Source organism: Pseudomonas sp. CFSAN084952 (assembly GCF_009648855.1).
GTDB classification, from domain to species: domain Bacteria; phylum Pseudomonadota; class Gammaproteobacteria; order Pseudomonadales; family Pseudomonadaceae; genus Aquipseudomonas; species Aquipseudomonas paracarnis.
Genome location: NZ_CP045767.1, coordinates 57,672 through 115,342, shown reverse-complemented (window position 1 = coordinate 115,342; position 57,671 = coordinate 57,672). Strand labels below are relative to the sequence as shown.

At 56.8% G+C, this 57,671-nt stretch carries 54 protein-coding genes and 2 pseudogenes (2 of these 56 cut by a window edge); 43 read left to right on the top strand and 13 right to left on the bottom strand.

The genetic code is table 11. From position 1 onward, the window contains the following. Both glgX and GH769_RS00555 read right to left on the bottom strand, forming a co-directional pair. Positions 1 to 281 carry the 5' portion of a glycogen debranching protein GlgX gene (gene glgX, locus GH769_RS00560; RefSeq protein ID WP_153649435.1) on the bottom strand. It extends 1,909 nt beyond the left edge of the window, so the window shows 281 of its 2,190 coding nt (coding positions 1-281); it begins with the start codon at positions 279 to 281; the stop codon falls past the left edge of the window. Between the two features lie 240 nt (positions 282 to 521). Beyond that, complete coding sequence (locus GH769_RS00555; RefSeq protein ID WP_178128907.1) at positions 522 to 947, bottom strand: response regulator; 426 nt, start codon at positions 945 to 947, stop codon at positions 522 to 524. 219 nt (positions 948 to 1,166) lie between these two features. On the opposite strand from GH769_RS00555, the gene GH769_RS00550 reads away from it, so the two are divergent. The 33 genes from GH769_RS00550 (at position 1,167) to GH769_RS00390 (ending at position 30,222) form a co-directional block, all read left to right on the top strand. Then, positions 1,167 to 1,529 (top strand): response regulator transcription factor, encoded by a 363-nt coding sequence (locus GH769_RS00550; RefSeq protein WP_153649433.1) that lies wholly within the window; start codon positions 1,167 to 1,169, stop codon positions 1,527 to 1,529. 328 nt (positions 1,530 to 1,857) lie between these two features. Beyond that, positions 1,858 to 2,913, top strand: a complete 1,056-nt coding sequence (locus tag GH769_RS00545) for an HWE histidine kinase domain-containing protein (protein ID WP_256670279.1) — start codon at positions 1,858 to 1,860, stop codon at positions 2,911 to 2,913. Between the two features lie 445 nt (positions 2,914 to 3,358). Beyond that, entirely contained in the window at positions 3,359 to 3,664 is a 306-nt protein-coding gene (locus GH769_RS00540) for a hypothetical protein (protein ID WP_153649432.1), read from the top strand. Positions 3,665 to 3,971: 307 nt separating this feature from the next. Continuing rightward, the gene (locus tag GH769_RS00535; protein WP_020302989.1) at positions 3,972 to 4,226 is read left to right on the top strand and encodes a hypothetical protein; all 255 of its coding nucleotides are present in this window, start codon (positions 3,972 to 3,974) and stop codon (positions 4,224 to 4,226) included. 97 nt (positions 4,227 to 4,323) lie between these two features. Further along, the gene (locus GH769_RS00530; RefSeq protein WP_153649431.1) at positions 4,324 to 4,827 is read left to right on the top strand and encodes an STY4534 family ICE replication protein; all 504 of its coding nucleotides are present in this window, start codon (positions 4,324 to 4,326) and stop codon (positions 4,825 to 4,827) included. Positions 4,828 to 4,926: 99 nt separating this feature from the next. Beyond that, positions 4,927 to 5,250 (top strand): hypothetical protein, encoded by a 324-nt coding sequence (locus tag GH769_RS00525; RefSeq protein WP_153649430.1) that lies wholly within the window; start codon positions 4,927 to 4,929, stop codon positions 5,248 to 5,250. Positions 5,251 to 5,359: 109 nt separating this feature from the next. Continuing rightward, entirely contained in the window at positions 5,360 to 5,695 is a 336-nt protein-coding gene (locus GH769_RS00520) for a hypothetical protein (RefSeq protein ID WP_153649429.1), read from the top strand. Positions 5,696 to 5,801: 106 nt separating this feature from the next. Beyond that, the gene (locus GH769_RS00515; protein ID WP_153649428.1) at positions 5,802 to 6,422 is read left to right on the top strand and encodes a DUF3275 family protein; all 621 of its coding nucleotides are present in this window, start codon (positions 5,802 to 5,804) and stop codon (positions 6,420 to 6,422) included. A 10-nt stretch (positions 6,423 to 6,432) separates the two neighbouring features. Then, positions 6,433 to 6,681, top strand: coding sequence for a hypothetical protein (locus tag GH769_RS00510; protein ID WP_153649427.1), 249 nt, complete (start codon positions 6,433 to 6,435; stop codon positions 6,679 to 6,681). Between the two features lie 57 nt (positions 6,682 to 6,738). Then, complete coding sequence (locus GH769_RS00505) at positions 6,739 to 7,002, top strand: hypothetical protein (RefSeq protein WP_153649426.1); 264 nt, start codon at positions 6,739 to 6,741, stop codon at positions 7,000 to 7,002. 80 nt (positions 7,003 to 7,082) lie between these two features. Further along, positions 7,083 to 7,688, top strand: a complete 606-nt coding sequence (locus GH769_RS00500; RefSeq protein ID WP_153649425.1) for a hypothetical protein — start codon at positions 7,083 to 7,085, stop codon at positions 7,686 to 7,688. Positions 7,689 to 7,710: 22 nt separating this feature from the next. Then, on the top strand, positions 7,711 to 9,168 hold the full coding sequence (locus GH769_RS00495) for a DUF6094 domain-containing protein (RefSeq protein ID WP_153649424.1): 1,458 nt from the start codon (positions 7,711 to 7,713) through the stop codon (positions 9,166 to 9,168). A gap of 106 nt (positions 9,169 to 9,274) precedes the next feature. Beyond that, positions 9,275 to 11,515: a DEAD/DEAH box helicase gene (locus tag GH769_RS00490; protein ID WP_153649423.1), complete on the top strand. Its 2,241-nt coding sequence runs from the start codon at positions 9,275 to 9,277 to the stop codon at positions 11,513 to 11,515. A gap of 193 nt (positions 11,516 to 11,708) precedes the next feature. Then, positions 11,709 to 13,616 carry an acyltransferase family protein gene (locus GH769_RS00485; RefSeq protein ID WP_306108846.1) on the top strand — a complete coding sequence of 636 codons (1,908 nt, stop codon included), beginning with the start codon at positions 11,709 to 11,711 and terminating at the stop codon, positions 13,614 to 13,616. Between the two features lie 150 nt (positions 13,617 to 13,766). After that, positions 13,767 to 14,477: a methyl-accepting chemotaxis protein gene (locus GH769_RS00480; RefSeq protein ID WP_153649422.1), complete on the top strand. Its 711-nt coding sequence runs from the start codon at positions 13,767 to 13,769 to the stop codon at positions 14,475 to 14,477. 10 nt (positions 14,478 to 14,487) lie between these two features. Next, positions 14,488 to 15,267 carry a TIGR03759 family integrating conjugative element protein gene (locus tag GH769_RS00475; protein WP_153649421.1) on the top strand — a complete coding sequence of 260 codons (780 nt, stop codon included), beginning with the start codon at positions 14,488 to 14,490 and terminating at the stop codon, positions 15,265 to 15,267. Beyond that, the gene (locus tag GH769_RS00470) at positions 15,252 to 15,809 is read left to right on the top strand and encodes a lytic transglycosylase domain-containing protein (protein WP_153649420.1); all 558 of its coding nucleotides are present in this window, start codon (positions 15,252 to 15,254) and stop codon (positions 15,807 to 15,809) included. The genes GH769_RS00475 and GH769_RS00470 overlap by 16 nt, the downstream gene beginning before the upstream one ends. Then, complete coding sequence (locus GH769_RS00465; protein WP_153649419.1) at positions 15,806 to 16,309, top strand: integrating conjugative element protein; 504 nt, start codon at positions 15,806 to 15,808, stop codon at positions 16,307 to 16,309. The genes GH769_RS00470 and GH769_RS00465 overlap by 4 nt, the downstream gene beginning before the upstream one ends. 264 nt (positions 16,310 to 16,573) lie before the next feature. Next, a complete protein-coding gene (gene traD / locus GH769_RS00460) occupies positions 16,574 to 18,802 on the top strand; it encodes a type IV conjugative transfer system coupling protein TraD (RefSeq protein WP_153649418.1) in 2,229 nt (742 codons plus the stop codon). 17 nt (positions 18,803 to 18,819) lie between these two features. Beyond that, positions 18,820 to 19,575 carry a TIGR03747 family integrating conjugative element membrane protein gene (locus GH769_RS00455; protein WP_153649417.1) on the top strand — a complete coding sequence of 252 codons (756 nt, stop codon included), beginning with the start codon at positions 18,820 to 18,822 and terminating at the stop codon, positions 19,573 to 19,575. A 9-nt stretch (positions 19,576 to 19,584) separates the two neighbouring features. Further along, positions 19,585 to 21,060: a UvrD-helicase domain-containing protein gene (locus tag GH769_RS00450; protein WP_153649416.1), complete on the top strand. Its 1,476-nt coding sequence runs from the start codon at positions 19,585 to 19,587 to the stop codon at positions 21,058 to 21,060. A gap of 75 nt (positions 21,061 to 21,135) precedes the next feature. Then, a complete protein-coding gene (locus GH769_RS00445) occupies positions 21,136 to 21,447 on the top strand; it encodes a hypothetical protein (RefSeq protein ID WP_153649415.1) in 312 nt (103 codons plus the stop codon). A 157-nt stretch (positions 21,448 to 21,604) separates the two neighbouring features. Further along, complete coding sequence (locus tag GH769_RS28930; RefSeq protein WP_256670332.1) at positions 21,605 to 21,913, top strand: RAQPRD family integrative conjugative element protein; 309 nt, start codon at positions 21,605 to 21,607, stop codon at positions 21,911 to 21,913. After that, on the top strand, positions 21,910 to 22,149 hold the full coding sequence (locus tag GH769_RS00435) for a TIGR03758 family integrating conjugative element protein (RefSeq protein ID WP_019819651.1): 240 nt from the start codon (positions 21,910 to 21,912) through the stop codon (positions 22,147 to 22,149). The genes GH769_RS28930 and GH769_RS00435 overlap by 4 nt, the downstream gene beginning before the upstream one ends. Before the next feature lie 18 nt (positions 22,150 to 22,167). Further along, entirely contained in the window at positions 22,168 to 22,506 is a 339-nt protein-coding gene (locus GH769_RS00430; RefSeq protein ID WP_069552978.1) for a TIGR03745 family integrating conjugative element membrane protein, read from the top strand. A 12-nt stretch (positions 22,507 to 22,518) separates the two neighbouring features. Further along, on the top strand, positions 22,519 to 22,899 hold the full coding sequence (locus GH769_RS00425) for a TIGR03750 family conjugal transfer protein (RefSeq protein ID WP_069552979.1): 381 nt from the start codon (positions 22,519 to 22,521) through the stop codon (positions 22,897 to 22,899). Continuing rightward, a complete protein-coding gene (locus tag GH769_RS00420) occupies positions 22,896 to 23,549 on the top strand; it encodes a PFL_4703 family integrating conjugative element protein (RefSeq protein WP_069552980.1) in 654 nt (217 codons plus the stop codon). Before GH769_RS00425 ends, GH769_RS00420 begins: the two co-directional genes overlap by 4 nt. Then, positions 23,549 to 24,442 carry a TIGR03749 family integrating conjugative element protein gene (locus GH769_RS00415; RefSeq protein ID WP_153649414.1) on the top strand — a complete coding sequence of 298 codons (894 nt, stop codon included), beginning with the start codon at positions 23,549 to 23,551 and terminating at the stop codon, positions 24,440 to 24,442. The genes GH769_RS00420 and GH769_RS00415 overlap by 1 nt, the downstream gene beginning before the upstream one ends. Continuing rightward, entirely contained in the window at positions 24,432 to 25,922 is a 1,491-nt protein-coding gene (locus tag GH769_RS00410; protein ID WP_153649413.1) for a TIGR03752 family integrating conjugative element protein, read from the top strand. Before GH769_RS00415 ends, GH769_RS00410 begins: the two co-directional genes overlap by 11 nt. After that, on the top strand, positions 25,900 to 26,331 hold the full coding sequence (locus GH769_RS00405; RefSeq protein ID WP_153649412.1) for a TIGR03751 family conjugal transfer lipoprotein: 432 nt from the start codon (positions 25,900 to 25,902) through the stop codon (positions 26,329 to 26,331). The genes GH769_RS00410 and GH769_RS00405 overlap by 23 nt, the downstream gene beginning before the upstream one ends. After that, complete coding sequence (locus GH769_RS00400; RefSeq protein ID WP_153649411.1) at positions 26,331 to 29,294, top strand: conjugative transfer ATPase; 2,964 nt, start codon at positions 26,331 to 26,333, stop codon at positions 29,292 to 29,294. Before GH769_RS00405 ends, GH769_RS00400 begins: the two co-directional genes overlap by 1 nt. Next, the gene (locus GH769_RS00395; protein ID WP_153649410.1) at positions 29,291 to 29,590 is read left to right on the top strand and encodes a hypothetical protein; all 300 of its coding nucleotides are present in this window, start codon (positions 29,291 to 29,293) and stop codon (positions 29,588 to 29,590) included. Before GH769_RS00400 ends, GH769_RS00395 begins: the two co-directional genes overlap by 4 nt. A gap of 38 nt (positions 29,591 to 29,628) precedes the next feature. Continuing rightward, a complete protein-coding gene (locus tag GH769_RS00390) occupies positions 29,629 to 30,222 on the top strand; it encodes a thioredoxin domain-containing protein (RefSeq protein ID WP_256670278.1) in 594 nt (197 codons plus the stop codon). Between the two features lie 92 nt (positions 30,223 to 30,314). On the opposite strand, the gene GH769_RS00385 is transcribed toward GH769_RS00390, so the two are convergent. From GH769_RS00385 to GH769_RS00350, 9 genes and pseudogenes are all read right to left on the bottom strand, one after another. Beyond that, on the bottom strand, positions 30,315 to 30,833 hold the full coding sequence (locus GH769_RS00385; RefSeq protein ID WP_153649408.1) for an A24 family peptidase: 519 nt from the start codon (positions 30,831 to 30,833) through the stop codon (positions 30,315 to 30,317). 305 nt (positions 30,834 to 31,138) lie between these two features. Further along, the gene (locus GH769_RS00380; RefSeq protein WP_153649407.1) at positions 31,139 to 32,644 is read right to left on the bottom strand and encodes an efflux transporter outer membrane subunit; all 1,506 of its coding nucleotides are present in this window, start codon (positions 32,642 to 32,644) and stop codon (positions 31,139 to 31,141) included. 20 nt (positions 32,645 to 32,664) lie between these two features. Further along, entirely contained in the window at positions 32,665 to 35,841 is a 3,177-nt protein-coding gene (locus GH769_RS00375) for an efflux RND transporter permease subunit (protein WP_153649406.1), read from the bottom strand. After that, positions 35,838 to 36,856, bottom strand: a pseudogene (locus GH769_RS00370) (efflux RND transporter periplasmic adaptor subunit). Before GH769_RS00370 ends, GH769_RS00375 begins: the two are co-directional and overlap by 4 nt. 18 nt (positions 36,857 to 36,874) lie before the next feature. Further along, positions 36,875 to 37,051, bottom strand: a complete 177-nt coding sequence (locus GH769_RS28925; RefSeq protein ID WP_256670277.1) for a hypothetical protein — start codon at positions 37,049 to 37,051, stop codon at positions 36,875 to 36,877. Positions 37,052 to 37,161: 110 nt separating this feature from the next. Further along, positions 37,162 to 39,848 (bottom strand): annotated as a pseudogene (locus tag GH769_RS00365) (heavy metal translocating P-type ATPase). A 169-nt stretch (positions 39,849 to 40,017) separates the two neighbouring features. Further along, positions 40,018 to 40,281 (bottom strand): hypothetical protein, encoded by a 264-nt coding sequence (locus GH769_RS00360; protein ID WP_153649405.1) that lies wholly within the window; start codon positions 40,279 to 40,281, stop codon positions 40,018 to 40,020. A 531-nt stretch (positions 40,282 to 40,812) separates the two neighbouring features. After that, entirely contained in the window at positions 40,813 to 41,190 is a 378-nt protein-coding gene (locus GH769_RS00355; protein ID WP_153649404.1) for a helix-turn-helix transcriptional regulator, read from the bottom strand. A 43-nt stretch (positions 41,191 to 41,233) separates the two neighbouring features. Continuing rightward, the gene (locus GH769_RS00350; RefSeq protein WP_153649403.1) at positions 41,234 to 42,262 is read right to left on the bottom strand and encodes a cation diffusion facilitator family transporter; all 1,029 of its coding nucleotides are present in this window, start codon (positions 42,260 to 42,262) and stop codon (positions 41,234 to 41,236) included. Between the two features lie 794 nt (positions 42,263 to 43,056). On the opposite strand from GH769_RS00350, the gene GH769_RS00340 reads away from it, so the two are divergent. From GH769_RS00340 to GH769_RS00315, 6 genes are all read left to right on the top strand, one after another. Beyond that, the gene (locus tag GH769_RS00340) at positions 43,057 to 44,346 is read left to right on the top strand and encodes a TolC family protein (RefSeq protein ID WP_153649401.1); all 1,290 of its coding nucleotides are present in this window, start codon (positions 43,057 to 43,059) and stop codon (positions 44,344 to 44,346) included. Between the two features lie 73 nt (positions 44,347 to 44,419). Beyond that, positions 44,420 to 44,971: a hypothetical protein gene (locus GH769_RS00335; protein WP_153649400.1), complete on the top strand. Its 552-nt coding sequence runs from the start codon at positions 44,420 to 44,422 to the stop codon at positions 44,969 to 44,971. A gap of 20 nt (positions 44,972 to 44,991) precedes the next feature. Beyond that, on the top strand, positions 44,992 to 46,083 hold the full coding sequence (locus GH769_RS00330) for an efflux RND transporter periplasmic adaptor subunit (RefSeq protein WP_256670274.1): 1,092 nt from the start codon (positions 44,992 to 44,994) through the stop codon (positions 46,081 to 46,083). A gap of 13 nt (positions 46,084 to 46,096) precedes the next feature. Next, positions 46,097 to 49,243, top strand: a complete 3,147-nt coding sequence (locus GH769_RS00325) for an efflux RND transporter permease subunit (RefSeq protein ID WP_153649398.1) — start codon at positions 46,097 to 46,099, stop codon at positions 49,241 to 49,243. Next, a complete protein-coding gene (locus tag GH769_RS00320) occupies positions 49,243 to 49,695 on the top strand; it encodes a hypothetical protein (RefSeq protein WP_256670273.1) in 453 nt (150 codons plus the stop codon). The genes GH769_RS00325 and GH769_RS00320 overlap by 1 nt, the downstream gene beginning before the upstream one ends. Positions 49,696 to 49,986: 291 nt before the next feature. Further along, complete coding sequence (locus GH769_RS00315) at positions 49,987 to 50,226, top strand: hypothetical protein (RefSeq protein WP_256670272.1); 240 nt, start codon at positions 49,987 to 49,989, stop codon at positions 50,224 to 50,226. Positions 50,227 to 50,349: 123 nt separating this feature from the next. Here GH769_RS00315 and GH769_RS00310 read toward each other — a convergent pair whose 3' ends face one another. Continuing rightward, positions 50,350 to 50,706, bottom strand: coding sequence for a metalloregulator ArsR/SmtB family transcription factor (locus GH769_RS00310; protein WP_153649397.1), 357 nt, complete (start codon positions 50,704 to 50,706; stop codon positions 50,350 to 50,352). 242 nt (positions 50,707 to 50,948) lie between these two features. Here GH769_RS00310 and GH769_RS00305 point away from each other — a divergent pair, with 242 nt between their 5' ends. From GH769_RS00305 to GH769_RS00290, 4 genes are all read left to right on the top strand, one after another. Next, complete coding sequence (locus GH769_RS00305; protein ID WP_372242400.1) at positions 50,949 to 53,435, top strand: heavy metal translocating P-type ATPase; 2,487 nt, start codon at positions 50,949 to 50,951, stop codon at positions 53,433 to 53,435. 15 nt (positions 53,436 to 53,450) lie between these two features. After that, on the top strand, positions 53,451 to 53,984 hold the full coding sequence (cueR, locus tag GH769_RS00300) for a Cu(I)-responsive transcriptional regulator (RefSeq protein ID WP_153649395.1): 534 nt from the start codon (positions 53,451 to 53,453) through the stop codon (positions 53,982 to 53,984). A 594-nt stretch (positions 53,985 to 54,578) separates the two neighbouring features. After that, positions 54,579 to 56,045: a serralysin family metalloprotease gene (locus tag GH769_RS00295; RefSeq protein ID WP_153649394.1), complete on the top strand. Its 1,467-nt coding sequence runs from the start codon at positions 54,579 to 54,581 to the stop codon at positions 56,043 to 56,045. Between the two features lie 49 nt (positions 56,046 to 56,094). After that, positions 56,095 to 56,466 carry an AprI/Inh family metalloprotease inhibitor gene (locus tag GH769_RS00290; protein WP_153649393.1) on the top strand — a complete coding sequence of 124 codons (372 nt, stop codon included), beginning with the start codon at positions 56,095 to 56,097 and terminating at the stop codon, positions 56,464 to 56,466. Between the two features lie 1,190 nt (positions 56,467 to 57,656). Here GH769_RS00290 and GH769_RS00285 read toward each other — a convergent pair. After that, positions 57,657 to 57,671, bottom strand: partial view of an S-type pyocin domain-containing protein gene (locus GH769_RS00285; RefSeq protein WP_153649392.1) — the end only. Its footprint extends 2,145 nt past the window's final position; 15 of the gene's 2,160 nt are visible here — the last part of the coding sequence; the start codon falls outside the window, past its right edge — the gene reads right to left on this strand; it ends in the stop codon at positions 57,657 to 57,659.

The window sequence follows — 57,671 nt, the reverse complement described above, 5'->3', positions numbered from 1 at the left end:
TAGAGGGTCCCTGGTCGAGCGTTAGGGAGGTAGCCGTGCCAAATTTCGTTAGAAAACTCAGGCAGCTCGATGCGCTCGATCTCATTCTTACCTTCAGCATCGAATAGACACAGCTCAACCTTCGTTGCGTGAGCTGAAAAGATGGCGAAGTTAACGCCTGACCCATCCCAAGTGGCACCTAGTGGGTAGGGGATCCCCTCCTGCACGCGCGATTGCTGTTGGTTCTGGAAATCGTTGCCTGAGGCGTTGAATGCCTCTCTTTCTGGCGTAGAAGAAGTCATGGGCCTACTCACTTGAGGGTTGTCGACGCATGAATGCGTCGAACCGCATGCGAATGCTGCGTGTTGAGTAGAATCGGCAGAAATGCCACAGTTCAAAAAACTGCATTTGGTAGAGGGCGGCGTTTGAACAAACGTCAACGACTACTAAAGCGTTGCCCGGAGTGGGGGGAATTCGGATTGCCCCGGGCGCTATTGCTGCAGCGGCGCAGTGGTTGCGATGGATGGCGTAGCAGAGCTTGTTTAGCTGATATTTTGCATCCCTACAGAATCAGTCTGAGATAAAGGCTGACGCTTTTGGAGCCTTTTAGAATTCAGCAACATTTCTTTGGACTTACCCAGGAACGTGGTGATTAGCCATGGCTTTGGCAAAAAATGTGAATGCGGGGGCAGCTCATCGCTTCTAATAGTTTGGTGACCTGAAGTCACCAATACAGGGATTTTCGGCCATTTTTCAGCGATCAACCAGGCCAGTTCAAAGCCGCTGATTTTTCCCGGCATTTTGATGTCTGTGATGACCAAGCCAATTTCACTCTCGCGCTCAAGAATGATCAGCGCTTCATGAGCATTTGCAGCGCCAAACGTACGGATCGCCTCAAGCTCGAGAATTTCCTGAGCGAGCTCAAGAAGTACGGACTCGTCCTCGACCACCAAAACTGATTCTGCCATTACCATGCCCCCCGAGGTTGATAATCCTGAGAGGATGCAGCTTTTCGTGTAGTTCCATCTATTTATCGCCTGTAGCCACTCCCAGAATCCTGCATCGAAGCTGGAACCTAAGGCTTCGTGCAGGTTTTAGTACGTAGACGTCTCTATTCAGAAAATGCGTTGGAATTTATACGAAGCTGCGGGTCTCTACCTAATACCAATTTAAAAGCAGCTATCAAGATGAGCGCGATTATTGTTGTCGAAGACGAGGCCCTGATCCTTGAAATGTACGTGGAGATTCTCGAGATGTCAGGCTATCAAGTCCGTCCGTTTTTGAACGGCGATCAAGCGTGGGAATACATCGAAAACAGCGGTTTGGACCCCCGCCTCCTGATCACAGATCTACAGATGCCCGGGCATATTGACGGATTAGGGTTGATTCAGCGGGTGCGTAAGCGTTCACCTTGCACGCCAATCATCGCAGTGTCGGGTTATCACTCCGGATCTGATTTACTGAATCACCTTGAGGTTTATTGGCTACCTAAGCCATTTGGCATTAATGAGCTCACATCTATATGTGAGACGTTGGCCCCGCAAACTTGAAGTGACTGCCGATTGTGCTGGGGACAATCGAAGATGGTTGCTCGCAATCTGTATCGTTTTCGGCTCAGACCGCTGACCGCTTCTGGCCGAGCGCGGTGCTCCAAAAACCCCGTTTTTGCCCAACCGCTGACTGTCGCGACGACTGGCTCTCAGGCATCGGTTACCACCATAATAGATGGCTTACATATCTTGCCTATGTAAAATGGGGAACCATACTGTTTTCAGGGTAAGTCCATTGCATCAACTGCTCGAGCACCTTCTCAATCGCGCACTTGATGTCATGTCATCGGGCGCTCCTCCTGTCCCTCTTCTGCATGAGCTCGCGCGCATGCTACAAACCCGTATCCAGGGTTGTATTGTTGGTATAAACGTTCTCGATAAGCCCGGACGTACATTCCGCCACTCGATTTTTCCAGGTCTGCCTGAAGAATTTGCTCGCCGGTTGGAGGGCAATGTGATTGATGGAAAAAGAGGGTCTTGCGGCCTCGGCGTACTGACAGGCAAAGTCATTTACGTTACCGACGTAGCAAGTGATGAGCGATTTTCTGATGATTGGAAAGCGTTATTTGCTCGGTATGAATTATCTTCACTGATCTCTATGCCTGCTATCACGTCAGACGGTGAGGTTCATGGCAGTATTGCCGTCATTCATCCAAAAGCCACTTTGCTGCAGTCAGACCAGATCAATTCTGTTAAGGCGGTGGCTGCTCTTTGCGCGAAGATATGCGCATACAGTAGAACACTTGAGACGAACCAAATTTTGCTGGGCGAGCTTGAGCACCGAATTCGCAATCTTTATTTAACTGTAGGAGGTGTAGCCAATCTAACGATCAAGAGATATCCAGATCCCGGTGAATTTCGCAGGGTATTCAGTGAACGTCTGAACATGATGCACCGGGCTCATTCGCTCGCTTTGGTTCAGAACAAAATTGAGCTATCGCAATTGATAGAACAGATGCTGGCGCCCTATTCAAAAGACTACGACGTCTCTATTCGTGGGCCTGAAATCATCCTTGCGCCAGATGCTGCGTGCGCTTTGGCCCTAGCAGTTCATGAACTAGGTACCAATGCATCTAAATATGGAGCCCTATCCTTGCCCGGCGGCACTTTAGAGGTTGAGTGGAACATTCTTGCAACTTCGGAGCTAGACTGCCTGCCTACCTTCATACTGAGATGGGATGAAAGTCGAGGGCCTTTGGTGAAACAACCTACTCGCAAAGGGTACGGGACGATAATGATTGGCGGGGCACTTCGAAACGCATTCGATGGTAAAGTAGTGTTTACATTTGAGCCGTGTGGATTCAGCTGCGAGATTTCTGCACCATTCTCATCGAAACTAGGTAAAGGCGCAATCAGTGCGCAAAATTGCCCCCTGAATTCGTAAATGTCTTAAGTCTGAAACCAGTTCGATTAGAGGCTGCTTTTGGCCGATTTCTGCCAGTCAGGGCCACCCAGTCTGCTTGTCAAATCCGATGCAAACGACTGGTCAAGTCGAATGCAAATGAGTGGTCAAGTCGAATGCAAATGAGTGGTCAAGTCCATGCAATTACGCCCCCCTCGAAATATCCCTCCCCGCTTGACACATCACTATTCCCCCTTCGATGATATGTACGTGTTTTGCTGACGTCGTCAGCATCATGCCCAGGCAACCACGATCTTTAAGGTTGCGACACGTTGAACGTGTTGATTCGCCCAAGACCGCTGAGCTTCTGGTAGCGCGGTCGGTCGACAATGTCGATAGAAGCATCTGATGTTACTCACCTCGCGGGGAATCACTTCCCCGACAGGGCCAGTGTTTTCTCCGCATCTCAACCTGCAGGAGAATCACCATGTCCAAACTCACTTATAACTTCGGTTTTGCACTCGGCGTTGTTGCCCGAGAGTTTTTGCGCGCCATGAAGAAGTCGAACATACGTCCAGCAGATCAGCCGCAGGCGAAGTCTCACGGGCAGCTTCCACCACCCTGCGTTTCTGACAGCATGGTTCGTGAAATGGATCACTTGCCAGCCATGGTCCGTGCCAAAGGTGTTGATCTGAACCTTTGGTACAAGGCTAATACTCGTGAGGTCGAAAAGCCGGCGCGCAAACGGCGCTCCCCAGGCAAGGCTCAACAGCTGACACCTGTTGCTTGCTAAACCTTTCCTCATTCACCCCAGCAGGGAACCCTCCCGCTTGGGAGGCTTCTCTGAAATTCTTCACATGGAGCTTGACAACCAGCAATAGGATTTTTCATGCTGTACCCATGTATCGCTGACGTCGTCAGCAACATGCCCATGTAGTCAGGATCTGCAAGACTACGATGCGGTTCACCGCATTGATCCACTCCCAAGATCGCCATAGCTTCCGGTAGCGCGATCAGTCGACTTAGTCGATGGAAGCACCTTTCCCACCCATGACGGGCCTTACCCGTCAGGGCAGGCCTCTCAATTTTTTGGAGGTCTGATGAAAACCGAACTGGCTCTCTACCAAGCGCTGATTTCGATCAACGTTCCGGAACAGAAAGCAAATGCTGTTATTGAAGCTTTGGAGACCGACATGCAATCGCTACTCGCAACCAAGGCTGATATTGCCGCTCTTCGAACTGAACTAAAATCTGATATCGCTCAGGTCGAACTCAAACTCACTTTGCGCATGGGCGTCATGATGTCATTTACTGCCGGTGTGATTATCACCGCAGTGAAGTTCATGCTGCACTAAGCAAACCCTTTTGCTCTACCCACCCTCGCGGGGAATACTTTCCCCCAAGGGCGAAGTGTTTCTCCGCTTTCTGCTATTTCGAAATTGGAGAATCACCATGAGCACTAATCAAACCAACGAAACCAAGTTTTTCGACCTGCACACCACCGGTATTGGTTATCTCAACCGTATCCGTGAAGTGAAACCACGCGGCAAAGGCAAGCTATTCATGGCTGTCACTGTTGCTGCATTACGCGGTTCGTCTGACGATACCGAGTACTCCTACATCGACTGCAATGTCGTCGGCGCCGAAGCTGAAAAGCTGATTCGTCGTTGCCAGGAAGCCGTCGATGTCAAGAAGAAGGTTCTTGTCAGCTTTCGCATTGGTGACATCTGGACCGACTCATTTGTCTATGAGAGCGGCGATAAAAAGGGTCAACCTGGGGCAAGCCTCAAAGGACGTCTTCTTTTTATCGGCTGGATCAAGGTAGATGGCGATACTGTCTACCAAGCCAAACCGAAAGACTCTGCTGACCCCCTGCCAAACCAGGAGGGTAACGCTGAAGAAAATTCGGAAGATGGCCAACAACAGCCTGACGCGCAAATGCGTCAGTCCGCATGATTGAGAACAAGGCATCCCTCGGGGTGCCTTTCAATTCTGATATTTCGAAGGGAACACCTCCCTTCGGGATAGGTGATTTCCGAACCTAGGAGATCCACCATGATGCACTTCGTCCCACGCCTGGAGCTGCTGATCGAGATCGGTCTACTTGCCGCTCAAGCTCGCGTTTACACTGATTTGGAAAAACAACTTCCAATCGAAACAGCCCTCGATACACAGGATGGCCCAAGATACCTTGAGTCTCAATTCCTTCGGGATGAAGCGTCGTACATGATCAATATGCTGGCAGAGATCGACGTCCTAACAGGTATCACTCCGAAAGCTAATTCAATGCTTACGGAATTCGGGCTCCTCGAGGAGTACTGGAAAGCTCGCAGTCGTGTTGATCTGCATCCAGATCCAGACGATTTCGACGTTTGCTGACGACCGATAACACCTACTGCTATTAGCACTGGCTCTAATACCCCCTAAACACACCCGACGGGAAATCACCTCCCGGACGGGCCAGGTGTTTTCTCACCTGGAGTAAACGATGCAAAACACCAAAAACCTCGTGTCGTCTGACTTGCTCAAACTCCCGGTCGTTCTGACGCCCCGGGCCTGGCAAGAAGCGGTGCATATCGAAAACCCACAGGATGTATCAGTAATCAGTAACCGATTGGGCGATGTCGTCCTGGAGGCCTACCGAGAACTGCATATGCAGCCTGACTGTTCACAAATCCATTTCGGGCTCTATCGGTTGCTGCCTGCCGGCGACAACTCGGATCGAGTCTGGTTGGACCTGAAACTTGACCGCATAGAATCGCCGCCAGGTTCATTCTATCTGTACATCTCACTCAAGGAAGAAACCCATACCTCCTGCCCATAAACCATTCTGAACTCACTGCACCACCCCAAGCCCGACACTGTCGGGCTTTTTTCATTGCGCGAGTAATGCACTCGTAGCCTTACACCCATGCAGTGTGGAGCTGCCCATGATCAACATCCCAGGCCAGTTGGCCATCCGCACTATTAGCGGCCGTAATGGCGACTTCAACGTCGGCCGGCTATCCACTTCAATCGGCGAGTTCGTTATCAAAGACGCACTTCTCGACCAATACGATGAAGGAAAATACAGAGGCGACTTCCTCATCACTGAAATACGCCCCTCGTACTACTCAACTGCAGGCCGGTTAGTGGTTGAAATCAGGGCAAAGCTCGAAAGCATGAGCCTCGACGACGTTGACAACTTAACGGCGGAAGACGCTGCCAAGCTTTCACCGAGCGAGCCAGATCCTATAGATGAAGAGTCGTCTTCAACTCCAACAAAGCCTGCGCGACAGCGCAAAACGCCGACCACCGTAACGGCGGAAAGCAACGTCGACAAACCGTCATCACCAGAGGAAGCCCCCTTTGGGATGCCACCACCCAGTTCGGAAAATGCCGCAGAGCTAGACGCGGTACTGTTTGGCACGATCTGGCCACTGGGGGATACCGTCAAACTTGACACTACTGTTGACCGTCAGCGCCTACGTCAGCAATGCACTCGCCTCGGCGAGCTTGGCTATGTGCTGGACTTCAAGCAACAAACCTGGAACTGCCAATCTCACCCCTAGAGGAAACCTCATGAACAACCACCATCACAACACTGATGTTTCTGACGCGCTGTTGGTGACCAGTTCTGCTCTGAGAGAAGTAGGATTTGACGAAGTAGCCGATCTTTTTCGAGAGGCGCTCTTCGATCGCCAACTCGTAGCTCAGGCGTTGGCAGCCCTGCAGATGCTCGTTAAAAACGCCTCAAATGCCAACGACGGTCAGTTCGCCAATGAAACAGCTTTTCGGCTATTTCAAAAAATGAGCCGACTGGTCGCCTGATTCACTACTCCACAAGGAGCTCCCCATGGGGGAGCTCACCCACCAAGGAAACACACCGTGAATCCTATTTTCTCAGACATCGGTGAGCACATCCTGCTGACCGTCGAAGACCAACTGACCAACAACGAAGTGTCCGATGATGACGAAATGCGCGAGCACTTCATCGAAATCGGACTGACAGAAACGCAAGCGAACGCAGCCTTACAACTTCGCCCTCTGTACCGGGTCAACCTCTACCTGATAGGTCAGTCGCCGTTGTTCCGGGGCGACACGACCACAAGCTTCGATCCACACACCTGCTCATTCAAGCGCGATCGTTAAACCACCTACCATTAACCCAGAGGGGCAGCGTCCTACCCTTCTGGGACCGGGGCTGCCCTCCACAATCCGGAGGCTGATAAATGTCCCCCCATTCACTTACACAACTCTATCAGGTCGAGGAATGTCTTGACCTTTACGTTGATGCTTTCGTCTGTGATGAACAACGCAACCTAGTGTTTTTCTCGGCCTGGGGCCGTGACACGGCACTGCAGGAGTTCTTGGCCAGACTGACCCTCGGCTCTGCTGAAAACGGCCTGGACCAGTTTCATATCGTCGTCGACGGCCGGAGTCTTCCTGTCTTCCCCAACGTCGATCTGCTGGAAAAGCGAACCACCCGGCAATTTCGCGGGACGTTATTCGGCAGCCTGGTACACCTCTGGCTGTTCGACCGGCGCTGCGCGCAGCCCGACCGGGCCAACCACTTCTCCTACTCCCTTCTACAGGACGGGCAACCGCCTCATCAAAAGCTTTGGCCCCTGGTCATGGACACCTGCCCATTACCGCTGCTACCGCATTGGCATAACGAAGTTATGGAAGTGCTCATACAACACGACATGTTGCAGTCCCTACCGGGATCGTTAGGTGCTATCTCGGCCTGGCGTTTGTCGCTGCAGCTCGACGTACTCGAACCCGCCCTGGGTGATCTGATCCGCCAGGGGCTTCTCTCAACCCACGCTCAGTTTTGAGCCTTGATTCAGGAGTCTCATCATGGCCTTGATGTTCCCACGCTTGGCGCGCAACTTCGCTCGCAATGGCTACTACCCTACCGACGAAACGACTCTGGAACGGACCCTGCAGGCATTGGCCCCCTCTCCCACCGGCAAGATGCGGATCTGCGATCCATGTGCCGGCGAAGGGGTTGCCCTGGCCGAAGCAGCGCATTTTCTTGGGCGAGACCGCACAGACACATTCGCAGTTGAATACGACCAAGAGCGTGCTGAGCACTGCAGGACGCTGCTGGATCGCGTGCTGCACAGCGACCTCATGGACACTATGATCAGCCGCCAGGCCTTTGGCTTGCTCTGGCTTAACCCACCCTACGGCGATCTAGTCGCGGACCACTCTGGCGCTTCGCAGTACCAGGGCACTGGACGCCGGCGACTGGAGAAGATGTTCTATCAACGGACGCTTCCACTGCTGCAGTACGGCGGCGTGTTGGTGTTCATCGTTCCACACTATGTGCTGGACGACGAACTCTGCAGCTGGTTATGCAATCACTTCACTGAACTGCGGATTTACAATGCCGCTGATCCAACCTTCAAGCAGGTGGTGATATTCGGTATACGAATCCGCCGCCAAGACCTGGCTCGACCGCAAGAAGTCAAATACGTACGCGCACGACTTCAGGCGATTGGCGCCGGGACGTTGAATGCAGAAGTGTTACCTGAGAGTTGGTCTTGGGAGCCCTATAGGGTCCTGTCGTCGACCAGCGAACTGGAACACTTCTATCGCATCAGCCTCGAACCGGAGCAGCTCAGCTCTGAAGTCAAACAGCTTCGCGGTATGTGGCCAGACTTCACCCTGCACTTTGGTCAAACGGGTGTTCATCCACGACCACCAGTACGAGAGCTGTCACGGTGGCACTTGGCATTAGCCCTGGCTGCCGGCGCAATATCGGGCGTCGTTACCTCGAAGTCCGGTCGAGTGCTGGTGCTCAAAGGCGATACTTACAAAGACAAGGTTCGCAAGACCGAGTTTACCGAAGACCAGGACGGCAACGTTTCTGAGGTAAGGATCCTGACCGATCGTTTCGTGCCCATCATTAGGGCATGGGACATGACGCCAGGCTCTGCCAACCAAGGGCGCGTTATCACCATCAGCTCTTCGGCAGATCCGCAACCTGAACCTGACGAACCGATTGCATCGGCGGTCTCGGACACCACCTCACGCGTGACGTTTGAAGCTGGACAGTTGGTACTGACCCAATCCGTACACCACCTGGTGGAGCACGGCCTTCTCGACCCAAGCACGTACTTGCGACGGCATTTCTCCGGGGACTGGGGAGATCTGCCCCAGGAAGACTGGAGCAGTAACCAGCGAGCCCTGACTACTGGAGACCGTCTGTTCTCAAGCTACGACATCGACGCCGGGGACGAAACCCGGCTCTGGATCATCACTGAAGCCGACCGAAGTGTAACCACCTTGTTGCTGCCATCGGACTACTGATTCTCTACCAGCCTATAAGGCATTCCCTTATCCAACCCCCAGGGTATTCACCATACCCCTAGGGGTGTCGTGCATGCCCTGTTTTATCCTTCCAGGAGAAACAACCATGAACGACCTATCACATACCCCACTTTCACCACTTTCCATCGGTTTGACTGAATTCATCGATGAGTTCGGTGATGAGCTGCTGGACTCACTCAACCGATCAAATCCACCGGTCTACGCCGGTCACATCAACCTAGCCCGGCAACGGGTGATGGATGAACTCAAACGTCAGCCTTTTTCAGCTCAGGCCGAAGTGGTACACGCCGTTGCAGCGTTATTGTTGGATCGTAACGAGCAAGCTGCAGTGATCAACGCGGAGATGGGCACTGGCAAGACCATGATGGCCATCGCCATAGCCGCCGTCATGCACAAAGCCGGCTATCGCCGCACCTTGATCGTTTCGCCTCCACACCTGGTCTATAAGTGGCGGCGAGAGATTCTCGAAACCATCCCAGACGCACGCGTCTGGGTACTCAACGGACCCGACAGCCTGGTTAAGTTGCTCAAGCTGCGCGACCAACTGAACGAGCCTTACGACGGACGGCAAGAGTTCTTCATCCTCGGGCGCGTGCGCATGCGGATGGGGTTTCACTGGCGTTCGGTGTGTTGGCCGCGCCGTGCGGGTGGTAATCATCACCTTGCCGGTTGTCCCGACTGCGGACGGCTGCTGGAGGATCAGGAAGGCAACCGAGTTACCGTCGAAGAGTTTCACCAAGAGGAACGTCGTCGCAGTTGCCCTCATTGCCAAGGCCCACTCTGGACGCTGATGCGCCCAGGCAAAGCTGAAAGTGGAACACGCCGAGCAACCATCTTGAAGTCAATGTGCCGTATTCCGACCATTGGCCCAGTGCGCGCTGACAGACTGCTGAACGACTTCGGGGAAGACTTTCTCGCCTCGATGCTGATCGATAACGTCAGCGAGTTCATCAACCTGATGGACGCTCAAGGGAATTTCATCTTCAACGACCGGCAGGCCAAGCGCATGGAACGTGCCATGGCCAACATCGAGTTTGGCTTTGGTGAAGGCGGTTACCAACCCACGGAGTTCATCAAGCGCCAGTTGCCTGATGGGTATTTCGACCTGCTAGTGGTGGACGAAGGACATGAGTACAAAAACAGTGGTTCGGCTCAGGGCCAGGCCATGGGCGTACTGGCAGCCAAAGCACGCAAGTGTGTTTTGCTGACCGGTACGCTCATGGGCGGCTATGCCGACGACTTGTTTTATCTGTTATTTCGGATCCTTACCCGCCGCATGATCGAGGACGGTTATCGACCAAACGCACGCGGCAGCATGGCCCCTGCGGCCATGTCGTTCATGCGGGATCACGGCGTATTGAAGGATATCTACACCGAGCGAGATAACGAGTCACACAAAACCGCCAAGGCTAAAAAACTCTCGGTGCGAACGGTGAAGGCCCCAGGCTTCGGTCCAAAAGGCATCCACCGGTTCGTACTGCCGTTTACCGTGTTCCTGAAACTCAAAGATATCGGTGGGAACGTGTTGCCGGCGTACCAAGAGGAGTTCATCGACATAGCCATGTCTGCTGAACAGGCTTCGGCCTATCAGCAGTTGGCAGGAAAACTGACCCAGGAGCTTCGCCAGGCACTGGCACGCCGAGATACGACCCTTCTGGGGGTTGTCCTCAACGTACTACTGGCCTGGCCGGATTGCTGTTTCCGGCCGGAGATTGTCAAACATCCACGCAGCAAGGACACGTTGGCTTTTGTGCCGTCGATCTTTGCAGATGAACAACGTATGCCCAAGGAACAGGCACTGATTGACCTCTGCCTCAGGGAAAAAGCCAAAGGCCGCAAAGTCTTGGTCTACACCGTGTACAGCGGCACTCGTGACACCACTTCACGCCTCAAACGGTTGCTGGAACAGTCCGGTTTGAAGGTAGCGGTGTTAAGGGCGTCAGTCGATACCGCCAGGCGCGAGGATTGGATTCTAGACCAGGTAGATCGTGGGATCGATGTGCTGATCACTAACCCGGAGCTGGTTAAGACCGGTCTGGATCTGCTCGACTTTCCGACCATCGCGTTCCTGCAGACGGGTTACAACGTGTACACCCTTCAACAGGCAGCTCGGCGGTCTTGGCGGATTGGGCAGAAGCAAGCCGTGCGGGTGATTTTCTTTGGCTATGCCAACAGCTCTCAGATGACCTGTCTGCAGCTGATGGCCAAAAAGATCGCCGTGGCGCAAAGCACGTCGGGAGATGTTCCTGATTCGGGCCTTGATTCGTTAAACCAGGATGGGGACTCGGTTGAAATGGCACTCGCAAGACAATTGATTGCTGCATGACTGCATGGCCACCTTCGGGTGGCCATTTTTGTTCAGAAGCTAATCTCAGCTTGTCATGTGCAAAATGCATATGCGGATGATCCTCCTCTGATCCAGAGACATCTCCGATAAAAGCTACTGACCTCGAACACCAATTTCTTGTTCAAATGCGACTCCATGGCCACTACAATGCCACCCCAAAATGTAGGTGACCATGGACGCGAAGATGCAATTCCGGAAAAGTATAAATGCACTACGAGCACTGGCGGTTCTATCCGTAGTGCTTTTCCACTTCAAGATCAGTGGATTTGCTGGGGGATTCGTAGGAGTCGACGTTTTCTTTGTGATTTCCGGTTTTTTGATGACCGGAATTATCTTCAAGGGTCTGCAGGCACAGAATTTTTCCATTATAAGTTTTTATGTATCGAGAGCTCGCCGCATTATTCCGGCACTCCTGATACTATGCGCAGCACTACTGATATTTGGGTTCATCTACCTTCCTTTGGATGACTACCGCGAAGCTATTCGGTCAATTAAAAGCAGTCTTTTCTTCAGCTCAAACTTTATGTACGCCAAAACTGGGAACTACTTTGATGCACCACTGCACGAAAACTGGCTACTGCACACCTGGTCGTTATCTGTCGAATGGCAATTCTACCTCGTTTACCCACTGATTTTAATGGGCCTTCACAAGTTATTTGACACTCAAAAAACCAAAATATCTTTGATTTTTCTCGCTATAGCTTCATTGGCAACTTCGATCTATCTTTCGAATACTGATCCGGTCTTCGCGTTCTATATGCTGCCTACCCGTGCTTGGGAGCTAATCGTCGGCGGTTTGGTATTTTTGTACCCGCTTCACTTCAGTAGACGACTCGGATATGCGTGTGAGGGCCTTGGCCTAGCAGCTATTCTCATGAGTATTTTCTGCTTCACTGAGCAAGACCCATGGCCGGGTTATCTAGCCTTGGTTCCTGTTCTCGGAGCAGCCCTTGTAATTTCAGCTAATTCGCAATCGTTTTTTGGCAATAATCGAGCATTACAATTTACAGGCACAGTTTCATACTCTGTGTACCTATGGCATTGGCCACTAGTTGTATTCCTATATACCTGTGGCTTATTAAATAGCTTACCCCATGTGGTAGGCGCGATAATTCTCTCTTTTGTAATGGGGACCCTATCCTTTTACTTCGTTGAGTCGAAAACAAACAAAAAAACATCTTCACGCAAAGCCGCAATACAATACATATGTCTAGTTGTGGTCATGGTTGGTATATCTGCCATTGCCTCCTCAGTAGTTAAAGATCATCCTGAAGTAAGGTTTGCTTACGTCGATTTAGGTCGACCTGAATACACAAGCAAGCTTTATGATCGAGAATGCCACCCCAACCCTTATGGTGCTTCTGATTGCAAGCTTGGCTCTGGAGAAGTATCTGTCATATTGTTCGGTGACAGTCACGCAGAATCAACTGCAGCAGCAGTGCAAATGGAGAATAAACAAGCGGCTTTGTCTTGGGCTCGTGGTGGCTGCCCGATACTGCAAAACTTTGAGATGCATGACAAAGAGCTAACCGATAAATGCCATGGTTTTATGCGTGAAAAGTTGGATACACTGGCTAAATCCTACCAGGGCATTCCCGTTATCCTATTTAGCCGGGCAGCGATGTATTTGGACACAAGCCGTGGAAATAGCTATCGCACCTATATAACAGGACAAGAGCATCTTCAAGGTCAGAAATTTATCAATGCATACACTTCAGAATATGCCAAAACTGTTTGCTCTATCGCTAAAAATCACCCTATATATATCGTTAGACCTATCCCTGAAATGCCTTTTAGCGTTTATAAAGGATTAAATTTGCATAAGCGTATTTTTCAACATGAATCAGATATCTCGATTTCTCTTCTGAGCTATCAGAAGCGGAATTACGACGCCAACAATGCAATAGACGCTGCTGCTAAACAGTGTAACGCTACAGTTATTGATCCGACTCCTTACCTTTGCCCAAATGGGCAATGCATGGGATCTAAAAATGGAGTGGCTTTGTACTATGATGACAACCACTTGGTTGACTCGGGAAATCTACAGTTAAAGGGTTTGTTCAGAAATATCGCAAAGTAGGTGTCCGTCACTGCGGTGCAACCTAGCTGTCCGTAGGCAAACCGTTCACAACGGCATGCCCTAAAAACAAAGCAGTCTGGAAAACCTATTTCCTGCTGCACCCCAATAGCCGGTTTGAGAGGGTGTCTTCGCTTATGCGCGAGGACGCCCATGAACCTACCACGCCCTACCCGAACCACTGTCATACTCAGCCTCTGCCTCGTCGCCCTGACAGGCATGCTGGTCTATGAACATCATCAGCTGTCCCTACTCAGGATCAGCATGTCTACGACTGCTGATAAAGAATCCCTGGATGCAATGCTGACACGCCTGAGCAAAGTCGACGAACGGTTGGACACTGTGGATGGCAAGCAGTGGGTCAGCAACGATGACTTCCGCTCCGGACAACAAGCACTGTCAAATCGGATCGATGCCGCACAAGCCTATGCGAAACAAGCAACCGAATCAGTGCAAGATCTCTCTCGTAATGTCGCGTCTTCTGGTGAATTGGTGGTGCTCAAGGCAAATGTCGAAACGCTCGATAGCCGTGTTCACGAATTAAACCAAGCCCAGATCAAGCAACCTTCAGCCCCACCGTCTAAGCCCAAAGCTGTTGTACGCAAGCCTCGTCCCGCTCAGAAGCCCAGTACCAGCGCTATCACACCGCAAGCGCCGCCCTTCACCATCGTCGGTATTGAATACCGGGGTGGTGAACGTTTTTTGTCCGTAGCACCGCCTGGCAGCACGCAGTTAAACCAGATCTACCTCATCCGACCGGGTGATGCCGTGGCGGGTACGGCCTGGCGCCTAAACGCTCTGGACGGCAAATCCGCACGATTCGAGGTGGCCGGAACGCCGCAAACCATAACCGTCGCGCAATAGGACCTCCTTTATGTTTGGCCTTCTCACACTCTCAAAGAAAATGAACGCTACAAACGCCTCGTTGATTATTGGTCTGGCAGCCATTGTGATGGCTTATGGTTGCTCAGCTGCTCCAGGGCCAACAACGTCCATTACCAGCACGCAGAACAGCGAAACCCAGAACTCTTCCCAAGGGGCCAGCCAGGCAGAACTGGCCCGCGAGTGGGGATTAACACCCCAAGAGTGGAGTCGCTATCGCACCGTCATGGAAGGTCCCCGGGGCATCTATTCACCAGGACTGGATCCTCTGACTGCACTGGGTATCGAAGCTAAATCAGCGGAAGAACGCCGGCGTTACGCGGAACTGCAGGTGCAAGCTGAACGGCAACGTATCGACAAGGAACTGGCTTATCAAAAGGCCTATGACCAAGCCTTCGCTCGCCTATACCCCAACGAAAAAGTCATTCAAATTTCATCAGAGCCGCTGTCTCCTAGAACCCCCGGCGCGACAACTGCTCTCAAAGGCTCAGGTCGATTAGCCGTTTTTGTTCAAGACAGTTGCACCAGCTGTATTGCCCGGGTGAAAGACCTCCAGGCTCAGAAACAACCCTTCGATCTGTACTTCGTGGGCAGCCAAGGAGACGACGAGACCATCCGCCGCTGGGCAATCCTGGCTGGCATCGAACCAACCAGCGTACGCAGCCGCCAGATAACACTGAATCACGATGCCGGCCGCTGGCTCGGCCTTGGGCTCGGCGGCGAGCTTCCTGCTGTAGTGCGCGAGGTGAATGGGCAATGGCAGCGACAGTAGTACGCGCCGTGTTGGCAGGCTGTTTTATGTTGGGCGCGGCGCTGGCCAACAGCGCTGAGGTCCCTCCTCCGGCCTATCAATTGATTGCCTTGCCTGCCGGCGTTCCGTCCGAGGTGCTCTATTCCGTCGCGCTGCAAGAGAGCGGCACGCGACTACGCGGCCAAATAGTGCCCTGGCCTTGGACATTGAATGTCGCCGGCGCCGGCTACCGGTTTGCGACCCGAAGCGATGCGTGCAGGGCGTTGATGATTGCGCTTCAAACCGCAGGCCCCAGTCGGGTCGATGTTGGTCTAGGTCAAACCAACATAGGTGCCAATGGTCACCGTTACAGCTCTCCCTGCGAAGGTTTGGATCCCTACAAGAACCTCTCGGTTACCGCCCAGATCCTGGCTGAGCAAAAGGCGAAGGGCGGTGACTGGATCACGGCCGCCGGCCGGTACCACCGACCGGCTGGTGGTGAACCTGCCGCACGCTACCGACGTGCCTTTGCCAAACACCTTAGCCGCGTAACCGGCATCAACCTGATGGCGAACAACCCATGAAAAGACTTTTGAGCTTAATGCTGTTGCTGTGTTCGATATCGCCCATTGTGGCGAATGCCAGCTCACTGATTGTGGTTGAAGACCATGGCGGCATTTCCGCCCTTCCCTACTACCAAGACCTGGTACCAGAACCTACCGGCCAGTCAGCACCGTTAGAAAACATTGGCGTGCGCGGTCAAGGCTCGTTTCCAGTGCGCTCAGACCAACTGACACCTGGAGAACTACAAGGCCGGGTGATCAATGCACCAGGCTTGCAGCCCCTATTCCTGATTGGCGACGACGCAATGTCAAAAGCCTGGCTTTCGCAACGCCGCGACCAACTGCAGCAACTACACGCAGTCGGGATCGTAGTGAATGTAGCCAACGCCGAACGCTTTGCCGAGGTGCAGCGTTGGGCGGATGGCCTTCAGATGGTCCCAGCCCCCTCGAATGATCTGGCGCAACGTCTTGGAATCAAGCACTACCCGCTGCTCATTACTGCCACAGCCATTCAGCAATAGGAGGCAAGGATGCCACCACCGCAGTCACTCACCGTGGTGATCAGACAACCGGAAGACCCGCGAACGTGCCAGCTCATCTTGGAGCAAGTGAGGTATGTGGTCTGGCTGTATGGCGGTCGAGTGACCTCCACAGAACAAGGTGATGCCATCGCAATGCGCTTGAAATTAGCTGATCAATTGGCTTCACACGAGATATCACAAGTAAGCCAGGAGCTGGACGAACAGTTCCCATTGAAAACCACTTAGCGATAGAAGGCTCCAACCATGGCCGGTTCTTTCACCATTGAGGCATTGCTCCGTCCTGCCGTCGAGCTTTACACGGTCTGTGTCTGCGCCGCTGCAGCACTGCTCTGTATTTTCGCGCCCTGGGCCTTTGCACTGACTCCCTTATTTGGAGCGGTTTCCGCCTTTGGCTTTTTGACTCTTGGATATGTGCGCCTGAGACAGGCGTTGGTTGTATTGCGGTATCGACGCAATATTCGGCGTCTCCCCCACTACACCATGACCAGTAAAGACATTCCTGTTAGCAATGAGCGGCTGTTCATTGGTAAAGGCTTTCGCTGGACTCAGAAACACACCCAACGGTTGATGGATACCTATCTGCCCAAATACGCCGAGTATGTTGAGCCAACCTCGATCTATTCCCTGGCACGGCGCATCGAGGAGCGGCTGGAGTTCGCTCCCTTCCCGCTCAAATTAATTGCCAAAGCCACATCTTGGGATGTTGCGATCAACCCAGCACGTCCACTTCCACCTGTTGGAGGTTTACCGCGCTTGCACGGTATTGAACCGAACGAAGGTGACGCCAGCTTGCCGTTGGGGGAGCGCGTAGGACACTCCTTGGTGATGGGCACTACGCGGGTGGGTAAAACCCGCCTGGCGGAACTGTTTATCACCCAAGACATCAGACGAACCCGTAGACGGTCTCGACGCCGTGTTCAGATGGGTCGACGCGTCCAGCCTGTACATCGAAGCCAGCGCAGCATGGCACACCATGAAGAGATGAACCTTGATCGCGAGGTGGTGATTGTCTTCGATCCCAAAGGCGATGCCGACCTTCTCAAACGCATGTACATCGAATGCAAGCGAGCCGGCCGACTGGACGAATTCTATGTGTTCCACCTGGGTTGGCCTGACTACTCCGCACGTTACAACGCCGTAGGCCGCTTTGGCCGTATTTCAGAGGTGGCTACCCGAATTGCTGGCCAGCTATCTGGAGAGGGCAACTCAGCAGCGTTCCGTGAGTTCGCCTGGCGGTTCGTCAACATCATCGCACGTGCCTTAGTGGCCCTCGGCCGTCGGCCAGACTACGAGCAGATCCTCAAGCACGTGACCAACATCGATGCGCTTTTCATCGAGTATGCACAGAAACACTTTGCCGAACATGACCCTAAAGCCTGGCAGACCATCGTCGAAATTGAGGGCAAGATCGATCGCAAGAATCTCAGTTTCGCCATGAAGGACCGTCCACTGCGTGTGGTGGCTTTGGACCAGTACCTTACTCATAAGCGTATCTCCGACCCTGTGATGGAGGGGCTGCGATCAGCAGTGCGCTATGACAAAACCTACTTCGACAAGATCGTTGCCAGCCTGCTGCCGCTGCTGGAGAAGCTGACCACAGGACGCATTGCTGAGCTGCTATCGCCTGACTACACGGACCTTGAGGATCCGCGGCCCATCTTCGACTGGATGCAGGTCATCCGAAAACGAGCGGTGGTCTACGTGGGACTGGATGCATTGTCGGATACCGAAGTGGCTGCGGCCGTTGGGAACTCCATGTTCAGCGACCTGGTGTCAGTCGCAGGTCACATCTACAAGTTCGGTATCGACGACGGCTTGCCCGGTGCCTCCGGCGCCAAGGTAGCGATTAACGTGCATGCTGATGAGTTTAACGAACTGATGGGTGAAGAATTTATACCAATGATCAACAAAGGCGGTGGCGCCGGCATGCAAGTCACCGCCTATACCCAGACCATGAGCGACATTGAAGCGAAGATCGGTAACCGGGCAAAAGCTGGCCAGGTCATCGGTAACTTCAACAACCTGTTTATGCTGCGTGTGCGCGAGACCGCCACTGCCGAGCTGCTGACCAATCAATTACCTAAGGTTCAAGTGTTTACCAGCACACCGGCCAGCAGCGCCAATGACGCAATCAACGGTAAGACGGCCTTCACCTCCAACACCCACGACCAGATCCAAAGCGTCAGCGTGCCAATGATCGAGCCGGCGCATGTTGTTGCTCTGCCCAAGGGGCAATGCTTTGCCCTGATCGAAGGCGGCAACCTGTGGAAAATCCGTATGCCGCTGCCGGCAAGTGATCCCGACGAGGTGATGCCCAAGGATCTGCAGGCCCTGGTTGAAGGGATGCGTAAAGGATCAGGAACGAACAGCGAATGGTGGCAAGCGCCGGGGTATCAGTCACTAAGCGAATCGCTACCCGAAGACCTGGTCGACGATTTCCGCCTGATGGCCAACGACGACAAAGTCGCTTAGCGTAAAGGAGCAAAGCGATGGCCGATATCGCGGAAAAAGCCCAGCAACAGCAGGAAGGGCAAAAATCCTTTCTGGGCATGGTGATCTCAGCTCCTTTCCATTTTCTGGGGGTGATGTTCGGCTCACTGCTGGGCGCCATTCTCGTCGAGTGGCTGTGCATGTACGTGTTCTGGCCGGATGCTGGATGGAGGCACGCCCAGCAGATGTTTGAGCATGAGTTGGGCTGGCTGTCCCAAGATTTGTTACACAGCATTGTCATCAAAGAGCCCGGGCGCACCGCGACCTGGCTGGTCAAAACAACCTATGAATGGCTGATGGTAAAAAGCGGCCTGCAGGACAGCGTTCACACATTGACCCAATACGCTCGCTCCTCGTCGCCGCAGCACGCCGGCATGTTCGACCTGCGCTACGAACTCGGTCGGGTCATGATCAAGTTCCAGGATTACGGCTTGGCCACGCTTTACACCGTGCTCACCTTTTGCGTACGAATGGTCATCCTGACACTGACAATCCCACTGTTTGCACTGGCGGCGTTTACGGGCCTGGTGGATGGCCTGGTGCGACGTGATCTGCGCAAGTTCGGATCTGGCCGGGAGTCGAGCTACCTGTATCACAAAGCACGCGGAACAATCATTCCGCTGGCCATCGTTCCCTGGACGATTTACCTGGCTATCCCAATCAGCGTCAGCCCCCTGCTTATTTTGCTGCCGTGCGCGTTGTTATTGGGCGTATCGGTTTACATCACTGTCTCCAGTTTCAAAAAATACCTTTAGGAGCTGCCCATGCAGTGGACACAAGAACAGCAGCCCATCGTCCATTCAACGGCAGAGAAGCTATTGGTCCAAGCCTTCGCCGGCACAGGCAAAACCACCACACTGGTTGGTTATGCCACCCACCACGCCTCGGTAAAAATGCTTTATCTCTGCTACAACAAACCCGTCGAACTCGCGGCCAAAGGGCGCTTTCCTCGCAATGTGGTCTGCAAGACGGCGCATGGCCTGGCCTATGCGGTCTATGGCAGCCAGTACGCCGCCAAACAGACCAATAACTTACGCCTTACCGATATCGCCAGGGCCATCAATACCCAGGACTGGGAGCTGGTACGAGATGTGCTGAGCACGCTGAACAACTTCATGGCCAGCGCCGATAACGAGCTCGGCCGTGGACACTTTCCAAGGTTTCAGGGACAACGAATGCTCACCAGCGCGCAGGAACGATTTCTGGACAATGCGCTGGCTGTTGCGAGAGCGATCTGGAACCGGATGATCGACCTCCAAGACACGGGAATGTCGATCACCCACGATGGATATTTAAAGCTGTATCAGTTGAGTAAACCTGACCTGAGCCAGCGATTTAAGGCGATTCTGCTCGATGAAGGTCAAGACGTGAACCCGGTAATTGCTGACTTGGTAAGGATACAGCGCATCTGCAAAGTAACAGTCGGCGACCCTCACCAGCAGATTTACCGTTTCCGTGGTGCCGAAGATGCTCTCAACAGCGATTGGATGGCCGATGCAGAGCGTCACTACCTGACCCAGAGCTTTCGCTTCGGTCCAGCGGTCGCGCACGTGGCCAACATCATCCTTTTTTACAAGGGTGAAACTCGAAAGCTGCAGGGGTTAGGCCCCAAAACCCAGGTTAAACGTGCGCTTCCTGAAGACCTACCACATCGCACGTACATCCATCGCACAGTTACCGGCGTCATAGAGAACGCACTTAGCTTGGTGGCGAGCCAGCCTAAGATCTATTGGGTAGGTGGCATCGACAGTTATTCATTGCGCGACCTGGAAGACTTGTATCTGTTCAGCCGCAACCAAAACCAATTCTTGCAAAACCGTAAGTTGCTGCGCGATTACCGGGACTTCTCGCAATACGTTGAAATTGCCGAGGTGAGCCAAGACTCGGAGATGCTGCGATCGATCAAGATCATCGCTGCCTATCCCGATCTGCCTCAGCGCATCCAGACACTACGCTCTCGCTCAGTAGACAACGAGTTGGATGCCACGATCACACTGACGACAGGACATAAAGCCAAGGGGTTAGAGTGGGACTTTGTCAGCCTGTATGACGACTTTAGCGCTGACCCTCTGTCCCCCGATATCGATCAGGGTCGTAAAGACGATGAACTGAATTTGCTGTATGTGGCCGTGACGCGGGCAATGAAGATACTGGCATTAAATTCGATGGTGTTATCCATCATGCAGCGTTACGTGGATGCTCGGACCTCTCCAGCACAACATCAGAAATCACAAGCCTAGTGGCAGACCATTTCCGGTTGATTGCACATCCTCAATACTGAAAACCTGGCAGCTCCACACATGAAGGATGTCGCCATGAATCGCCAGGCATTTGAATACCATACCGAATTCGCCCCGCTGCACTATCTCGTCCGAACCAAAAAGCTCTTGATGTTCAAGTCCGAAGAGCCATCTACCGATCCTGACATTCTAGGTTTCCTGCAGGATCCGGAACGTCAGCAGCGCCTTGCTCAGCTAGGCCAAGAGGGCTGGGAACTGATCAGCGTTCAACCCGTAGTCAGGGGCGAAGTCCAGATTGGCAATCAAAATGCCCAAGGCTGGGCCTACGGTATTGCTTTGCCAACCGGCTATCTTCTTTTCTTCAAACGCTCGATCCACAGAGACTGAGGGTGCAGTTACCGCACGAAGAAATCCTAACAGCGCGGGATATGGTTTTCTTGCGGCGACTCTAGATCGATCACGGCAAGCTGACGGCAACAGGAATGACTTGAGCCCAGCCGTGATCCAGACCCTGCGCCTCCCCGAACTTACTTGCCGACTTGTACTGACAGGACTGATCTCGCTTTTCGGGATCAGCCTGTCTACCTCCCAAGCGGTAGCGGCTTCTGCCTCCGAACAGGCCAACCTGGACGTCATGATCCGCCAGTTGAATGCCTTGGAAGACACCGCACGTCGTAGCGCTCAAGTAGCAGACGAGCCGGGCAAACGATACTTCTTCGATTACCAGCGCTTGGCGGGTGACATCGCCCGAATCCGCCATGGCTTGGAGGGCTACCTGACGCCAAGCCGAGCCCAACCTCGGGATCCAGCCGAGCTTTCGGGCCAATACACCACCGAAGGTCGCAAGCCATGAGCATGAACGGCGCTCAGGCGTCCGCCTTTCAAGCGGCGAGTGGTTTCCCGGCTTCGTCGAGCTACCTATTTTTCGTCGGCGTGGCCGTGGCTATCACGTTCGTGTGGGGGGCCTGGGCCGTCTGGAGCTGCTACCGAGGATGGGCCACCGGCAACCTTGACCGGACGATTGCTTCGACCTCTTTGGTTCGCATCCTGCTGCTTTGCATGATCCTCACCACCTTTGTACTCAGTTGATCGTATTGGAGACTCACCATGAATTTGCTTTCACAAACACGCTACATGCTGATCGGCATGCTTGCTCTTCCACAACTGTCCATGGCTGCCCTCCCCCAGTCACAGCCTCCGACTCGAGGTGAGGGGTCTAACCTGATGCAAACCATGCAGAACTACGCCTTTGACGGCATGTCGCTGATAGGTCTGATCGTCTGCGCCGTCATTTTCATCGGGGTAGCGTGGCACGCCTTCGGCGTTTACCACGAGATCCAACACGGCAAGAAGAAATGGGCTGATCTTGGAGCAACGGCCGCTGTCGGTGTGGCTATCTTGGGTGTCGCCATCTTTCTGATCACCAGGGCAACTACCATTCTTTAAAGAGCCTTGGCCATGACAGAACTCTCTGACGATGGGACGCTAATTTTCCTACCGGTGCGGCTGAACAATCAGCCGGTCATCATGGGCGGCCTCACTGCCGATGAAATGTGGGCAACCCTAGCGATCAGTGCCGGCTCAGGATTGGTAATTGGGATTCTGGCAGCAATTTTGACCCATATCTGGGCGCTGATTATCGCCACCGCCATGCTCTTCGCGATCCTTGGGCTGACTCTTGCGAGCCGCTTTTTAAGGCGTTGGAAACGCGGCCGACCGGACACCTGGCTCTACCGCCAGATGCAACTGAGCGTTGCTCGATATCTTCCTACCTGGAACAAGGCCCACCTGATCACACGCACAGGTGCGTGGACCTGCCGTAGAACGGGGGCTCAATGACTTATCGAAAAAAAGTGGACGCCCAACTGTCCCATATCAACAGCCTGCGCCTGGTCATTGGCCTGCTGATCGCCCTGGGGCTGTACATGGCCTATGGCTGGCAGAGCGCACCGCGTGATTTGACTATCCATGTACCGCCAGATCTGCGGTCGGGCAGCACACGTCAGTGGTGGGACGTCCCACCAGAGTCTGTGTATGCCTTTGGCCTCTATATTTTCCAGCAAATGAATCGTTGGCCCGTCGACGGGGAAACCGACTACGAAGACAACATCGCCCGTTTGGGTGGCTACCTGACGCCCAGTTGCAAAGCCTATCTGCAAAAAGACTTCGAACTGCGCCGCAACAGTGGGGAGTTGCGCAAACGCGAGCGCGGTGTATTCGAGATTCCAGGCCGAGGAATTGACGATAAATCAGAACAGCATATTGAGCAGCACAGCATCAACGACTGGACGGTCAACTTGGACATCACCGCTGACGAGCACTACGGCGGAGAACGCGTGAAACGCGCACTAGCGCGCTACCCGCTGCACATCATCCGATCAGACATTGATCCCGAGAAGAATCCTTTTGGACTCGCCTGGGACTGCTACAGCAGTAACCCTCAGCGCATCGAAGTCTCCGCAGAACCTGCCCGGTCGGGAGGCAAATGATGATGCGTCGGCTGCTGATTGTCGGATTGCTCATGCTCAATTTCTTCGGCATGGCCAACGCCGTAGAGATTTTACGCTGGGACCGAATTCCACTGGCACTGCCTATGATCGTCGGCCAGGAACGCATTGTTTTTGTCGACCAAAATGTTCGAGTGGGTCTGCCCCGGAATTTGGTTGATAAGCTGCGTGTACAGAGCACCGGTGGCGCTCTGTACCTCCTGGCCAAAGAACCCATACCTCCGACTCGCCTGCAGCTGCAAAATATGAGCAGTGGCGAAATCATGTTGGTGGACATCATCGCTACAGAAGGTAAACCAAATCAGGCCGCGCCCGAGCCTGCAAAAATTGTTGCCGGTGAAGGTCCCTCGCCTCGTTACGGGCAGGCCAGCTCAAAGCCGACTAGCAGCCGCGCTCCGGCCCCCACGTCGGAGCCCAACGTTCAAGACGAGGATCAGCCGTCACCTAGCCGTGAAACCCCAATGCCGGTGGTACTGACACGTTATGCCGCGCAGATGCTGTACGCCCCCTTACGCACCGTGGAGCCTGTGGACGGTATCGCCCAGGTCAATCTTAAGCGGGGTCTGAACCTCACCACGTTGCTGCCGACGTTGCCGGTCGACGCCTCTGCTTTAGGAGCATGGCGGTTAGACGACTACTGGGTGACGGCAGTGAAACTGCGCAACACCAGCACTCAGCACCTTGCACTGGATCCTCGGGATCTGATGGGAGACTTCATCACGGCAACCTTTCAGCACCCTTACCTCGGCACCAAGGGTGATGCAAGTGACACCACAACGGTCTATCTGGTGACACGCGGCCATGGCTTGTCCGAATCGTTACTGCCGGCGGCCGTCAGCCAGATTGATCCGAAAGGAGGTCGCCGTGAAGAGTAATCCCCTGGTCAAATTCCTGGTCATTCCTTTCGCGATCCTGGCGTTATTCATGGTGGTCAAACTGTTCAGTAAGGACAGTTCTGAGAAACAGGCTCAGGCTCCAGAAGCACTCGTGCTCAGTACAGGTGAAGCCAAAAAGCTTGGCGTTGACGGAGATCCCCCCGGCGACACGCTGCGCACCATCGTCGTGGAAAGCAGACAGCTCAAAGACCAGGTCTCCAATGCGTTGAAGAACAATGATGAGCTAAAGCAACAAAACCAGGAGTTGCAAAGACGCCTGCAGTCGATCAACGACAACGTTGACAGCAAGCTGCAAAACGCCCAGCAAACAATGAAACAGGAATCACAACAACAGAGCCAGACCATCCTGGATACGCTGCAGCAGCAATACAACACACTGAGCAGCAAAGCTGCGAACGCAGGCTCATCGAACGCTGATTTGCCGATCGGCTTTGGCATTCAGCCAGGGGACGGACAAGACTTCAAAGGCGCGCCTGGACCGGATGTCGTCTGGATCGAGCCGCAGGACGCAACCGCTATCGATATCAATGGAAAGCCCATCGCGGCCGGTTCCAATCAAACCGCCTCGGGATTCAACTTCCCCACCTCATTCGGCGAGTCAGTAGACCGTGGGCAAAATGCTCTTCGTACGGGCGCTCAAAACGTTGCGAGTGAGATCTCGCCACAGGAGGCCCGCAAACAGGTACGCAAGGTCTATACGCTGCCACAGAACTCCACATTGATGGGTTCGGTGGCCATGTCCGCGCTGATCGGCCGGGTACCCATCGACGGCACTGTCAACGACCCGTACCCCTTCAAAGTGCTGATAGGGCCGGACAATCTCACCGCCAACGGCATCGACTTGCCCGACGTTGCCGGCGCCGTGGCCAGCGGCACAGCATCCGGCGACTGGACTCTATCTTGCGTACGCGGGCAGATCAAAAGCCTGACCTTTGTCTTCAATGACGGCACGGTACGGACGCTGCCACAGCCACAAGAAGAAACGAATGGCAGTCAGAACAGCAATAACCAGAACAATGGCAACCAGAACACCATACAGGGAGGCCTGGGCTGGATCAGCGATGCCTACGGTATTCCGTGCATCAGTGGCGATCGTAAAAGCAACGCCTCGCAATACATCGGTTCCCAGGTACTGATTACTGCGGCCGGCGCCGGCGCCGCCTCCCTAATCAAATCGGATGGAAACAGCAGTTCATTTATAAATCCGCAGTCCGGGACCATCGGTTCAGTTGGCGGCTCAGGCAGTGACGCCATGGGCAAGATCATCGGCCAAGGCGTCAATGATGTGTCCAGTTGGGTGAACAAGCTCTACGGGCAAGCCTTCGCGGCAGTGTACGTGCAGCCCGGGGCGAAAGTTGCCGTTCACCTGGACCAGCAGCTGACCATCGATTACGAACTCCAAGGCCGCAAGGTCAACTATCGCTCAGGAGCCCGTCATGCTTCGACTGCGCTTGACTAATCATTCTTTAAAAATCGGAACCTACCTGGTGATCGCAATGCTCGGGACTGGCTGCTCCACCAGCAAGGACGAGCTGCTCCCCCATGGCGACAGCACGATGATGGACGTTTGGAATCAAGGTGCCAGTGGTTCAGGAAATAGCACGAGTAGCCGCCAGTTGCTCGATGCGCGCCAAAACCTCCGGCGACCTCTGGAGACGGTTGAAACAGACAACGCCAAATTCACCCGCACAGCCCAAAACGAGATCTACAGCCAGTTTAAGCGTCTACCCAATCCGGACCTTGTCATGTATGTCTTTCCCCATCTGGCGGGCTCTGATCCAGCCCCAATCCCGGGCTACACCACAGTGTTCCCGTTGTACCAGCGCGTGCAATACGCCATGCCTGGCGAACGCACGGAGGCCTATTAATGAGGTTTTTTGAGCGGTTTAGAACACGACGTGGCTCAGACCGAGTCGAGCCGGAGCTCGCAGTGAATGCTAGCGAGCATGTCGACGTGAAGGCATCAGCCACTGAATCTTTGGAGGCAGCGACCGAACGCTACTTCGCACGCCTGGCTGCCATGGGCATTCCCTCGCCGAGTGATTGGCGCAACCCAAAGAAAAAACCAGCGACTACCGCTGACGTAGACCGCATGTACGACGTGAACCCCTCTTTCGTGGATCTTCTGCCGTGGGTGGACTATCTGCCGGCGGAAAAAGCCATGCTGCTGGAAGACGGCGTGTCTCGTGCCGCGTTCTTCGAGCTGACACCGATCGGCACCGAAGGTCGAGATCCCGACTGGTTGCGCAAAGCTCGGGATGCCCTGGAAAACGCTCTGCAAGACTCTTTCGATGAGCTGGAAACCTCCCCATGGGTCGTGCAGTTGTACGCTCAGGACGAAACCAGTTGGGACAATTACCTGCAGCAATTGCACGACTACATTCAACCCCGGGCACAGGGCAGTGACTTCACCGAGCTTTACTTGAAGCTGATCAAGCAGCACCTGGAAGCCATTTCCAAGCCAGGTGGGCTGTTTGAAGACACCAAGGTCAGCCAACTGCCTTGGAGGGGCCAGCAACGCCGTGTCCGCATTGTCGTCTACCGACGTACTCAGGGGGCTCAAGCTGACGTGCGCGGCCAAGCACCTGCCCCGTACCTAAAAATCATCTGTGATCGCTTGGTAGGCGGGTTGGCGAACGCCGGTATTAAAACCCATCGCATGGATGGCCATGCTATCCGACACTGGCTGATTCACTGGTTCAATCCACGGCCTGACCATCTCGGCCCTGCTGACGCTGATATCCGCCGTTTCTATGAGGTGGTTTGCAAGCAGGTGCCGGCAACAGAGGAAGGCGAGTTGCCGCTGGCCAGCGGGACCGACTTTTCGCAAAACCTGTGTTACCGCGAACCGCTGTCGGACACTGAGAAAGGTTTGTGGTACTTCGACGGTCTGCCCCACCGCGTGGTGATGCTCGATCGTCTGCGGGAAGCGCCCAAGACGGGCCACCTGACCGGCGAAACACGCAAGGGGGGTGATGCGCTCAACGCGCTGTTCGACAAAATGCCGGAGGACACCATTCTCTGTATCACCCTCGTGATCACTCCGCAGGACATACTTGAAGGCCACCTGGAGCAGCTTTCACGCAAGGCGGTTGGTGACACCCAAGCGTCGATCCTGACCCGCGAAGACGTTGCTGTCGCCCGCCAGTTGCTTGGCCGCAAGCACAAGCTGTACCGGGGCAGCGTAGCGTTTTACCTACGCGGCAAAGACGACTTGGAGTTGCAGGAACGCAGTTTGCAACTGAGCAGTGCCTTGCTGGGAGCGGGTATGGAGCCCGTGGAGCCCCGCGATGAGGTCGCCCCCTTAAACTCATACCTCAGATGGTTGCCCGGCAACTTTGATCCCAATGAGCGCAAAGCACTGGAGTGGTACGCGCAACTCATGTTCGCTCAACACATTGCAAACCTGGCTCCCATCTGGGGACGGTCGACCGGAACCGGGCACCCAGGCATCACGCTGTTTAATCGTGGGGGAGCGCCGATCACCTTCGATCCGCTGAACAAGCTGGACCGCCAGATGAACGCGCACCTGTTCATCTTCGGTCCTACGGGTTCAGGAAAGTCGGCCAGCGCAACGAACATCCTTAGTCAGATCGTCGCCATCTATCGGCCGCGCCTTTTCATCGTTGAGGCCGGCAACAGTTTTGGACTGCTGGGAGACTTTGCCAAGAAGCTCGGATTGACGGTTAACCGGGTCCGGCTCGCACCTGGATCAGGGGTTAGCTTAGCCCCCTTCGCCGATGCTGAAAAATTGATTGAGCCGACCGCAAACGTCAAAACGCTCAAGGCTGATGACCTCGAGGCCTCGGACGAACACCTGGCAAGCCAAACCGAAGACGAACAACGCGACATTCTGGGTGAAATGGAAATTACAGCCAGGCTGATGATCACTGGCGGGGAGGACAAAGAAGATGCGCGTCTTACACGAGCAGATCGCAGCGCCATTCGCCAGTGCATTCTCAATGCGGCACAGAAATGTGTAGCGGAACAACGCATCGTTCTCCCTGAAGACATCCGTGAGGCACTGCGAGAGATGGGGCATGAACCGGGTATACCGGCTGCTCGAAGCTCACGCTTCCTGGAGATGGCGGAAGCATTGTCCATGTTCTGCATGGGCACTGAAGGCGACATGTTCAACCGCCCAGGTACGCCATGGCCCGAAGCGGACATCACCATTGTGGACCTGGCTACCTATGCCCGAGAAGGCTACAGCGCACAGATGGCCATCGCCTACATTTCGCTGCTCAACACGGTCAACAACATCGCAGAGCGGGATCAATTCAAAGGCCGCCCCCTGATCTTCTTCACTGACGAAGGCCACATCCAGTTGAAGGTTCCACTGCTGTCACCCTACTCCGTCAAGATCACCAAAATGTGGCGAAAGCTGGGAGCCTGGTTCTGGATGGCCACTCAAAACGTTGACGACGTGCCACCAGAGGCATCGGCCCTACTCAACATGATTGAGTGGTGGATCTGCTTGAATATGCCGCCTGATGAGGTGGAGAAGATTGCACGCTTTCGTGAACTGACCCCAGCTCAGAAGTCGATGATGCTGTCCGCACGCAAGGAAAGCGGGAAGTTTACCGAGGGCGTAGTGCTATCCAAAAGCATGGAAATGTTGTTCCGGGTGGTACCACCTAGTTTGTACCTGGCCCTGGCAATGACGGAACCGGAAGAGAAGAAACAACGCTACGACATCATGCAAGCCACAGGCTGCAACGAGCTCGACGCGGCCATTGAAGTTGCCGCAACGCTAGACCGCTATCGCGGTATCGAACCTCACATCATCACTTTTCCCGAGCAAGTCATGGCCTTGGAGCGCCACGTATGAGAACACTGAACTCTTTGACCCAGAACCTGATTGGGAGTCTGACCCAGTTGCTTGAAAAGCCCGGTGAGGATGCTTTGCAGACTTTGGAGGTTTGTGCCCCCGTCCTTATAGAGGAACTGCAACAGGTTTTGATACGTGCAGTAGACCGTCGTGACATCGAGTACCAGCTTCAAACGGTGTTGGCCAACTGGCTTCGCCAACATCCACAACCCGAGAGCGCTGAACACGCCCTTCTTGAAGCCCTGCGCAAACAAGCGCTTCTGTCATCGAAATCCGCGGCAGAGACTCAGACGTGAGGCGTGTTAGTAGGCGATGGGCAATTTCAGGCTTAATTGTGGCAAGCATATCGGTCGCAAGCCTGGCCTTCCTTAAAAGGGAGTCACAAATACCACAACGCACTGGCCCTTGGCTGTTCGGCCCGGCCAATGCTCGCTGGACGGTGACTGAATTTGCTGACCTGGAATGTCCGTACTGCAAGATCTATACACCGGCTCTGAAAGGCTGGGTACAGCAGCAGAAAAGCGTGAACCTGCAGTGGCATCACCTGCCACTGGACTTCCACGGTTCGACCGCCATTTACGAAGCCAGAATCATTGAATGCGCGGGAGAGTTGGGAGGCGCGCTGGCATTCTGGCAAGCCGTCGACCAGGTCTTTGAGCGAACCCATAGCAACGGCCTAGGCTTTATTGGTCAGTTGGACATCAACGACGTTAGTCACCAGGCACTCATGGCCTGTGCTGCAAATAACAAACAGATTTCTCTACGCATTAGCCGGCAGGCAGAAGAAGCCCTTAAGTCTGGGGTCACAGCGACACCCACCGTGCTGATTAGAGACAACAAAACAGGTATGTCTTTAAAACTTGAAGGTCCTGTCGATGGTGTGATGCTGACGTCGGCTATAGACTGGTTGATTGACAAAAATAACTAGCTCTGCACCATATTTGCACTATATGCACACGCGGCCGGCAACCGCCACTCATGTACGAAGAATGAAATGTTGATTGTGTCGAGCCAGTCGATTTAAACGCTGGCCCACGCCGGCGTATAGAGTAAAGCGAGCCAACCTGCAGCAGCCAGGTACGGACCAAAAGGAATGAGCGTTGTACGCTCTATTTTGCCCAACGCAAGGAGCGTGTTTCCTACCACAGCAAATGCCAGTGACGATAGCACCAACGTCACTGGCAAGATGTGCCAGTCACCCCAGGCGCCGAGCATGGCCAAAAGCTTCAGATCGCCCTGGTCGATAACGTAATCACCGGTGATCAACCTGGAAACAACATGAATGGCCCACAGCATCAGGTAACCACCCACAGCTCTCCAAAGGGCATGGGGAAGGGTTGTAAACAGCTCGAAGCTGTTGACGATCAAGCCCAGCCACAGCAGTGGCAATACCAGCACGTCGGGCAGCAGCTCATCGAGGTAAAACAAGCTCAGGGTGAGCAAGCCACCGGCCAACACAAGGGCTGCCAGGCCGCTTGGGCCAACCCCATAGTGCAGCCCTGCCCAGCTTGAAAGCAGCCCCATAACCAGCAGCGTCATATTGAATCGAACGGTTATTTGGTTAAACAGTAATGACAGGGACAAGCGCGGTTAGTGTTCAGTGGCCGATTCTTGCCCCAGCAGCTGGGCGGCGTCCAATCGCCATAGTTTTTCCAGGAAAGCGGGAATACCGACCATCAAAGCGCTGACGGGTAATCCAGCCTAAAGACCAACCGTGAAACGCGCGATCGTTAATAAGTCGTGCACCTAATTTTTCTAGGCTACGAACCGGCTGTTTCGATTTCGAGTGAACTACCATTGTCTCGATGGCAACCATGCCAACGCAGCCCCATGCACATCGCTCTTCATCCCGGCGACTGGGAGGGTTGCGGTGTGATGGTGCCCGTTTGGACCGTGTGCTCGGCCCAGCCGCCGCCTAACGCCTTGTAAAGGTGGATGAGGTTGTTCAGCCGTGTCAGGCGCGTGCGCACCAGGGTCTGCTGCGAGCCATACTGCGTACGCTGCGCGTCGAGTAATGTAAGGTTATCGTCCACTCCGTCCTGGAAGCGCTGCTCGGCCAGTTGGTAGGCCTTCTGGCTGGCCGTCACCAGTAGCTGCTCCGAATGGATCTGCTCATCGAGCGTGCGTTTGCCCGCTAAGCCATCGGACACCTCAGCAAAGGCCGCCTGGATAGTCTTTTCGTAGTTGGCGATTTCGATCCTCTTTTGTACCTGAGCCACGTCCAGGTTGGCGCGCAACGCGCCGCCGCGGAAGATAGGCAGTGTGATTTGCGGCATGAAGCTCCAGGCCCGCGAGCCCGAATCGAACAGTCCATCGAGCGAGGCGCTGGCAGTACCCGCCGATCCTGTGAGACTAATCGTCGGGAAGAACGCGGCCCGCGCCGCGCCGATGTTGGCATTGGCGCCGATCAGCATCTGCTCGGCGGCGCGGATGTCGGGACGACGCGCGAGCAGTTCCGACGGCAGTCCGCTGGGCAGGCCGGTCGGCACGATGTCGTCCGCAAGCGCCACGGCCTCGTCAAGCCGCCGGGACAGCTCCGGCGTCAGCGGCTGCCCCAGCAGCAGCACCAGGGCGTTGCGATCTTTGGCCGCCTGCCGCGTGTATGCGGCATGGTTAGCCTCTGCAGTACGCAGCGCAATCTCCGCGCGGCGCAGGTCGAGCTGCGTGGAGTTGCCCGCTTCCACCAGCTGGGTGGTCAGGTCATAGGAGCGCTTCTGCGTGGCGAGGGTATTAACCGTCAAGCTCAGCAGTTCCTGGTCGGCTCGCAGCGTGAGGTAGGTGCTGGCCACCTCGGACACCAGGCTCATCTGCGTAGCGATGCGGGTTTCATCGAGGGCCAGATAGGACGCCAGTGCCCGGTCGCTGAGGCTGCGGATGCGCCCCCATAGGTCCACTTCCCAGGCCGCCGTCACCCCGGCCATGTCGTAGCGCCGGAGCACGGCGCTTTGTCCCGTGGTGCTGACGTCGGCCGGCAGGCGCTCTGAAGCGCCGCTAGCGGAAACATCCAGGTTCGGTAGCATCTCGGCACGCTGGATGCGGTACAGCGCCTGCGCCGCCTCGACGTTAAGTGCGGCCTTGCGCATATCCCGGTTGTTCTCCAACGAGATGTCAATCAACTGCTGTAGCAGCGGGTCGTGGAAAAAGTCTCGCCAACCGATCTCGGCCGTGATCGTGGCATCGGGCGCCGCGGCCGCCAGCTCGGCACCGGCCTCGTCCAGGGGAAAGGTTGTGTCGATTGGCGCTGCGGAACGGTTATACACGGGTGCCATGGAGCATCCGGCCAGTACCGCCGCGAGGGCGAGCGGCGCAAGAATCCTGGCGGGTCCTGAGAATGCGCAAAGTGTTTTCATGTCGTGAGTCCTCCTGAAAGTCATTCGTGCTGGTCTGTCATACCGTCGCGTACGTGGTGCGTCTCGCTCCGCAGCGCTAGCTTGCGCACCAAAACGTAGAACACCGGTGTCAGTACCAAGCCGAATGCCGTCACGCCCAGCATGCCCGCGAATACCGCAATACCCATGGCATGGCGCATCTCGGCACCAGCGCCGCTGGCCAGCACAAGCGGCACCACGCCAGCGATGAAGGCGAACGACGTCATTAAGATCGGGCGCAGTCGCAAGCGCGCGGCTTCGAGCACGGCTGCCAGCGGATCGGCCCCTTCGCTTTCCTTTGCACGGGCGAACTCCACAATCAGGATTGCGTTCTTAGCGGCCAGACCGACCAGCACCACGAATCCTATCTGCGTGAAGATGTTGTTGTCGCCGCCCGAGAGCAACACGCCAGCGACTGCCGAGAGCAACGCCATGGGCGCGATCAGAAGCACCGCGAACGGCAGCGACCAACTGTTGTACTGGGCTGCCAGAAAAAGGAAAGCGAGGAGCACCGCCAGCGCAAAGATGTAGATCGCCGTATTGCCAACCCTCTTTTCCTGGAAAGTTAGGTCCGTCCACTCGTAGGTCATGCCGTCCGGCAGCGATTCGGTCACGATCTTCTCGATCACGGCGGTGGCCTGGCCGGACGAGTAGCCCGGCGCTGGCCCGCCGCTGATATCGGCGGAGGGGAAACCATTGTAATGCATCACCCGGTCGGGGCCGGAGCTGCGCGTGATCGTCGCCAGCGCGCTCAATGGGATCATGTCACCAGCCGTGTTGCGCACCTTGAGCATACCGATGTCCTCGGCCTGCATGCGGAACGGCGCATCAGCTTGGGCCATCACCCGGTAAGTACGACCGAATCGGTTGAAGTCGTTGACGTAGAGCGAGCCGAGATTGACCTGCAATGTGTCGAATACCTCGGTTAGCGAAACGCCCTGGGACTTCGCCTTCACCCGGTCGATGTCCACCTGCAACTGCGGCGCATTGGTCTGAAAGCTGGCGAGCATGTTCGCCAGCTCGGGCGCTTGCATGGCCTTGCCCATGATCTGGCCCTGTGCCTGCACAAGAGCCTCGGCCCCCAGGCCCGCCCGATCCTCAATCTGCAGCTTGAAACCGCCCATCGAACCCAGGCCCGGCACCGGCGGCGGCGGGAAGATGCCGACGAAGCCGTCCGGTATTTGGCTGAACTTGCTCATGAGTTTGCCCTGGATGGCGAAGGCCGACAATGAAGGATCCTTGCGCTCGGCGGAGGGTTTGAGCAAGGCGAACATCAGCGCGGTGTTGGGCTGATTAACCGGACCGTTAACGGACAAACCAGGGAAAGACACCACACTCTCAACGCCAGGCTCGGCCAGTGCGATCTTGGTCATCTCATTGACGACAGCCTCGGTGCGGTCCAGCGACGCGCCGGTTGGAAGTTGGGCGATGCCCACCAGGTAGTATTTATCTTGCGCGGGCACGAAGCCTGCCGGCACCTTGTGGAAGCCCAACCAAGTCAGGCATAGGAAGCAAACGTAAAGTAGTAGCACGATGGAGCTGCCGCGCACCGCGCGGCGCACGCCCCCGACGTACGCGTTCGAGGTGCGGTCGAAGAAGCGGTTGAAGCGGCGGAAGAAGCCGCCAAACACGCCGTCGATGATGCGCGTAATGCGATCTGGCCTGGCCGCGCCGTAGTGTGGTTTGAGCAGGATGGCGGCCAGCGCGGGCGACAGCGTGAGCGAGTTGATCGCCGACAGGATAGTCGAGAACGCGATAGTCAGCGCGAACTGGCGATAGAACTCGCCTTGTAGCCCTGACAGGAACGCCGAGGGGATAAAGACCGCCGCCAGCACCGAGGTGATGGCCAGGATAGGGCCGGTCACTTCATCCATCGCCTTGCGCGCCGCATCCTTAGGTGATTCGCCCAGGGCCATATGACGCTCGACATTCTCCACCACGACAATGGCGTCGTCTACGACGATACCTATGGAGAGCACGAGACCAAACAGCGACAGCGTGTTCAGCGAGAAGCCGAACATGTGCATCACTGCGAATGTCCCGACCAGCGAAACTGGCACCGCGATAAGTGGGATGATCGACGCGCGCCAGGACTGAAGGAACAGCACCACCACGATTACCACCAGAAGGATGGCTTCCAGCAACGTGACCGCGACGGATTGGAGCGAGGCGCGCACGAAGACCGTGGGGTCGTAGGCGATCTTGTACTCGATGCCTTCAGGGAATTTGGCTTGCAGACGCTCCATCGTCGCTCGTACCGCGCTGGACGTTTCCAGGGCATTGGAGCCGGGCGTCATTAGAATTTGCAGGCCGACCGCGTTTTCGCCGTTGAGCTGGCCGCGCATGGTATAATTGTCCGACCCCAGTTCCAGGCGCGCAACGTCGCGCAGGCGCGTTATCTGGCCGTTGGCACCGGTCTTGATCACGATGTCACCGAACTGCTCTTCGGTGGTTAGGCGGCCCAGCGCGTTAACGGTGACCTGGAAGGCGGATGACGCATTGGGCTGCTGGCCGATAGAGCCTGCTGCAACTTGCACGTTCTGTTCGCGGATCGCGGCAACTACATCACTGGCGGTCATACCGCGCGATGCAACCTTCTCCGGGTCGAGCCAGACCCGCATTGCGTACTCGCCCTCGCCACCAATGATCACATTGGCGATGCCCGGCAGCCTTGCCAATTCGTCGCGCACGTTGAGTATTACGTAGTTGGATACGTACAGCGGGTCATAGCGATCCCCCGGCGAAAGCATATGCACTACCATGAGGATGTCGGGCGCAGTTTTTTCAGTGACAACGCCGATGCGCTGAACGTCAGGGGGCAACCGGGGCAGCGCGCGCGACACGCGGTTCTGTACCTGAATCTGTGCGACGTCGGGGTCGACGTGCTGCTCAAAAGAGATAGTGAGCACCATCCGCCCGTCGGTGGACATCTGGGATTGCATGTACATCATGCCTTCCACGCCGTTGATGGCCTGCTCAAGCGGCGATGCCACGGTATCAGCGATCACCTGCGGATTGGCTCCGGGATAGCTTGCGGTGACCTGCACCGTCGGCGGCGTGACTTGCGGGTATTCGCTCAGTGGCAGCTGAAAGTAGCTGATCGCGCCGGCAATCAGTATAAGCACCGACAGAACGATGGCGAAGATCGGCCGGTTGATGAAGAAACGAGGGAAGTTCATTTGCGGGCCTCCGTCGAGTCGGCCGCGTCAACGGAAGGTGTCGCGAGTGCCTGCATGGGCACCATGTGCGGCGTAATCGCCATGCCGGGGCGCACAAGGCCCTTGATGATGACTTTCTCACCGGCCTGCAGGCCGCCATTGACGACGCGCAATCCGTCCACCACTGGCCCCAGCTCTATGGGCCGGTACTGGGCCTGATTCGTCTCGCCTACGACCAGCACGTAGTTACGCCCCTGATCAGTGCCTACAGCCTGATCGTCAATAAGAATGGCCTCGCGCGCCGCGCCGGTGGAGAGCCTCGCCCGGGCGAACATGCCGGGCGCCATGCGCCCATCTGGGTTGGGCACGACCGCGCGCGCGCGGATCGTACCGGTGCTTCGGTCGATGGTGTTACCTATGAAGTCGAGCGCGCCCCTGTGTTGGAACCCCTTATCCGTGGTCAGCCCGACCTGTACTGGCAGCGATGTCTTGCTGCCTGCAATTGCAGCGGGCCGCGAGCTGCTTACTACGGTTAGATACGTTGCTTCGTCAATGTCGAAGTACACGTGCAGTGGGTCGATGGACACGATGGTGGTCAACAGCGTGGCTGCGCCCGCCGCCCCGCCGCTGACCAGGTTGCCCTCGGTCACGAGGACGCGATCAACGCGCCCGCTGATGGGTCCGTGACGCGAGCATAGGTCAGGTCCAGACGCGCCGCAGCAACAGCGGCGTTGGCGGCCTGCACCTGGGCATGGCGAGCACTACGCACGGAGACAGCATCGTCGTAGGTTTTGCGCGAGACGGCACCGGTTGCGACCAGACGCTTGGCGCGGGCGAGGTCGGCCTGGGCCTGGCTGGCCAATACCTCGGCCTGACGCAGTTGCGCCGTGGCACTGTCAAGCGCCACCTGGAACGGCCTTGGGTCGATCTGGAACAGCAGTTGGCCCTTGCGCACCAAGCTGCCTTCGGGGACGCTCACAGCATCGACGGCGCCGCCGACCCGCGAGCGCAGCTCAACGGTCTTGGGCGCGGCCAGGAAGCCGGTGTACTCGGCCTACGGCGTGACCGTGCGTGTGATGACCTCGGCCACGGGCACCTGCGGCGCCATCGGCGCGCCCGCCGGAGACGCCGCAGCCTTCTCCTCGTGCTTGGCGTCGCGGGCAGCAATCGCTATCCCCCCGACGACTGCGATGATGCCCGCCACCACAATGATTCTGATTTTATTACTCATGGAAGTAACCCTTACTTGGATGCAGGACTCCGGCCCTTCCGAAGCGCTCTGCAGAAATCTGTGTGGAGGCTAGGCGTTACAACGATAGCAACGTCCAGCCCTGTTTTGCCTTAGCGGGCAGACTGCATGGACAAGGTGGAGGGAGGCCCGGCGTCGTCGCCGTAACTAACTTCCGGCGTACCCTTGAAGCGCAGCAGGCGCAGTGCATTGAGCGTGACTAGGGCCGTCGCGCCGGTGTCGGCCATCACGGCCACCCACAGGCCAGTGATGCCCATCACACTGGTGACCAGGAACAGGCCCTTCAGGCCAATGGCGAACGCCACGTTCTGGTGGATGTTGGCCATCGTCGCACGCGATAGCGCTACTAGGTGCGCCACGTCGGTGATGCGACTCTTGAGCAGCGCGACATCGGCCGTCTCTAGCGCCACATCCGTGCCCCCCCCATGGCGATACCTACATCTGCGATCGCCAGGGCCGGCGCGTCGTTGATACCGTCGCCTACCATCGCCACCTTGGCATCGTGCTTCATTGTGTTGACCAAACGCAGCTTGTCCTGCGGCAGCAGCTCAGCTTCCCACTCAATGCCCAACTTGCTGGCAATTGCCTGCGCGGTCCAACGGTTGTCTCCGGTCAGCATCACCGCGCGCACACCCATGGCGTTGAGCTGAGACACGCCTTCACGCGCATCCCGACGGGGTTCGTCGCGCAGGGCCAGCAAACCCAGCACATTCTTGCTGGCTTCGTCGAACAGGACCACCACGGTGTTGCCGCCTTCCTCCAGCATGTCGATCTCCTGGCGATGCTCAGCCTTCAGCATGGCCGCCAGACCCGCATGGACAGGGGAGCCGACGACAAGTGAGTTGCCATCTACGGTGGCACGCACCGCCTTACCCGCAATCGCAGATGCGTCGGTGGCTTGGGGAATAGGCACATCCAGGCTCTTGGCATGAGCCACGATGGCCTTGGCCAGAGGGTGGTTGGAGCCAGATTCGACGGCCGCTGCCAGTGCCAGCACTTTCTGATACTCAAACTGCCCGAACGGCACGACCTCGGTGATGCGGGGCTTACCTTCAGTCAAGGTGCCGGTCTTATCGAAGGCGATAGCTCGCACACGACTAATGGTTTCCAGCGCGCTTCCGCCCTTGATTAAGAGGCCGCGACGTGTGGCGACTGCAAGCCCCGAGGCGATGGCCGCCGGCGTGGACAGCAACAGAGCGCAGGGACAGGCAATAAGCAGTAGCGCAAGGCTGCGGTACAACCAGGTTTCCCAGTTTCCACCCATTGCAAGTGTCGGAACCGCCACGACCAGCGCCGCGATGGACATGACGGCGGGGGTGTAGTAGCGGCTGAATTTCTCGATGAGACGCGCCGTAGGCGCCTTGGATGATTGGGCCTGCTCGACCAATTGGATGATGCGCGAGATGGTGTTGTCCGTCGCTGTCTTCTCGACCTGGACCTCAAACGCGCCATCGACGTTGATCGCCCCCGCGAAGACGTCAGCGCCCACGCCCTTCTGGCGCGGCACGGACTCGCCGGTGATGGGCGATTCGTCCAGGCTGCTTTCGCCGCGGAGGATCTTGCCGTCCGCCGGCACTCGGTCGCCGGGACGCACCAGCACGCGGTCGCTCACGCGTAAGGAAGCGGCTGGCACTTCGCGCTGCCCGCCCGTCGAGTCGAGCAACACCGCCGTCTTAGGCATCAGCGAGGCCAGAGCCTTGATGCCGGCGCGTGAGCGGCCGGCGGCCACGCTTTCGAGCAGTTCACCGACCGCGAACAGGAACACCACAGCGGCAGCTTCCTCGGCCTCGCCGATCACGAGCGCGCCCAGCGAGGCGACGACCATCAGCGTTTCAATGGAGAACGGCGAGCCGGACATGGCGAGCGCGAGGGCCCTGCGGGCGAATGGCAGCACACCCACAATCACCGCTGCGGCATAGATCCATTGAGCGTAGCCAGGAATGAACCACGCGATCGCGTAGGCTGAGCCCATGAGACCGCCCAAGCCCAGTAAATACTTGCCTTTCTTCGTCTGCCACCAGCGTCGGCGCGCCTTGGATGCCGTTGTTGGGGCGGCGAGTGCGGAACCGTCATTGAGGCGCACGTCGGAGACGCCAAAGCCCAGCTCCTTGACGGTCTTCTCGATGTGGCCGAGCTGCGTAGGGCCACCGGACGCGAGCGTCAGCTCCAGCGTTTCGGCGGTGAAGTTGATGCGGGCTTCGGACACTCCGGCCATGCGCGCGAGCGCCGTTTCGATCTTGCCTACGCAACTGGCACAGTCCATGCCTTCGACGCGCATGGAAACGTTAGGCGGCGTGCTGGGCGTCCGACGAGCGGGAGAGGCCGGCGCACGGTCATGTCCGCTGCAGGGACCGTGCTCGTGACTATGGCCGTGGTCATACTTGTGTCCGTGATCGTGCCCACGGTGATCACTACAAGCCTTTGCGTGCACGTGGGGATGATCGTGTACATGGTCATGGTGGCTGCCGCAGTCAGCACGGTCAACCAGATGGGTCACCTGGCGCGGTTCGGGTACCGCTGACACGCAGGAAGCGGGCATTGCCTGCACGTCGAAGCCCAAGGAGCGGATTTTCTTGGCTATGTCTGCCTCGGTTGCACGGCTTTGCGAATCGCGCCTCAGCGTGAGCGTCTCGCTCGCAAAATTGACCTTTACGTCCGACAGACCTTTTATCCGGCCGAGTGCCGTCTCGATCTTGCTTACACAGCTCGCGCAATCCATCCCTTCAATACGAAAACCGAGGTATTCCCCAGCTTCGTGGCCCATCGCTTCCATTTCCATATCATTCTCCAATTTCTCCGAGTTACTTACACGATGGAGTGCGCTGCAGATCGATCTAACTACCCCCCCACCTAAAAACACATGTACACATATTCATTTATACGACAAAAAAAACGTTTTTGTCTTTCTCCCTGCGATCGTCGGTGATTTAGTCTGCGGCGCGCCCCTCTCAGTTTTGACGCAGCTGCTGGTGGTCCTGGAACGCTACGCGATATGTCTGGCCGGACGTATCCGGGGTTTGCTCACCCGCAAAGAAACGATCCAAGCCAGCGCATTTCCGCTCCTTTAGATTGGCCCCAACCTGAGCGCGCGTCTGCGCCGTTGGTTTCTGGTAATTCTCGCCGTCGCGCATGCACTGATAGTTGTCGCAGGCTGCGCGGTTTTGCGCGCCGAATGTGTTGGCGCCACCTTCATTGGCTTCGAGCTTATCCAAGTCAGCACGCTGCCAAAGCACCAAGTCGGCGCGTACTTGGTCTCGCGCCAGGCTGCCGGGCTGGTGGTAACTGGCACTCTGGCGAATCTGCTGGAACTTCTTGAAGGCTTTACGGTATTCAACACTGAAAGTAGCGGGGCCGGTTTCGCCGCGAGAGAGCTTATCCAGACCGGCCTGTTGCCATGCAGCCAGATCAGCTTTGACCCCGGCGCGCGAAAGGCCCGCGTCAAGTGATTGCGCGACTGCCGATACCGCAAGAAGGCGGAAAGTAGAACAACGAGGCTAAATTTCTTGGACATCATCAATACTCCTCGATACTACAAACAACGGCACAATGCTCACGTTTCGTTCAGTCAACCAGCGGTTCAAAAATATAATATATGAATATATATTCATTCATTTACAACAGATTGCCTGTGTGTCTTTTTTTCGCTCGGGGAGGTGCCTCAGTTTCAGGCCAAGTTGCAAGCCCCACGAATAAAAACGGCATGCCACCTGAAAGACCATGCCGGCCAGCATTCGCACCCTCATTCAGTCGTCGTTTCTGCCCTCGGAAATGTGGACAGCCATGTCCTGTAGCACCTGACTGACGTGTTGATCGGCGATGCCGTAGAAGATTTGCTTGGCCCGGCGCTCGCCGCGCACAAGGCGCGCGCCGCGCAACAGGCGCAGGTGATGGCTGACCGAGGATTGCGACAAGTCGAGCGACTCGGCAATGTCGCCCACCGCGACCGACCCATGCATGCATTGCAGCAGGATTTTCAACCGCGATTGGTCGCCCAGCAGACGGAAGGTCTCAGCCAGAACAGCGACGTCACTTTGCGACAGTGCGAGTGCATCATTGGTCGCAACGCAGCTGGTGGTCGAACATCGCCCGGTGTCGGCGCGGGTGGTTTTACGAGACGTCATGGGCTCAAACCCTCAAGGGAACTACAAACCGACCTGCACGACCTTAATGGTTGTGACCAGGAGTGGAGTGATCGTGGCCGTGGATGAGCCCCTCGCCATACTTATGTTTGCCATGTTCATGCCCACTGCGGTCCTCACGGTCCATCGTGGGTTGCAGGCTGCAGACGCTCTCGTCGGCCTGCGAGTTCCAGTCGATTCCAACCGTGGCGTGTTCGATATTGAATTGCTCTTGAAGCACCACCTCGACGCGCTTCACCACGGCCCGAGCTTCCTCGTCCACATTGGGTCGAACATGCAGCGTGGCCATCGCCCGACCGGAAGTGAGTTGCCACACGTGAACGTGGCTAACAGCAGCTAGGCCTGGCACGGCGCTCATCAGGCCCTGCACCACTTTCTCGGGCGAAGCGTCCTCCGGTGCGCCCTCCAGCAGGATGTGGATCGACTTGGCGAGCAGCTTCCAGGCGCTGCGCAGAATCAACGCTGCCACCAAGACCGACAGGATGGGATCGATTGGAGTCCAGCCGGTGAAGTAGATGACGACCCCAGCGACGATGGCACCAACAGAGCCCAGAAGGTCACCCATCACGTGCAGGATGGCGCCTTTTACGTTGACGTGATCGGTTTCGCCGCGCGTCATGATCCACAGCACCAGCACGTTGACCAGCAGGCCAAGCACGGCGACGATCATCATCGGGCCAGCCAAGATGACGGGCGGAGCCTGCAGACGCTCCCACGCCTCGTAGGCGATCCAGCCCACGATTGCGAACAGGGTTGCGGCGTTCAGGAAGCCGGCGATGACCTCGAAGCGCAGGTAGCCGAAAGTGCGCTTGTTGTCGGCAGCTCGTCGACCGAATCGGAAGGCAGCGTAAGCCAACGCCAGCGCCACGGCGTCGGTCAGCATGTGGCCCGCGTCGGCCAGCAGCGCCAGCGAGCCCGATAGCACGCCGCCGACGGCCTCCACCAGCATGAAGCCGAAGATTAGAAAGAATGATAGTAGGACCTTGCGCTCGTTGGCGCTGGTAACTGTGGGGGCATGGTCGTGATCATGCTCATGTGCGTGAGATTGGGACATGGAGACCTCTGGCAGCTAGGTGTTTGACTATCGCCAAAAAATATAACATATGAACATGTGTTCATGTTAATCATTTAGCGAGCCGTCAACTAGCAGCCGGGCCGCGCTGTTGCGCAGCCACGGGGAAGTGCGCCTATGCTCTCAGCCACTAGGCCAAGCGCCCCCCCCCCCTCATCAGGTTCGTGCCAACGAGCGCAATCACCTGCGCGGTGAACAGGTGGCGGTAGGTACGATTCATCAGGACGGAGAGCATCGGGTGGCCTGAAAGCAGCTTGGTAAGCGCCTTCATTTCGGCAAGAACGGAGCCATCGTCATTAGACAGGCAGTAGTCGATGCAGTCATGGACCAGGAGGCGCTTAGCCGCCCGTACCGCACCCTCCGCCGCCGCGGTCTGGCGAGTGATGCCTAGGCAGCCCCCCCCCCCCCCCGATCATCCCGATGACGTGCCACAGGTAGCCCTCGGCGCGCTTGAACCACTTCACGGGGTCGGAATGGATAGTGTGCTCGTGCGTCTCTATCATGCGATCATTTTATCCCCCCTAGGAGGATCAACGAGCCTGCCTCACCGCTTGCGCAATGAGCGAGGACTACTTCACCGCGCAATTCCATACACCAAACGCACCCGCTGTAGCAGGTGGACAGACGTTAGAAGGTTTTTCTTTTCTCAATCATATGAATAAATGTACAATTGTTCATGTGTAAGCCGCAATGCAGCGACTTTTCTACGACCTCGAACACTTGCTCTGGAGAAAATCGGCCGAGCAATTGCAGATGCAGGACTGACGGAGGACTGAATGCTTCGCAAAGATATGCGCACGGGGTGGATATGGGCTGTATCCATGATTTGGGCCGGTGCCGTGCTGGCCCAGCCGGTAGCCGCCCCGCAAGCACCATCCAGTCTGGACAGCCACATGATTGTCCTACTGTGGGAGTCGGCCTGGCAGCGACAGCCAGAAGCCGCTGGAGAACGCGAATGGCAGCAGGCAGCCCAAGCGCGCCAAGAGACGGCCAGCCGCTGGGTGGCCGGTCCGATGGCACTGGAGGCCTCCACCAAAACCGATCAATTCAACTACCGCGACGGACAGAGAGAATATGAAGTCGGGGTGGCCATTCCCCTCTGGATGCCCGGTGAACGCGCTTCGTCGACGCGCTGGGCGGACGCGGAAACCCTCGCGCTATCCAGTCGGTTGCATGCCGCCAAGCTGCGCACAGCCGGACAGGTCCGCCAGGCATGGTGGGCCTGGCAGCGTGCCCATGCCGAATTGGCGGCCGCGCAGAACCGCACTAGCAGCGCGGGGGAGTTGGCGCAAGACGTGGCCCGCCGGGTTCGCGCTGGCGACCTAGCGCAAGCCGACCAGAATCAAGCCGATGGCGCCTTGTCGTCTGCCAGAAGCGCCCTTGCCATGGCGCAGGCAGAAGAAGTCACGCAGCGCGAAGCGCTGCTGGCACTGACCGGTATCGAGAGTATCCCACCCCAAGCAGCTTCCGCAAAGCCGGAGCAGCCAAGCTTCAAAGCTCAACCGGTATCGGCACAGCCGTTCAGCGCCTCGCTGGATAACCACCCGGCGCTGCTGGAGCTGGAGCATAAGGCGCTGGCGGCCCGCCGCGCCGCGGAACTGGTGTCCCATCAGAAGTATGCCAATCCCGAGCTGACCCTGGCGACCACTCGGGAGCGGGAAAGCTACGGCGAGCGCTATAGGCAGACAATTACGGTGGGAGTGCGCATTCCCTTCGGTACGGGCAGCCGCCACACTGAACAACTGTCCAGCGCCAACGCACAGGCACTGGAGGCCGAATCGTCGCTCGCGGCCCAACGCACTCGGCTACTCTCGGAAATCCGAACCGCCCAATCGCACAAACTTGCGACCAGCGCCCAAGTGCAAGCTGCCTCGGAGCGCCAGCGACTGGCCCAACAAACGCTCACTTTCTACCAGAAGTCGTTCGCGTTGGGCGAGACGGACATGCCAACCCGACTTCGCATCGAGCAGGAGGCCATCGAGGCAGAGCGCGCAGCGCTGCTCGCGAAGGTAGAACACGCCGCAGCCATCTCGTCCCTGTTGCAGGCCCAAGGCGCGCTGCCGTAACCGAACGGGAACCTCACTGACATCTCCAGCACGCGCTGATCGGCGCGCGCTCAACCATTTTGGAGCCTTAGAAATGTCGCAATCCTATTTCTGGCGCGCTGCTGCCTTGTCTAGCCTCCTGCTCGGCAGCAATGCAACCTGGGCCGGCGACGGCCATGACCATGGCGAAGCCGCTCCTGCCCCTAAAGCAGCCGCGCTTCCACGCTTCGCCGCGGTTTCCGATGACTTCGAGCTAGTGGGCGTGCTGAACGGCCAGCACTTGACGCTGTACCTTGACCATGCTGCCGACAATCGGCCGGTGATAGATGGCGAGTTGACCCTCGAGCTAAGTGGTCAACAGGTGAAGGTTAGCCCACACGGAGTTGGAGAGTTCGAGGTCGAGCTGGCTGAGCCGCTGCCCGATGGCGAGACCTCAGTCATGGCCACCGTAACCGCGCAGGGCCAATCGGACCTGTTGACGAGCGTCCTCGATGTCCATGGCGAGCACGCCGAACAAGAGCATGCTGCTGCATCAGCCCTTGTGATCGTACTGCGCGGAGGTGCGACAATCCTCGGCATCGGCTTCTTGGCGTGGGTTCTGCGCAGACGCACACGTGCTACCGGCACAATGCGAGGTGCAGCATGAAGCACAACGTCCGTTTCCTGATGACGACGTCCATGGTGGCTGCATTGACTCTGGCTTCTCCCGCGTTCGCCCACGACGGTCACGACCACGGCGACGAAGCGCCGGCCGTTTCTTTCAACAGCCCGCAGCGTCAGCCTGATGGCAGCGTGTTTCTCCCGAAACCGTCGCAGCGTCAGATCGGTGTGCGCACCCAGCCGGTCAAACAGGAGCCTTTAGCCCGCAGCCATGAACTGGCCGGCAAAGTAATCATGGACCCGACCACGGGAGGCAAGGTGCAGGCCATGGTGATGGGCCGACTGGTGCCCGGACCGGATGGCCTGCCTCAGATCGGCCAGTCCGTGCGCCAGGGCCAGGTGCTGGCTTACATCGAACCGGCCAGCGGCGTGCTGGAGCGCTCAGGCCAGATGGCCCAGGTTGCTGAGCTGCGCGCGGCCCTGGCGCTCGCGCAAAAGCGCTTGACCCGGCTGCGCGTGCTTGCGGATACCGTGCCCCGTAAGGAGATCGAAGCAGCTGAAAGCGAAGTGAACAGCCTGACCGAACGTGCTCGTGCCTTGAGCGGCGGCCTCTCCGGAAGGGACGTGCTGAAGGCCCCGGTCAGCGGCGTTATCGCTTCCAGCCCCGCGGCCGCCGGGCAGGTTGTGGATGCGCGCGAACTGGTGTTTGAGGTGGTCGATCCGACCCAACTGCGCATCGAGGCGCTTGCTTACGACCCGGCCATGGCGCAGAACCTGGCCGGTGCCACGCTCGCGGTAGGCAACCAGAAGGTGCCGCTGCGTTTCATTGGCGCCGCCAGCAGTCTGCGCGAGCAGGCCCTGCCCATGCTGTTCAAGGGCGCCAGCGAAAGCCTCTCGCGCTTGGCGGTAGGTATGCCGGTGGTAGTCTTCGTGCAGGAGGCGACGACGATACCGGGCTATCGCGTGCCTTCCGGCTCGCTGATGAAGAACTCCACCAACCAGAACATCGTTTGGGTCAAAGACCAGGCCGAGCGCTTCCAGCCGCGTGTCGTGAACATCACCCCGCTGGATGGCGCATCCATCGCCGTTACTTCGAACCTGGCGGACGGCGACCGCGTCGTTGTCGAGGGCGCGTCCCTGATCAATCAAGTCCGTTGAGGGGCACCATTCCATGTTCAAGTGGCTTCTCGAAAACAGCTTACGAAACCGACTCCTGGTCATCATCGGGGCGCTGGTGCTGATGGCATATGGCGCGTTCACCCTGACGCGCACGCCGGTAGACGTATTTCCCGACCTCAACAAGCCGACCGTCACCCTCATGACGGAGGCCGGCGGCATGGCTGCCGAAGAGGTCGAGCAGCTCATCACGTTCCCGCTCGAAACGGCCATGAACGGCCTGCCCAGCGTCGAGAGCGTGCGCTCGGTCTCCAGCGCCGGGCTTTCCTTCATCTACGTGACATTCGACTGGAAAACCGACATCTTCCGGGCGCGGCAGATGGTCTCCGAGCGCCTGACGTCCATGGAGGAAGGGCTCGCCGCGGGCGTCACCCCCACGATGGGGCCAATCAGCTCAGTGATGGGAGAGATCATGCAGATCGCGATCCCCATCGGCGCCACGCCCTCAGGACAGAAGAGCGCGGCCCCGCCGCTGTCGGCCATGGACACGCGCGAGTACGCGGATTGGGTGCTGCGTCCCCGACTAATGGCCATACCAGGCGTTGCCCAAGTCATTCCGATCGGAGGCGAGGTTCGGCAGTTCCAGGTCCAGCCCAACACCACTCGCATGTCGGAGCTAGGCGTTACCGCCGCTGACCTGGATGCGGCGCTCAAGGGTTTCTCCGCGAACACCTCCGGCGGTTTCCTGGAGGTCAATGGACGCGAATACCTTATCCGCAACCTGGGCCGCACGACCCGACTCGACAACCTGCGCAATCTGCCTCTCACGGTGCGTGCGGGCCAACCCATCCTGCTGCACCAGGTCGCCGAAGTTCAGTTCACACCAGCCATCAAGCGTGGCGATGCGGGCTTCGAGGGCCTCCCCGCCGTGATCTTGGGCATCCAGAAGCAGCCCACGGCCGATACGATTGCACTGACCCGCTCGATCGAAAGCGCGCTGGCGGACATGAAGGGCTCCCTGCCGGCCGGCATGGCCGAGCCGCAGGTGACCTTCCGACAAGCCAATTTCATCGAGGCGTCCATCAGCACGCTGCATGGCAAGCTCATCGGCGCATCGGTCTTCGTGGCAGTGATCTTGTTCTTCTTCCTGGGCACTTTGCGCCCCCTGGTGATCGCGTTGACCGCGATTCCTGCCTCGATCTTCGTGACAGGGCTGGTATTCCAGTATTTCGGACTGTCGATCAATACCATGACGCTCGGTGGCATGGCGATCGCCATCGGCGGCCTCGTGGACGATGCCGTGGTCGATGTGGAGAATATCATGCGGCGCCTCAAGGAAAACCGAGCCCGCCCCGCTAAGAGTAGGCTGACGCCTCTGGTCGTCGTCGCCAAAGCCTCGATGGAGGTTCGCTCGGCGATCCTCTACGCCACGATGATCATAGTGCTGGTGTTCCTACCCCTGTTCGCGCTGCCGGGTATGGAGGGACGCCTGTTCGTGCCGCTCGGCATCGCGTTCATCGTCTCTACGCTGGCCTCGCTGTTGGTCTCTGTGACGGTTACGCCGGTGCTGTCGTACTACCTGTTGCCCAAGATGAAAACACTGGACCACGGCGACACTCGGCTTCTGGCCTGGCTAAAGGCGCGCTACGAGGGCGGTCTGCGACGAGTCTTGCAGCGGCCGCGCGCCGCCCTTGGTATGGCAGCTGTGACGGTCACGCTGGCTATCGCTGCGGTGCCGTTCTTCCCGACCACGTTCCTGCCACCGTTCAATGAAGGAACATTGCTGGTGGGCCTGCGCCTGAATCCTGGTGTCACGCTGGCCGAATCTTCGGCACTTGCCCAGCAGGCCGAGCTGCTGGTCGCGCAGGTGCCGGAGGTGCAACACGTGGGCCGGCGCAGCGGACGGGCCGAGTTGGACGAGCATGCCGAAGGCGTGCATGTCAGCGAACTGGACGTGGGCCTGCTGCCCGCCTCGGAGCTAAAACGCTCAATGGAGGAGATCACCGCCGACATCCGTTCGCGCCTGGCCCGCTTGCCCGGTTCCATCGGCATTGGCCAGCCGATCTCGCACCGCATCGACCACATGCTGTCGGGGGTGCGCGCGCAGATCGCCATCAAGGTGTTCGGCGAGGACCTCGACGTCCTACGCGGGCAGGCGGACCTACTTCGCGCCAAGCTGGCCGGAATTTCTGGACTTGCCGACTTGGAGATCGAAAAGCAAGTCCTAGCGCCGCAGATCAAGATCCATGTGGACTATGCAGCGGCGGGACGCTACGGCGTGGCCGCACCGCAGATCCTGTCCGCGTTGCAAAGCCTGGTAGAAGGCGAGAAGATCACCGAGGTCATCGAAGGTAATCGCCGCTTCGCGCTCGTGGTTCGCTTACCCGAGCAGGCGCGTTCGATCGAGGGATTGAGCCGGATCCTCATCGACACGCCAATGGGGCGCGTACCGTTGTCGCGTCTTGCCGCCATCGAAGACAGTGACGGTCCCAACCAAGTCAGCCGCGACGACGGCCGTCGGCGCATCGTCCTGTCGGCGAACGCCCAGGGGCGACCGCTTTCCGAGGTGGTGGCCGACATCAGGGCTGTAGTTCAGGATCTGCGCCTGCCCGAGGGCTACTTCGTTACGCTGGGTGGGCAGTTCCAGGCACAGGAGGAAGCCTCGCGACTGGTGGGCCTGCTGTCCATCGTCTCGCTGACGCTCATGTTCGTGGTCCTGTACACGCGCTACAAATCGGTGCTGTTGTCGGCGCTTATCATGGTCAACATCCCGCTCGCTCTGGTCGGCGCGGTACTGGGGCTGTGGCTGTCCGGCCAGCCGCTGTCCGTGGCCGCCCTGATTGGCTTCATCACGCTTGCGGGAATCTCGGTGCGCAATGGCATCCTAAAGGTAAGCCACTACCTCAACCTAATGCGCATGGAGGGAGAGGAATTCGACCAGAAGATGATCGTGCGTGGCTCGCTCGAACGGCTCTCTCCGGTGCTGATGACAGCACTGGTCACGGCATTCGCGCTGGCCCCGCTGCTGTTCGAGGCGTCCCGACCCGGCACCGAGATCCTGCACCCCGTCGCGGTGGTGATCTTCTCGGGGCTGGTCAGCTCCACGCTGCTAGACACCTTTCTCACACCCGCCATGTTCTGGCTGTTCGGCCGCAAGCCCGCAGAAAGCCTGCTGGACGACCGCGACGCGGAGGCGTTCTGATGCAACGCCTTTCGTCACCAGATTTCAACAACCCCACCCCTTTAGGAGCTTTCATGTCTGTTCTCTTTCGTTCCTTCACGGCAGGCACCGCACTCGCCCTGGCATCCGTAACGGCCTTCGCCGCAGGCGACCATGACCACACGCATGACCACAAGCCGCTGCATGGCGGCGTCGTGACCGAGGTTCAGGACGTGGACTACGAGTTGGTCGTTCAGCCCGCAGCGGCGCAGCTCTACCTGCGCGACCACGGCAAGCAGGTCAATGTAAGCAACGCTAAGGCCAAGCTCACGCTGCTGAATGGCTCGCAGACGCAGAAGGTACAACTCGCGCCTGCTGCGGACGGAAGCCGCCTCGAAAGCATCGGAACCTTCGCCGCGGCCAAAGATACAAAGGCTGTAGTCCAAGTCGAACGCGGGGGCAATATCAGAAGTGTCCGGTTCGTTCTGCCGTAGTCTTCAACGTGATCGTCAAGAAACTAGATGTAATCTGGCGATCATCCGACCAAAGGCGCGACATATATACTCACTAATTCCTCGAGAACTTGTGGAGATGTAAATCATGCGGGACTCCAGCTAGATGGGCGCAGCGTGGAAGAGGGAGGCGTAGCGGTAGCCAGCACGGTCACGTCGATTTCAGCACGCCCCCAACGCCATTTACATGAGCAGGGAGATCGTCTGGGTAGGCCGCACCGAGCAGCAGATCAAGAACGTGAGGCTGCCTACAGGGTCCACACCTTTCTGATTATGACCAATGGCCGCGCAAGCGCGCTGGCCGACACGACGGGCCTCGTCTACATGATCGTTGATCCTGCGACGGACGAGTTCCTCGGCGAGCACGTGGTAGGCCCGCTAGCCTGCAAACTGGTGTCCGAGGCAGCCACCTCGATGGCCTTCAAGGCCAGCAACGAAGACATCGCCCGCATTTGCTTTGCTTATCCGACGCTCTCCGAGACATTCAAGGAGGCCTCGCTGGCAGCAGACTAGCGCGCTCAACTTCTGATTGATTGGAAGCGGCATACAACTGCCTCACCGAACGCAGCCGTTGGCTGAGGGGCGCACCTTGTCAGGGAACGCAGACCGCGCAGGAATGAATGCTTTGCCCCACGACTACTCGTCGTTGTGGTCTTCCGCAATATGGGTAGCCATGTCCAGCAGCACCTGGTTCACATGTTTGTCGGCCACTTCGTAGAAGATCTGTTTGGCCTGGCGCACGCCTTTAACCAGGCGGGCCCCCCGCAGCAGCCGCAGGTGATGGCTCACCAGCGACTGCGAGAGCTCAAGGCTTTCAGCTATGTCACCGACTGAGGATGAACCCTTCATACAAGACAGCATGATTCTCAACCGGGACGGGTCGCCCAGAAGGCGGAATGTCTCGGCCAGGATAGTCACATAATTCTGTGAAAGGGATGCTAGATCGGCGCTTGGGCCCTTCGGTGAGGCACTGGCTGATTTACGTGGAGTCATTTCTCAAAAATTCCTACCCTGAAACGGCTGATCTTGCCTTCAGGATCATGGGGGCGGCGACCATTTGGACGTGCGCACAGCCAGGGACCAAGACGAGCCTGGCAGCCAAAATCTCCCGTTACCCCGTGCGCAGGATAAACGCTGATACGTGACAGCGCACAAGAAAACGCTTGACCTTCCCACGATGGTAAACCCCAACCTCCCCGCATGTCGAATATTAACTATAGGAAGCAACTATGAGCATGGTAAAGGCGAATGGTGCTCGCGCCACAGCTGCAATCAGCCTGCCCATCGAAGGCATGACCTGCGCTAGCTGCGTCGGTAGAGTCGAGGCCGCCCTGGCGAAGGTCTCGGGCGTGGACAGTGTGTCCGTCAACCTGGCAACGGAGCGAGCGGACATCCGTCTGGCCGGCCCTGTGGATCGCATGGCGTTGATCCAGGCGGTCGAGCGGGTCGGCTACGACGTGCCTGCTGGCACCGTCGAGCTGACGGTCGAGGGCATGACTTGCGCATCCTGCGTGGGCCGCGTCGAAAAGGCACTCAAGGCCGTGCCGGGCGTCACTGAGGCCACGGTCAACCTTGCGACCGAACGGGCAACCGTACGCGGCGTAGCCGCTGTAGCGGAACTTGTCACGGCCATCGAAAAGGTCGGTTATGAAGCCAGCCCGGTCGATACCAGCGCGCAGGCCGACGAGGAAGCTGCCGAGAAGAAGGATGCAGAGCGCGCCAAACTCAAGCGTGACCTGATATTGGCGGCGGTACTGGCCTTACCGGTATTCGTGCTCGAAATGGGCTCGCATATGATTCCTGGCATGCACGAGTGGGTGGCTTCTACTATTGGTATCCAGCAGAGCTGGTACTTGCAGTTCCTGCTTACCCTGCTGGTGCTTGCCATTCCGGGCTGGCGCTTCTACGAGAAGGGCGTTCCGGCGTTGTTCCGTCTGGGCCCCGACATGAACTCGCTGGTCGCGGTCGGAACGGCCGCGGCATTCGGCTACTCCATGGTCGCCACTTTCGCGCCCGGCCTGCTGCCAGCCGGCACCGTGAACGTGTACTACGAGGCTGCTGCCGTCATCGTGGCGCTGATCCTGCTGGGCCGCTTCCTGGAAGCGCGTGCCAAGGGCCGCACCTCCGAAGCCATAAAGCGCCTGGCGGGCCTGCAGGCTAAGGAAGCGCACGTGGTACGAGACGGCCGCGTCGTAGAGATCCCGATCAATGACGTGGCCCTGGGCGACATCGTAGAAGTGCGCCCGGGCGAGCGCGTACCGGTCGATGGTGAAGTGACCGAGGGCCGTAGCTTCGTGGACGAGTCGATGATCACCGGCGAACCAATCCCGGTCGAGAAGGCGGAAGGCAGTACGGTGGTCGGTGGTACCGTCAACCAGAAGGGTGCGCTGACGTTGCGAGCAACCGCCGTGGGCGGGCAGACCATGCTTGCGCAAATCATCCGCATGGTCGAACAGGCGCAGGGCTCCAAGCTGCCGATTCAGGCCGTTGTGGACAAGGTGACGCTGTGGTTCGTGCCCACCGTGATGCTGGCAGCCGTCCTGACCTTCCTGGTCTGGATGGTGTTAGGCCCTTCGCCGGCGCTGTCTTTCGCGCTGGTCAATGCCGTGGCAGTGCTGATCATTGCCTGCCCGTGCGCCATGGGCTTGGCCACGCCGACCTCCATCATGGTCGGCACCGGCCGTGGAGCCGAGATGGGCGTGCTGTTCCGCAAGGGCGAAGCGCTGCAGTTGCTCAAGGGCGCCAAGGTGGTGGCAGTGGACAAGACAGGCACTTTGACCGAAGGTCGCCCTGTTCTTACCGACTTGGAGATTGCCGAGGGCTTTGACCGCAACCAGGTTTTGGCGAAGGTGGCCGCCGTGGAATCGCGCTCGGAGCATCCGATTGCGCGCGCCATTGTTGAGTCGGCCGTGGAGGGTGGCATCGCGATGCCTATCATGACGGACTTCGATTCGGTCACGGGCATGGGTGTGCGTGCCACCGTGGATGGTGCCCGCGTCGAGGTCGGGGCCGATCGATTCATGCGTGAGCTGGGTCTGGACGTGGGCGGTTTCGCCCGCACCGCCGAGCGCCTGGGTAACGAGGGCAAGTCGCCGCTGTACGCCGCGATCGACGGCAGGCTAGCAGCCATCATCGCCGTCGCCGACCCGATCAAGTCCAGCACGCCCGCGGCCATCGCCGCGCTGCACCAACTCGGCCTGAAGGTGGCGATGATCACCGGCGACAATGCGCGTACCGCGCAGGCCATCGCCCAGCAACTGGGTATCGACGAGGTGGTAGCCGAAGTGCTTCCCGAGGGTAAAGTCGAAGCCGTGCGACGGCTGAAGGCCAGCCACGGCCAAATCGCCTATGTGGGCGATGGCATTAACGACGCCCCAGCGCTAGCCGAGGCCGACGTGGGCTTGGCGATCGGCACCGGCACCGACGTGGCAGTGGAATCGGCGGACGTGGTGCTAATGTCGGGCAATCTGCAGGGCGTGCCCAATGCTATCGCGCTGTCCAAGGCCACCATCGGCAACATCCGCCAGAACCTATTCTGGGCGTTTGGCTACAACACGGCCTTGATCCCGGTGGCCGCGGGCGTGCTGTACCCCGCCTATGGAGTCCTGCTCTCGCCGATCTTCGCTGCCGGCGCAATGGCGCTGTCCAGCGTGTTCGTGCTCGGCAACGCGCTGCGACTTCGCCGCTTCCAGCCGCCGCTGGCGGCAGACACCGCTCAATGAGAAAGGAGGAATACCATGAACATCGGGAAAGCTTCTAAGGCCTCGAAGGTCTCCGCCAAAATGATCCGCTACTACGAGCAGATCGGCCTGACCCCTCCGGCTGACCGCACCGATTCGGGCTACCGCACCTATACCGAGGATGATGTCCACCGGCTGCGCTTCATCGGCCGCGCGCGCGACCTCGGCTTCTCGGTGGCTGAGATTACGACTCTACTGGAACTGTGGAATGACAAATCACGCCAGAGTGCCGACGTCAAGCGCCTGGCCCAGCAGCACATCGACGAGTTGGAGCAGCGTATCGAAAGCATGCTGCGGATGGCCGAGACGCTCCAGGCGCAGATCCAGTGTTGTGCCGGCGACGAACAGTCCGAATGCTCGATTCTTCGCACGCTGGAGCAGCCCGATGCCACAGACGATAAGCTCGAAACGCGTACCGGCGCCGTGCTGCGACGTGCGCAAACCGATCAGCGGCGGTTGAAGAGAACTCGCATTGACGATCCAGAAGAAGAATCCCCGAAAACACCTTGTCGCTTTACATTGAATTGGTGATTGCAGACACGGATGTGCTTTGTTAGTCAAAATCAATTAGCCCAATGAGTGCAAATATGACTTCTTCGAGTTTTATTGGAGTGACTGACCATCACTGATGCCGGGTACGGTGTTAAGAACAAGCAGATCCGCAAAAAAATGTTCCTGAGCGAGATAAATTAGTTAAGGCCCAGCCAAGACTTGATCGCATGCCAACATCCGTACCACGCGAATATACGGAAGACGTACACATTTCCGAAGACCTGTATTAACTACAGCTTATAGGAGAAGCTGATTTAAGGAGAGCCAACACCAACCCGCTTTACTGCGCACCTCCAACAAAAACAAAAGCCTAATCGAATGTTTAAGTATTGTTTTCACCAGCCGCAAATAAATAAGCAAAAAAAGGACACTCAAAATATTCATAATCGCCGTAAAAATCATGATGAACCTATACAATTCGACCAAAACATATATACATCTATAAATATCATACAGCCACATAATTGCTTAAGATTTAATTGGTATGACGGAGTTTTTTTTCAGCCCATCTCAGCTAATATATTATCCAGCTGATAAAATCAGCTGAATATCAATTTATTAAGGATGCCTGTCATGATTAGAAAAAATCAAATTCTAGAAGAGAGCGCTACCACACCTTCTATCGCAAAATCATTAGGCCTAGGTTCCAAAAGCAAAGAATTTCAAACACTTGTGAAGTTTGCTCATGATTACGATCGAGGCGACAATATTATAAAAAATTATAAGCCCTCTTACTCGATTGATCAAGCAGCTGATGAGCTAACGAGAACTAACAGATATTGGAGCGACTCTGACCACAACGGGAAAGTCGATATATCATACAGTTTTCTTAAAACACCTACTCTATCCTATACCAAAGAGAATGTATCTGGCTTTACTGAGTTTAATAGCCAGCAAAAAAACCAGGCAGTATTATCTTTGCAATCGTGGTCAGACGTTGCAAATCTTTCATTCAGCCAGTCACTAAATGGAGGAGAGGCCCATATTAACTTCGGCAATTATAGCAACGATCCTGGCAATGGTGGTGCGCGATCGGCGTTTGCTTTCTTTCCGAATAACTCTGGAGTTAGTGACGCACTATTTCAAACGAATAGCTCTTACACTGCCAACATAAGTCCAGCTAATGGCAATTACGGCCGACTTACGCTAACTCATGAAATTGGCCATACTCTGGGGCTATCTCATCCGGGTGATTATGATGCTTCAAACGGCTACCCCAGCTACAGTGATTCAACTTATGCTGAAGATAGCATTGGCAATAGTATTATGAGCTATTGGAGCGAAAGCAACACCAACCAAAGCTTCAGTAAAGGCGGGATGGAAGCCTATTCATCCGGCCCGCTGATCGACGACATTGCTGCAATTCAGAAACTCTACGGAGCAAACTACTCCACTCGAGCCGGCGACACCACTTACGGATTCAACTCCAACACAGGACGCGATTTCCTCAGTGCCACATCTAATTCCGACAAGCTGGTGTTTTCGGTATGGGACGGTGGTGGCAATGATAACTTGGACTTTTCAGGTTTCACTCAAAATCAAAAAATCAATCTGGTTGAGGGCTCATACTCGGATGTGGGCGGCTTGAAGGGCAACGTGTCCATCGCCAAAGGCGTCACCATCGAGAACGCGCTCGGCGGTTCAGGCAACGACGTAATCATTGGTAACCAAGTCGCTAACACCATCAAGGGCGGGGCCGGCAACGACCTCATCTACGGTGGCGGCGGTGCGGACCAATTGTGGGGCGACGCCGGCAGCGATACCTTCGTGTACGGTGCCAGTTCCGACTCCAGACCAGGGGCTGCGGACAAGATCCTTGACTTCACCTCAGGCTCGGACAAGATCGACCTGTCCGGTATCACCAAGGGTGCAGGCGTGACCTTCGTCAATGCATTTACCGGGCATGCCGGCGATGCTGTGCTGAGCTATGCCTCGAGTAGCAACCTGGGCACCTTGGCCGTGGACTTCTCCGGGCACGGCGTGGCGGATTTCCTCGTCACCACCGTTGGCCAGGCAGCTGCCAGTGACATCGTAGCCTGATGTAAAAGCGCGCGGCGCTTCGGCGCCGCGCTCCAGGTCGGAGTTGGATATGCCACGCTTTTCCTATTTGATCGCCTGTGTTGTGCAGGTGGGGGTCGTGTCGGCAGGAGCCCGCGCAATGGCTAGCAGTCTTGTATTACCCACCTCGGCGCAGCTTGCCGGGCAGTGGGAGCTGAAGAACCGAGATCAGGTGTGCTCGCTAAAGTTAGTGGAGCAAGCCAACGTGTTGGAGGGCGATATCGCCTGTGTCGAGCAGTGGCTGGGCGATAAACCGCTGACGTGGTCGTCCACCCCGGATGGTATTTGGCTGTTTAACGCTGAAGGCGCGGGAATCATCCATATGAATCGTCAGAAAGAAGGCGACTATCAAGCCCGCACTAAAGCTGGCAAAGCAGTCAGGATGCAACGAAAACCTTCTTGAAGGCTATAAATATATAACTCGATTTGTTAGGCGGCCGTACTCTACTCGGTAGGGGATCCCCTTTTGCGTAATTCGCTGCAAGGAAAAAAATTAATATGGCGAAGGCTCACGGGATTGCGCTCTTATTCAGAGCGCCGGGTGATTTACTGTTGTCTATCGCAACATTTCACAGGCTCGCTCCACCTCCGAGCCGCTATCCTACTAGCGGTGCTTGAACGCGAGTTCAAAGGCTTGCTCCATGTGCGTCATGACCAGATTTGACTCGGTATTCATCTGCGCCGGAAAGCCTCCAGCTGCGTCAATGATGCCCCCCCCCAAACCCTGCATCGAGCGCAATAAGACACTTAGTATGGGTCAAATAAATATCTCTTGGCCGCGATGCCTGCTCGCAAATACACTTCGGGCTTGATGACACCGCTTGGGTACAGCAAGTCTGCGACCTCCAGCAAGGCCAACTCGATGACGCGAATCCCTATGGTATGCGTGAGCCACAACAAGGCCACATCGTGTTCTGGCACACGACCAGTAAAGGGTGCAACGCGGATGAGCTGTTTGAGTTGTCCAAGGCGAAGCGAAGTAGCACGTTGGATGGTTATACGGGGCTCTCTGATAGGATCGCGTGGGAAACGCAGGATCTGGAGAGAGTCGGGCCGAGGCCTCCTGACAAGAGCATCAGCAGGCCCTACCTGATGCACACGGAAAAAGGCCCACTCTGGCAGCAATGGTTGAAATGAGGACTTGCTTAATTACAAAAACTGTATGCAAGAGCCTTTTCAAGGCTCTACTCGAAGTTCAGTCTTGTCTAGCTCATAACTCTGTCTTTCTGAATAGGAAGTGCAACGTTCTGCTAGATAAAAAATTATATACAGGGAGTCTGCGAGTTCCTTAGCATCCTACGCCATAGCTCCGGACTCGCCTCCACGTCGCCCCCCTCAAAAAACTCAATTTCGAATATACTTGCAGAAATTTTATTATGGCAGATAATTTTCCGAGCTTATTAAAGCTGGGCTAACTTCAACCCTTCTGAATTCATGTAGATTTCATATTTAGATTTTTCAGGCACAAACTTCTAAGCTGAAAGGAAGCTTCCTTTCTTTTCAAGAATAACAGCATTCATAGTTGTAGTATTATAAAAACCCTTAAACTTTCAGCGTTAGGTAAGCGCCCTTCTCGAGGGTATTTTTTGTGACTCAATGACTCTGGGC

What these genes read in the sequence shown, in the direction of transcription:
- GH769_RS00330 (WP_256670274.1), top strand. Translation starts at nt 44,992, where the DNA reads ATGACGACGTCCATGGTGGCTGCATTGACTCTGGCTTCTCCCGCGTTC.
- GH769_RS00520 (WP_153649429.1), top strand. Translation starts at nt 5,360, where the DNA reads ATGCAAAACACCAAAAACCTCGTGTCGTCTGACTTGCTCAAACTCCCG.
- GH769_RS00395 (WP_153649410.1), top strand. Translation starts at nt 29,291, where the DNA reads ATGAGAACACTGAACTCTTTGACCCAGAACCTGATTGGGAGTCTGACC.
- GH769_RS00425 (WP_069552979.1), top strand. Translation starts at nt 22,519, where the DNA reads ATGACAGAACTCTCTGACGATGGGACGCTAATTTTCCTACCGGTGCGG.
- GH769_RS00295 (WP_153649394.1), top strand. Translation starts at nt 54,579, where the DNA reads ATGATTAGAAAAAATCAAATTCTAGAAGAGAGCGCTACCACACCTTCT.
- GH769_RS00420 (WP_069552980.1), top strand. Translation starts at nt 22,896, where the DNA reads ATGACTTATCGAAAAAAAGTGGACGCCCAACTGTCCCATATCAACAGC.
- GH769_RS00470 (WP_153649420.1), top strand. Translation starts at nt 15,252, where the DNA reads ATGGCAGCGACAGTAGTACGCGCCGTGTTGGCAGGCTGTTTTATGTTG.
- GH769_RS00510 (WP_153649427.1), top strand. Translation starts at nt 6,433, where the DNA reads ATGAACAACCACCATCACAACACTGATGTTTCTGACGCGCTGTTGGTG.
- GH769_RS00380 (WP_153649407.1), bottom strand. Translation starts at nt 32,644, where the DNA reads ATGAAAACACTTTGCGCATTCTCAGGACCCGCCAGGATTCTTGCGCCG.
- GH769_RS00350 (WP_153649403.1), bottom strand. Translation starts at nt 42,262, where the DNA reads ATGTCCCAATCTCACGCACATGAGCATGATCACGACCATGCCCCCACA.
- GH769_RS00335 (WP_153649400.1), top strand. Translation starts at nt 44,420, where the DNA reads ATGTCGCAATCCTATTTCTGGCGCGCTGCTGCCTTGTCTAGCCTCCTG.
- GH769_RS00315 (WP_256670272.1), top strand. Translation starts at nt 49,987, where the DNA reads ATGACCAATGGCCGCGCAAGCGCGCTGGCCGACACGACGGGCCTCGTC.
- GH769_RS00545 (WP_256670279.1), top strand. Translation starts at nt 1,858, where the DNA reads ATGCTACAAACCCGTATCCAGGGTTGTATTGTTGGTATAAACGTTCTC.
- GH769_RS00290 (WP_153649393.1), top strand. Translation starts at nt 56,095, where the DNA reads ATGCCACGCTTTTCCTATTTGATCGCCTGTGTTGTGCAGGTGGGGGTC.
- GH769_RS00320 (WP_256670273.1), top strand. Translation starts at nt 49,243, where the DNA reads ATGCAACGCCTTTCGTCACCAGATTTCAACAACCCCACCCCTTTAGGA.
- GH769_RS00495 (WP_153649424.1), top strand. Translation starts at nt 7,711, where the DNA reads ATGGCCTTGATGTTCCCACGCTTGGCGCGCAACTTCGCTCGCAATGGC.
- GH769_RS00325 (WP_153649398.1), top strand. Translation starts at nt 46,097, where the DNA reads ATGTTCAAGTGGCTTCTCGAAAACAGCTTACGAAACCGACTCCTGGTC.
- GH769_RS00515 (WP_153649428.1), top strand. Translation starts at nt 5,802, where the DNA reads ATGATCAACATCCCAGGCCAGTTGGCCATCCGCACTATTAGCGGCCGT.
- GH769_RS00430 (WP_069552978.1), top strand. Translation starts at nt 22,168, where the DNA reads ATGAATTTGCTTTCACAAACACGCTACATGCTGATCGGCATGCTTGCT.
- GH769_RS00385 (WP_153649408.1), bottom strand. Translation starts at nt 30,833, where the DNA reads ATGACGCTGCTGGTTATGGGGCTGCTTTCAAGCTGGGCAGGGCTGCAC.
- GH769_RS00540 (WP_153649432.1), top strand. Translation starts at nt 3,359, where the DNA reads ATGTCCAAACTCACTTATAACTTCGGTTTTGCACTCGGCGTTGTTGCC.
- GH769_RS00405 (WP_153649412.1), top strand. Translation starts at nt 25,900, where the DNA reads ATGCTTCGACTGCGCTTGACTAATCATTCTTTAAAAATCGGAACCTAC.
- GH769_RS00465 (WP_153649419.1), top strand. Translation starts at nt 15,806, where the DNA reads ATGAAAAGACTTTTGAGCTTAATGCTGTTGCTGTGTTCGATATCGCCC.
- GH769_RS00310 (WP_153649397.1), bottom strand. Translation starts at nt 50,706, where the DNA reads ATGACTCCACGTAAATCAGCCAGTGCCTCACCGAAGGGCCCAAGCGCC.
- GH769_RS00550 (WP_153649433.1), top strand. Translation starts at nt 1,167, where the DNA reads ATGAGCGCGATTATTGTTGTCGAAGACGAGGCCCTGATCCTTGAAATG.
- GH769_RS00555 (WP_178128907.1), bottom strand. Translation starts at nt 947, where the DNA reads ATGGCAGAATCAGTTTTGGTGGTCGAGGACGAGTCCGTACTTCTTGAG.
- GH769_RS00450 (WP_153649416.1), top strand. Translation starts at nt 19,585, where the DNA reads ATGCAGTGGACACAAGAACAGCAGCCCATCGTCCATTCAACGGCAGAG.
- GH769_RS00480 (WP_153649422.1), top strand. Translation starts at nt 13,767, where the DNA reads ATGAACCTACCACGCCCTACCCGAACCACTGTCATACTCAGCCTCTGC.
- GH769_RS00500 (WP_153649425.1), top strand. Translation starts at nt 7,083, where the DNA reads ATGTCCCCCCATTCACTTACACAACTCTATCAGGTCGAGGAATGTCTT.
- GH769_RS00530 (WP_153649431.1), top strand. Translation starts at nt 4,324, where the DNA reads ATGAGCACTAATCAAACCAACGAAACCAAGTTTTTCGACCTGCACACC.
- GH769_RS00435 (WP_019819651.1), top strand. Translation starts at nt 21,910, where the DNA reads ATGAGCATGAACGGCGCTCAGGCGTCCGCCTTTCAAGCGGCGAGTGGT.
- GH769_RS00475 (WP_153649421.1), top strand. Translation starts at nt 14,488, where the DNA reads ATGTTTGGCCTTCTCACACTCTCAAAGAAAATGAACGCTACAAACGCC.
- GH769_RS00355 (WP_153649404.1), bottom strand. Translation starts at nt 41,190, where the DNA reads ATGACGTCTCGTAAAACCACCCGCGCCGACACCGGGCGATGTTCGACC.
- GH769_RS00490 (WP_153649423.1), top strand. Translation starts at nt 9,275, where the DNA reads ATGAACGACCTATCACATACCCCACTTTCACCACTTTCCATCGGTTTG.
- GH769_RS00340 (WP_153649401.1), top strand. Translation starts at nt 43,057, where the DNA reads ATGCTTCGCAAAGATATGCGCACGGGGTGGATATGGGCTGTATCCATG.
- traD (WP_153649418.1), top strand. Translation starts at nt 16,574, where the DNA reads ATGGCCGGTTCTTTCACCATTGAGGCATTGCTCCGTCCTGCCGTCGAG.
- GH769_RS00525 (WP_153649430.1), top strand. Translation starts at nt 4,927, where the DNA reads ATGATGCACTTCGTCCCACGCCTGGAGCTGCTGATCGAGATCGGTCTA.
- GH769_RS00375 (WP_153649406.1), bottom strand. Translation starts at nt 35,841, where the DNA reads ATGAACTTCCCTCGTTTCTTCATCAACCGGCCGATCTTCGCCATCGTT.
- GH769_RS00445 (WP_153649415.1), top strand. Translation starts at nt 21,136, where the DNA reads ATGAATCGCCAGGCATTTGAATACCATACCGAATTCGCCCCGCTGCAC.
- GH769_RS00535 (WP_020302989.1), top strand. Translation starts at nt 3,972, where the DNA reads ATGAAAACCGAACTGGCTCTCTACCAAGCGCTGATTTCGATCAACGTT.
- GH769_RS00400 (WP_153649411.1), top strand. Translation starts at nt 26,331, where the DNA reads ATGAGGTTTTTTGAGCGGTTTAGAACACGACGTGGCTCAGACCGAGTC.
- GH769_RS00415 (WP_153649414.1), top strand. Translation starts at nt 23,549, where the DNA reads ATGATGCGTCGGCTGCTGATTGTCGGATTGCTCATGCTCAATTTCTTC.
- GH769_RS00485 (WP_306108846.1), top strand. Translation starts at nt 11,709, where the DNA reads ATGGACGCGAAGATGCAATTCCGGAAAAGTATAAATGCACTACGAGCA.
- GH769_RS28925 (WP_256670277.1), bottom strand. Translation starts at nt 37,051, where the DNA reads ATGAGTAATAAAATCAGAATCATTGTGGTGGCGGGCATCATCGCAGTC.
- cueR (WP_153649395.1), top strand. Translation starts at nt 53,451, where the DNA reads ATGAACATCGGGAAAGCTTCTAAGGCCTCGAAGGTCTCCGCCAAAATG.
- GH769_RS00455 (WP_153649417.1), top strand. Translation starts at nt 18,820, where the DNA reads ATGGCCGATATCGCGGAAAAAGCCCAGCAACAGCAGGAAGGGCAAAAA.
- GH769_RS00305 (WP_372242400.1), top strand. Translation starts at nt 50,949, where the DNA reads ATGGTAAAGGCGAATGGTGCTCGCGCCACAGCTGCAATCAGCCTGCCC.